Source organism: uncultured Gemmiger sp., assembly GCA_944388105.1.
Taxonomy (GTDB): domain Bacteria; phylum Bacillota; class Clostridia; order Oscillospirales; family Ruminococcaceae; genus Gemmiger.
In genome coordinates this window covers 1-43496 of the sequence record CALXHN010000010.1, presented here as the reverse complement: position 1 = coordinate 43496, position 43496 = coordinate 1, and the positions used below count along the sequence as shown (strand labels likewise).

General features: G+C 63.6%; 41 protein-coding genes, 1 other RNA gene and 1 pseudogene. 38 read left to right on the top strand and 5 right to left on the bottom strand.

Annotated features, from left to right (window positions below):
- Positions 1 to 529: 529 nt before the first annotated feature.
- The 3 genes from Q0K17_RS02420 to Q0K17_RS02410 all read left to right on the top strand — a co-directional run bounded on the left by Q0K17_RS02420 (position 530) and on the right by Q0K17_RS02410 (position 3612).
- Complete coding sequence (locus Q0K17_RS02420; RefSeq protein WP_294539518.1) at positions 530 to 901, top strand: hypothetical protein; 372 nt, start codon at positions 530 to 532, stop codon at positions 899 to 901.
- Positions 902 to 955: 54 nt separating this feature from the next.
- Positions 956 to 1936, top strand: a complete 981-nt coding sequence (locus tag Q0K17_RS02415) for a hypothetical protein (RefSeq protein WP_294539516.1) — start codon at positions 956 to 958, stop codon at positions 1934 to 1936.
- Positions 1937 to 2139: 203 nt separating this feature from the next.
- Complete coding sequence (locus Q0K17_RS02410; RefSeq protein ID WP_294539514.1) at positions 2140 to 3612, top strand: hypothetical protein; 1473 nt, start codon at positions 2140 to 2142, stop codon at positions 3610 to 3612.
- Between the two features lie 92 nt (positions 3613 to 3704).
- Here Q0K17_RS02410 and Q0K17_RS02405 read toward each other — a convergent pair whose 3' ends face one another.
- Positions 3705 to 4487: a peptidylprolyl isomerase gene (locus tag Q0K17_RS02405; protein ID WP_294539513.1), complete on the bottom strand. Its 783-nt coding sequence runs from the start codon at positions 4485 to 4487 to the stop codon at positions 3705 to 3707.
- Positions 4488 to 4652: 165 nt separating this feature from the next.
- Here Q0K17_RS02405 and Q0K17_RS02400 point away from each other — a divergent pair, with 165 nt between their 5' ends.
- The 14 genes from Q0K17_RS02400 to Q0K17_RS02335 all read left to right on the top strand — a co-directional run bounded on the left by Q0K17_RS02400 (position 4653) and on the right by Q0K17_RS02335 (position 17483).
- Positions 4653 to 4982, top strand: coding sequence for a DUF1292 domain-containing protein (locus Q0K17_RS02400; RefSeq protein WP_294539511.1), 330 nt, complete (start codon positions 4653 to 4655; stop codon positions 4980 to 4982).
- Between the two features lie 8 nt (positions 4983 to 4990).
- Positions 4991 to 5197, top strand: a non-coding RNA gene (gene ssrS, locus Q0K17_RS02395) — 6S RNA.
- 78 nt (positions 5198 to 5275) lie between these two features.
- Positions 5276 to 5986: a hypothetical protein gene (locus Q0K17_RS02390; protein ID WP_294539509.1), complete on the top strand. Its 711-nt coding sequence runs from the start codon at positions 5276 to 5278 to the stop codon at positions 5984 to 5986.
- A 139-nt stretch (positions 5987 to 6125) separates the two neighbouring features.
- On the top strand, positions 6126 to 7298 hold the full coding sequence (locus Q0K17_RS02385) for a LegC family aminotransferase (protein WP_294539507.1): 1173 nt from the start codon (positions 6126 to 6128) through the stop codon (positions 7296 to 7298).
- A 29-nt stretch (positions 7299 to 7327) separates the two neighbouring features.
- A complete protein-coding gene (locus Q0K17_RS02380; protein WP_294539505.1) occupies positions 7328 to 8377 on the top strand; it encodes a nucleotidyltransferase family protein in 1050 nt (349 codons plus the stop codon).
- 12 nt (positions 8378 to 8389) lie between these two features.
- Positions 8390 to 9385, top strand: a complete 996-nt coding sequence (neuB, locus tag Q0K17_RS02375) for an N-acetylneuraminate synthase (RefSeq protein ID WP_294539504.1) — start codon at positions 8390 to 8392, stop codon at positions 9383 to 9385.
- Entirely contained in the window at positions 9366 to 10571 is a 1206-nt protein-coding gene (gene neuC / locus Q0K17_RS02370) for a UDP-N-acetylglucosamine 2-epimerase (protein ID WP_294539501.1), read from the top strand. The genes neuB and neuC overlap by 20 nt, the downstream gene beginning before the upstream one ends.
- Before the next feature lie 17 nt (positions 10572 to 10588).
- Positions 10589 to 11572 carry a Gfo/Idh/MocA family oxidoreductase gene (locus Q0K17_RS02365; RefSeq protein ID WP_294539499.1) on the top strand — a complete coding sequence of 328 codons (984 nt, stop codon included), beginning with the start codon at positions 10589 to 10591 and terminating at the stop codon, positions 11570 to 11572.
- 34 nt (positions 11573 to 11606) lie between these two features.
- On the top strand, positions 11607 to 11945 hold the full coding sequence (locus tag Q0K17_RS02360; RefSeq protein WP_294539497.1) for a DUF2500 domain-containing protein: 339 nt from the start codon (positions 11607 to 11609) through the stop codon (positions 11943 to 11945).
- 34 nt (positions 11946 to 11979) lie between these two features.
- Positions 11980 to 12933 carry a Gfo/Idh/MocA family oxidoreductase gene (locus Q0K17_RS02355; RefSeq protein ID WP_294539495.1) on the top strand — a complete coding sequence of 318 codons (954 nt, stop codon included), beginning with the start codon at positions 11980 to 11982 and terminating at the stop codon, positions 12931 to 12933.
- Position 12934: 1 nt separating this feature from the next.
- Entirely contained in the window at positions 12935 to 13696 is a 762-nt protein-coding gene (locus Q0K17_RS02350; RefSeq protein ID WP_294539493.1) for an acylneuraminate cytidylyltransferase family protein, read from the top strand.
- 27 nt (positions 13697 to 13723) lie between these two features.
- Positions 13724 to 16246, top strand: coding sequence for a YfhO family protein (locus Q0K17_RS02345; RefSeq protein ID WP_294539491.1), 2523 nt, complete (start codon positions 13724 to 13726; stop codon positions 16244 to 16246).
- Positions 16243 to 17010: a threonine/serine exporter family protein gene (locus tag Q0K17_RS02340; protein ID WP_294539488.1), complete on the top strand. Its 768-nt coding sequence runs from the start codon at positions 16243 to 16245 to the stop codon at positions 17008 to 17010. Before Q0K17_RS02345 ends, Q0K17_RS02340 begins: the two co-directional genes overlap by 4 nt.
- On the top strand, positions 17010 to 17483 hold the full coding sequence (locus Q0K17_RS02335; protein ID WP_294539485.1) for a threonine/serine exporter family protein: 474 nt from the start codon (positions 17010 to 17012) through the stop codon (positions 17481 to 17483). Before Q0K17_RS02340 ends, Q0K17_RS02335 begins: the two co-directional genes overlap by 1 nt.
- Before the next feature lie 52 nt (positions 17484 to 17535).
- Here the strand turns inward: Q0K17_RS02335 and Q0K17_RS02330 are convergent, their stop codons facing one another.
- A complete protein-coding gene (locus Q0K17_RS02330; protein WP_294539482.1) occupies positions 17536 to 18414 on the bottom strand; it encodes an NAD(P)H-hydrate dehydratase in 879 nt (292 codons plus the stop codon).
- 78 nt (positions 18415 to 18492) lie between these two features.
- Here Q0K17_RS02330 and Q0K17_RS02325 point away from each other — a divergent pair, with 78 nt between their 5' ends.
- The 8 genes from Q0K17_RS02325 (at position 18493) to ftsH (ending at position 26962) form a co-directional block, all read left to right on the top strand.
- Positions 18493 to 19245 (top strand): NAD-dependent protein deacylase, encoded by a 753-nt coding sequence (locus Q0K17_RS02325; protein WP_294539478.1) that lies wholly within the window; start codon positions 18493 to 18495, stop codon positions 19243 to 19245.
- Positions 19246 to 19408: 163 nt separating this feature from the next.
- Positions 19409 to 20251 carry an HAD hydrolase-like protein gene (locus Q0K17_RS02320; protein ID WP_294539475.1) on the top strand — a complete coding sequence of 281 codons (843 nt, stop codon included), beginning with the start codon at positions 19409 to 19411 and terminating at the stop codon, positions 20249 to 20251.
- A 125-nt stretch (positions 20252 to 20376) separates the two neighbouring features.
- On the top strand, positions 20377 to 21030 hold the full coding sequence (locus Q0K17_RS02315; RefSeq protein WP_294539471.1) for a response regulator transcription factor: 654 nt from the start codon (positions 20377 to 20379) through the stop codon (positions 21028 to 21030).
- Positions 21031 to 21066: 36 nt separating this feature from the next.
- A complete protein-coding gene (locus Q0K17_RS02310; protein WP_294539467.1) occupies positions 21067 to 22494 on the top strand; it encodes a HAMP domain-containing sensor histidine kinase in 1428 nt (475 codons plus the stop codon).
- The gene (locus Q0K17_RS02305; RefSeq protein WP_294539464.1) at positions 22491 to 23291 is read left to right on the top strand and encodes a hypothetical protein; all 801 of its coding nucleotides are present in this window, start codon (positions 22491 to 22493) and stop codon (positions 23289 to 23291) included. The genes Q0K17_RS02310 and Q0K17_RS02305 overlap by 4 nt, the downstream gene beginning before the upstream one ends.
- Positions 23288 to 24712, top strand: a complete 1425-nt coding sequence (locus tag Q0K17_RS02300; protein ID WP_294539461.1) for a hypothetical protein — start codon at positions 23288 to 23290, stop codon at positions 24710 to 24712. Before Q0K17_RS02305 ends, Q0K17_RS02300 begins: the two co-directional genes overlap by 4 nt.
- Positions 24713 to 24739: 27 nt before the next feature.
- Complete coding sequence (locus Q0K17_RS02295) at positions 24740 to 24901, top strand: hypothetical protein (RefSeq protein ID WP_294539458.1); 162 nt, start codon at positions 24740 to 24742, stop codon at positions 24899 to 24901.
- A gap of 180 nt (positions 24902 to 25081) precedes the next feature.
- Positions 25082 to 26962 carry an ATP-dependent zinc metalloprotease FtsH gene (gene ftsH / locus Q0K17_RS02290; RefSeq protein WP_294539454.1) on the top strand — a complete coding sequence of 627 codons (1881 nt, stop codon included), beginning with the start codon at positions 25082 to 25084 and terminating at the stop codon, positions 26960 to 26962.
- 87 nt (positions 26963 to 27049) lie between these two features.
- On the opposite strand, the gene Q0K17_RS02285 is transcribed toward ftsH, so the two are convergent.
- Positions 27050 to 27370 carry a rhodanese-like domain-containing protein gene (locus Q0K17_RS02285; protein ID WP_294539450.1) on the bottom strand — a complete coding sequence of 107 codons (321 nt, stop codon included), beginning with the start codon at positions 27368 to 27370 and terminating at the stop codon, positions 27050 to 27052.
- Positions 27371 to 27641: 271 nt separating this feature from the next.
- Between Q0K17_RS02285 and Q0K17_RS02280 the strand changes: the two genes are divergently transcribed.
- The 12 genes from Q0K17_RS02280 to Q0K17_RS02225 all read left to right on the top strand — a co-directional run bounded on the left by Q0K17_RS02280 (position 27642) and on the right by Q0K17_RS02225 (position 40975).
- Entirely contained in the window at positions 27642 to 28037 is a 396-nt protein-coding gene (locus tag Q0K17_RS02280) for an OadG family transporter subunit (RefSeq protein WP_294539447.1), read from the top strand.
- A 16-nt stretch (positions 28038 to 28053) separates the two neighbouring features.
- Positions 28054 to 29241, top strand: a complete 1188-nt coding sequence (locus Q0K17_RS02275; protein WP_294539444.1) for a sodium ion-translocating decarboxylase subunit beta — start codon at positions 28054 to 28056, stop codon at positions 29239 to 29241.
- Between the two features lie 124 nt (positions 29242 to 29365).
- Positions 29366 to 31024, top strand: a complete 1659-nt coding sequence (locus tag Q0K17_RS02270) for a hypothetical protein (RefSeq protein WP_294539441.1) — start codon at positions 29366 to 29368, stop codon at positions 31022 to 31024.
- 225 nt (positions 31025 to 31249) lie between these two features.
- Positions 31250 to 32452 (top strand): glycosyltransferase, encoded by a 1203-nt coding sequence (locus Q0K17_RS02265; RefSeq protein ID WP_294539438.1) that lies wholly within the window; start codon positions 31250 to 31252, stop codon positions 32450 to 32452.
- Positions 32453 to 32467: 15 nt separating this feature from the next.
- Entirely contained in the window at positions 32468 to 33439 is a 972-nt protein-coding gene (locus Q0K17_RS02260) for a hypothetical protein (protein WP_294539435.1), read from the top strand.
- Complete coding sequence (locus tag Q0K17_RS02255) at positions 33433 to 34563, top strand: glycosyltransferase family 4 protein (RefSeq protein ID WP_294539432.1); 1131 nt, start codon at positions 33433 to 33435, stop codon at positions 34561 to 34563. Before Q0K17_RS02260 ends, Q0K17_RS02255 begins: the two co-directional genes overlap by 7 nt.
- Positions 34553 to 35461, top strand: a complete 909-nt coding sequence (locus tag Q0K17_RS02250; protein ID WP_294539429.1) for a hypothetical protein — start codon at positions 34553 to 34555, stop codon at positions 35459 to 35461. The genes Q0K17_RS02255 and Q0K17_RS02250 overlap by 11 nt, the downstream gene beginning before the upstream one ends.
- A 22-nt stretch (positions 35462 to 35483) precedes the next feature.
- Entirely contained in the window at positions 35484 to 36596 is a 1113-nt protein-coding gene (locus Q0K17_RS02245) for a glycosyltransferase (protein WP_294539426.1), read from the top strand.
- A complete protein-coding gene (locus Q0K17_RS02240; protein ID WP_294539423.1) occupies positions 36593 to 37531 on the top strand; it encodes an alpha-1,2-fucosyltransferase in 939 nt (312 codons plus the stop codon). Before Q0K17_RS02245 ends, Q0K17_RS02240 begins: the two co-directional genes overlap by 4 nt.
- Before the next feature lie 13 nt (positions 37532 to 37544).
- Positions 37545 to 38573, top strand: coding sequence for a glycosyltransferase family 2 protein (locus Q0K17_RS02235; protein WP_294539421.1), 1029 nt, complete (start codon positions 37545 to 37547; stop codon positions 38571 to 38573).
- Positions 38574 to 38585: 12 nt separating this feature from the next.
- Positions 38586 to 40136, top strand: a complete 1551-nt coding sequence (locus Q0K17_RS02230; RefSeq protein WP_294539418.1) for an oligosaccharide flippase family protein — start codon at positions 38586 to 38588, stop codon at positions 40134 to 40136.
- Positions 40133 to 40975, top strand: coding sequence for a family 6 glucosyltransferase (locus tag Q0K17_RS02225; protein WP_294539415.1), 843 nt, complete (start codon positions 40133 to 40135; stop codon positions 40973 to 40975). The genes Q0K17_RS02230 and Q0K17_RS02225 overlap by 4 nt, the downstream gene beginning before the upstream one ends.
- Positions 40976 to 41048: 73 nt before the next feature.
- Here the strand turns inward: Q0K17_RS02225 and Q0K17_RS02220 are convergent, their stop codons facing one another.
- Together Q0K17_RS02220 and Q0K17_RS02215 are read right to left on the bottom strand one after the other, a co-directional pair.
- On the bottom strand, positions 41049 to 42002 hold the full coding sequence (locus Q0K17_RS02220; RefSeq protein WP_294539413.1) for a transketolase family protein: 954 nt from the start codon (positions 42000 to 42002) through the stop codon (positions 41049 to 41051).
- Entirely contained in the window at positions 41990 to 42859 is an 870-nt protein-coding gene (locus Q0K17_RS02215) for a transketolase (RefSeq protein ID WP_294539410.1), read from the bottom strand. The genes Q0K17_RS02220 and Q0K17_RS02215 overlap by 13 nt, the downstream gene beginning before the upstream one ends.
- A gap of 494 nt (positions 42860 to 43353) precedes the next feature.
- Between Q0K17_RS02215 and Q0K17_RS02210 the strand changes: the two are divergent.
- Positions 43354 to 43496 (top strand): annotated as a pseudogene (locus Q0K17_RS02210) (sulfide/dihydroorotate dehydrogenase-like FAD/NAD-binding protein); the annotation flags it as partial.

Genomic DNA, 43496 nt, shown 5'->3' with positions numbered 1-43496 from the left:
CTAACCAACTGAGCTATGGGGCAATATTTGAATCAGCGTTGATAAGTATACTGCGGGAAGTGGAATTTGTCAAGGGATATTTTCAAAAAAAAGCAAACTTTTTTTCCGGCGGGAAAACTTTCCGGAAGTTCAAAAAGTTTTTTACGCCCCGACACACTTTTGCAACTTTTGCATCCCGGGGCAGCTATACTCATCATGCGGGGCGAAACCCGCGGGGCTGCCGGCAAAGCGGCAGCCCGGGGTCCGGCGGCGCAAAGGCAAGACCGGCGCCGGCCCGGAACAGACGGATACATATGCCCGCGGGGCGCGCAGCCGCGCGGGGAAGAGCGCACACCACACCCGGGCCCAGGAGGCCGGGAACGGAACCTGACGAACAGGACAGCGCTTTCCCCGCAGACGGCCGCAGGGGCCCCGGGCCCGACGCCATGCGTCTTTACGCCGTCATGAGACCGGGACGGACCCGACCGACAACAGATTCGCCGCATCCCCGCCGTGGGGGCGGCTGTACAAAACGGGAGGGGTGTACAAGATGAAACGACATCTGCATCTTGCCATGGGACTGAGCTCTGTTCTGCTGGCGGCCTGCTGTCTGGCAGGGGCCGGTCTGGCCTGGCTTCGTGCCGCGGTAGGCGCGGTGGCACGCACCGCCCTGCTGTGCACGGTGTCCGAACCGGCACAGGCGCCCGCCGACTCCATCACCATGGCTACCAGCCGTACCTCCGAAACTGCGCTGCCCCGCACCAGCTACTGGTTCGGTCCCACCCTGGGGGTGGACCGGAGCCCTGTGCTGTGGGAACCAGCCCGGGCACCGGCCTTTGATGCCGCAGCCTGGAACCCCGGGCCACCGGGCACCGCCCGGGCCGGACCCGTCCCGGCGCCTTTGACCGGAACCCGAATATGACCGCTGTGCCCTGAATCCGGCAGCGCCGGACGGCACCGCGGGGAAGGATGGACCATGAAGCGATTCCTGCACACCGCGGCGCTGTGGGCGCTGCTTTTGCTGGGAGCGGCACTGCCTGCCCGGGCGGCCGAGTCCGCCGTCTCCCAGACCGAACCGACCCTGTGCCTGACCCAGCAGATCACCTGCGGGGAGGACGGCACCTATACCCTGACCCTGCAGGCCTGGGCCGAAGCGGGCACAAAGACAGCCCCCGGCCCCGACACCCGGCTGCGCTATACCCTGGCGCCCGAATATACCATGACCGATGACACCGATGTCCAGGTGTATGCCGTGGACAAGACCCACAGCGGATGGGGGCAGGTGAAACTGGACCTGTCCGGCCTGCAGCTGACCACCGATGCAGCGACCGGCACCCTGACCGTGACCGGTTTTGACTATACAACCAATGCCGTAAGTGAGAAACCCCGTCTGGACGGGCAGGGGCGCACCACCTTCGGCCGCAGGCTGGTGGTGCGGCTGTCCGGGCTGAAACCGGACTATGCCGCCACCTTCGGCGGCTGCGGGGTGCGGGCAGGCACGGGCGGCCTGTACACGGCGGAGGACGGGGACACACAGCCGGTGTGTCTGGCGTCCTTTCCCGCCGCGGCGGCCGATATCCCCCTGCGCTGTACGTATGCCCCCGCCGACCAGACCCAGACCGCAGAACAGGAGGTGAATTTCGGATACATGATCAACCCGCCCGGCGGCAATGCGGGCAACATCCCCGACGGCAAAAACAACGCATGGTGCACCGTGCGGTATACCGTCTCGGACGATACGGGCCCGGTGGCCGAGTACACCGTGCCCGCCGCCGCGGCCATGTCCGGCGGCAGCTGGACCCTCTGGCCTTCCCGGACATACCACGCTCCCGGCCGTTACACCGTCACCGTGACCCTGTGTGCGGTGTATGAGCCGGCGGGCACCTCTGCGCCCCAGGGCAGCGCCCGACGCCTGGTCCTGCAAACCGACGCTCTGGCGGAAAAAAAGGCGTCCTGACCGGACAGCCGGCCCCGGGTTCATATCCCGATCAGCCCTTCCCCACCCATGTCGGGCGCCCGACATGGCGGGGAAGTTTTTTGTTGCGTTCGGTCAGGGGCCTTGGTATAATAATACCATATGTAAACGAAAAAACGCCGGGGAGTGCGCTGGGGGGCGCATCCGGCGGGAAGTACATTGAGGAAGGAACGGGGTGCGTTACCGTGCCAAAGATCGACGTCAGCAAATTCATTGAACAGAGCGGCATCCGCAAAGCCCGCTTCGGCGGATATGAGACGGTGGATGTGCGGCAGGCCATGCAGGCCCTGTGCACCGAATACGAACAGCGGCTCAACCGGGCCGAAAGCCATGCCAAGGCCCTTGTCCAGCAGAATACCGCCCTGGAACAGCATTGCCAGAACCTGACCGCCCAGAACCGCCGTCTGGCGGAACAGAGTGCCGCCCTGGCCGGCAATACCCAGACCTATTCCCGCCAGCGCACCGAGCTGGACAACCGTCTGGCCAGCCTGAAGGAGAAGTACCATTCCCTCAGCGATCATTGCGCGGTCCTGCAGCTGAAAAACAGCGATCTGACCAAGGAAAACGAGGAACTGAAGGAGGCGGCCGCCCAGGCCCGGGCGGAGCTGCGCATCAAGGGCCGGGAGCTGGACGACGAGAAGGCCGCCCAGGTGGCGGCCCGCCGCCAGCGGCTGGAAAAGGCGGAGGATGAGGCCGACCAGATGGTGGAGGAAGCCCGCAAGAAGGCGCAGAAGATCACCGATCAGGCCAAGCTGGAAGCCCAGGCCACCGCCCGGGCTGCCCAGGCCCAGGCCCAGGCCCAGGCCCGCCGGCTGGTGGACGCCGCGGCGGCGGAAGCCAACGAAGTGCAGAATGCCCATCAGCTGCGGCTCAACAGCCTGCGGGACGAAGTCCGGGTGCTGGAACAGCGCCGGGACAAGCTTATCGAATTCCTGAACCGGATGGCCCGGGAGCTGATGCAGGTGGAAGGCACCGCCAAGAGCGAAGGTGCCGCCGCCGAAGCGGTGCCCGCGCCGGCGGTGGATGAGCTGCCCGACCTGCATGAGGTGCCCACGCCGCCGGTGGAACTGGACCTGGGACCGGAGGCCATCGCCCGGGCGGTGGATGAACTGCGCGCCCAGGCTGCCGCCGGCCAGGAGGACGACGAAGAGGAGGAATCCGCGGAGCCCGCTCCGGACGAAAACAGTGTGGCCGCCCGTGCCGCCCGCAGCTTCCAGCTGGTGGCGGAGGACGAGGAGGCGGAGCCCGATGCTTCCGAACCCCCCGCCCAGCCGGAACCGGAGACGGCGGAACCCGCAGAGCCGGAGCACCCCGCACCGGAAGAGCCGGAAGCCCCCGCCGCCCCGGCGGAGGAACCGGAACCCGCCCGTCAGACAGGTCCGGCCCTGACCGCTGTGCCGGGAGCCATCTTCTCCTCGCCCATTGTGCGGCAGGAGACCCCCGCCGAGCCCGACGAGGACCCGCCCGCCGCCGGCCCCCAGATGCCGGTCATGCCCAGTTTCGGGGATGATGAGGAGTATGACGAGCCGGAAGAGGAGCCGGAGGAACCGGAAACTCCCGAACCGGAGGCGGACAAACCCGTGCCCCAGCCCGGTGTGACCCGGGAAAAGGCGGTGCGCGCCCTGCGCGCCCTGCGCCGCCGCACCAAAAAAGAGTAAGGCCTCGCGCCGTTTCCGAAAAGAAGACCTGAGAAGAAAGAGAAAGCCAGCGCCCCGCGGTGATGCCGCGGGGCGCTGGCGCATAGATTGGGTTATTCGGCGGATTCGGCGGTGGCGGGCTCCGGCCCGGGATAGGTGGTGATGGTCACCTTGTTGACGATGATCTCTCCGTCCGGGCGGAAGGTATCGGTGCCGTCCTCGTTCACCACGGTGGGGCAGCTGGCCATGATGTCCACCACATCCATCCCCATATACACCTGTCCGAAGACCGTGTCGGTGTTGTCCAGGTAGGGCAGGCCGCCGCCGTCGGCGTAGGCGGCGATCTGGCTCTCGGTGTAGCCGTTGGCGGCCAGCTCCTCCTGCATGGATTTGTCCACACTGTCCGGCAGGGCTGTCACGAAATAAAACTGGCTGGTGCCGCCCTGGACATCTCCGCCGGAGGCAAAGGCCGCGCACAGAGCGCCGGTGTAATGGCGCAGGTCGGCGCTGGCTTCCAGGGGATAGGGGTTGTTGCTCCAGATGGTGGACCCGCCGGTGCCGGTGCCGGTGGCATCGCCCCCCTGCACCGCAAAACCGTATTCGCAGCGCCAGATGGCCGTGCCGTCATAGTAGCCGGTGCGGGCCAGCCCCACAAAATTTTCCACCGCCATGGGGGCGGCGTCGGGGTACAGCACCGCCCGCACTTCACCCAGGCTGGTGTCGAAAATGGCGATCAGGTCCCCGTCCGACGGGGCGGTGAACTGGCGCTCGCCGCTTTCCACCACCGGGCGGTCGGGCCGGGGATGCCCGTCCTCCGCAGAGGAACAGGCGGTCAGACAAAGGGCCAGCAGCGCCGCAAAACACGCCGCTGCGCGCAGTTTTTTCGTTTTGGGCATAAGCAGCCTCCTTCAGGGGAATGATCTTGGCGCATGATGAATTCAGTATACCACAATTTCCTCGCAAAGCATAGCTTGACGCGGAACAAAAAAACAAGTACACTATAAGCGTACAAGGAAACCAACAGGGCCCTGCGGCCCGATGTTTTTTAGGAGAAACGAACTATGGCTGACGAACTGAACCCCGAAATGCTGGAAGAGGCTTCCCCCGACCTGCTGACGCTGGAGGATGAGGACGGCAAGGAGTGCACCTTTGAAGTCATCGACGTGACCGAGATCGACGGGACCCGCTATATGGCGGTGGTTCCCTATCAGGAAGACCCCGAATCCCTGGAAGAGGATGCCGAACTGATCCTCATGCGCATCGGCACCGACGAGGACGGGGAATATATGGACATCGTGGACGATGATGAGGAGCTCATCCGCGTCGGCAAGGTGTTCGAGGAACGCCTGAAGGCGATGTTTGACATCGACGATTCCGAACTGGAAAACTGAACCCAAAAAACACCCTGCGCGGTTCGATTTGTTGCGGCTTTATATGATCCTACTAATCAAATCTAGGGAGCCCGGAAAAGTCCTCTGCAGGATCGCAGACCTCCCGCCCCGCTTCGGCGGCCAGCGGAAGAAGGGAGCGTGAACGCAGCGGCAGGGCACCCACCTGCTCATAACAGTAGGTTTTGATTGGTCGCAGACGGCTGTGCGGGGTATATCAGGCAATTCATCGCCGGGCGGGTCCGCCGCCCGGCGTTTTTTGGAATAAAAAAGTGTGTGAAAGGGGAGTGTTTGGCTTGGCCGGTCGTGTTGCGGCAGGGGACAAGCTGCCTTTCTTTTTGTATGATACGCCCTACAGCGCCCAGAACCGTTTCCGGGACCTGCTGGCCCAGAGCGCACCGCTGGTCATGGTGTTCATGAACAACTTCGGCCATCCGGTCACCCGCACTTTTGCGGAACGCTACGCATCCACCTTCGACGGTCTGCGCAGCGGCGGGTTTGCCATGGTGGTGCGCTCCCGTGCGGACAAACTTTCCCACAGCATCGGGCCGGATACCCTGCCTTTCCCCCTCCTGTGCGACGCGGACGGGGTGCTGTATGACCTGCTGGACATTCCCCAGCGCAGCGGTACCCTGACCGCCTACAGCCTGGAAGCCTGGAAGATCCTGCGGGAAGCCAAGCGCAACGGCTACAAGCCGCCCAAGAACAATGTGCTGGACATGCCCCTGACCCTGATCCTGGACGTGGACGGCACCGTGCTGTTCGCCCACTACGGTTCCAGCCTCACCGACCTGCCCGAGGACTGCGACGCCATCCAGGCCCTGCTGGAAGAGCTGGAACTGGTGCCCGGAGACGATGAGGAACCCGACGAGGACGTGCCCATCTACACCCCGGCGGACGAATCCCCCCGGATCCCGGGGCTTACCGACGCTGACAACACCGAAGATTTCGACCGTACCGGCGTGCTGCGCCTGTTTGAGGATGCCTACACCGACGAGGACCAGTGACCCCCAAAAGCGATTTATCAAAAACCGTTCCCGCCCACCCGGCGGGGACGGCTTTTTTGTTGTCCGCCTTGCCGTTTGACACCAAACGGTTTATAATAAAGACTGAATTTTTGTAATTATAAGATCGGGGGACGTATCTATGTCTGCTTTTATCCCGTTGTCTGTACCGAATTTCGGCGAAAAGGAGGCCGCCCGGGCGGCCGAAGCCATCACCTCCGGCTGGGTGTCCACCAGCGGCGCCCGGGTGGGTGAATTTGAGCAGGCCCTGGCCGACTATGTGGGCATGCCCCGGGCCGTAGCCTCCAACGCCGGGTCCTCGGCGCTGCATCTGGCCGCCATGGCCTGCGGCATCCGGCCCGGGCAGGAGGTCATCGTACCCACCCTGACCTTCATTGCCGCCGTCAGCCCCCTGACCCGCTATGTGGGGGCGGAACCGGTTTTCATCGGCTGCGACGATTCCTGGTGCATCGACCCCGACGCTGTGGAGGACTTCTGCGCCAACCACTGCACCCTGAAGGAAGACGGCCTGTACAACAACAAGACCGGCGCCAAAGTGGCCGCCCTGGAAGTGGTGCATGTCTTCGGCAACATGGCTGATATGCCCCGCCTGCTGGACATTGCCAGAAAGTACCGCCTGACCCTCATTGAGGACGCCACCGAGGCCCTGGGCACCAAGTACGTTTCCGGCCCGTTGTCCGGCAAGTTTGCCGGCACCATGGGCGACGTGGGCTGCTACAGCTTCAACGGCAACAAGATCATCACCACCGGTGCCGGCGGCATGCTGGTGTCCAACCATCCCGACTGGGCGGAGCACGCCAAGCACCTGTCCACCCAGGCCAAGAGCGACATGCTCCAGTTCTTCCACGACGAGGTGGGCTACAACTACCGCATGACCAACGTCCAGGCCTGCCTGGGTCTGGCCCAGTTGGAACGTCTGGAGGACTTCATCGCCACCAAGATCGCCCGCTACAACCAGTACAAGGACGCCCTGGACGGCTACCACGGCCTGCGCATCCTGCCCTTCAAGACCGAGGCCGAAGGGGTGCGCGCCAACCACTGGTTCTACAGCCTGTATCTGGGCGAAACGGATCTGGACCGGGATACGGTCATTGCCGCTTTGCAGGAGCAGGACATCCAGACCCGCCCGGTGTGGGCCCTCATCCACGAGCAGGCGGACTACCCCCGCAACGAGGCCTACCACCTGGAAAAGGCCCAGGACCTGCGGGCGCACATCGTCAACCTGCCCTGCTCCACCAACCTGAGCGAAGCCGACTGCGCCCGCGTCATCGACGCGGTGAAGGCGCTGGTCTGAAACTGACTGCATAAAAGGGGAGAACCGCCTTGCTCAAAATCGAAGAACTCTTCGTGGACCGCCACGCCACCGTGCTGGAAACCATGAAAAAGCTGGACGAGACCGGCCAGCGCATCCTGTTCATCGCACCGGACGGGGTGCTGCAGGCCGTGGTCACCGACGGCGACATCCGCAAGTTCCTGCTCCGGGGCGGCACTCTGGCCGAACCCGTGGAACAGGCGGCCAACTTTTCGCCCAAGAGCCTGCCCGTGTCCGAGCGGGGCCGCGCCCGGGAAGAACTGCAGAAATACGGCATCGACGCCCTGCCCATCCTGAACAAGAAAGGCGTTATCACCGATATCGTCTTTGCGGGCGGTGTGGATGTGGACAACCGCAAGAAGGTGGACATCCCGGTGGTCATGATGGCCGGCGGGCTGGGCACCCGGCTCTACCCTTATACCAAGATCCTGCCCAAACCCCTGATCCCGGTGGGGGAACAGCCCATTGCGGAGATGATCATCGACCGCTTCCGGGAATTCGGCTGCCACCGGTTCAAGATGGTGGTCAACTATAAAAAGAACATGATCAAGTCCTATTTCGGGGAAGTGGAGAAGGACTACGACCTGGAATTCGTGGACGAGGAACAGTTCATGGGCACCGGCGGCGGGCTCTGCCTGCTCAAAGGCAAGGTGGATTCCCCCTTCTTCTTCACCAACTGCGATACCCTGCTGGACCTGGATTTCGGGGACCTGTACGCCAAGCACAAGGAGCGGGGCAACCTGGTCACCATGGTCTGCGCCCTCAAGCACTACACCGTGCCTTATGGCGTGGTGGAACTGGGGGAGGACGGCGGCATTGCCGCCATGCGGGAAAAACCGGAACTGAACTTCCTGACCAACACCGGCGTGTATGTGGTGGAACCCCGGGTGGTGGAGGAGATGAAGGAAGGGGAGAACATCGGTTTCCCCGATGTCATCGAACGCTACCGCGCCGCCGGGGAAAAAGTGGGCGTCTACCCCATCAACGAAAGCGCCTGGATGGACATGGGCCAGATGGAAGAGCTGGAAAAGATGCGCCGCAAACTGGAAACACAACGCTGAAAGGAAACAATTATGCCTGTTACGATCATTGCCGAAGCCGGTGTCAACCACAACGGTGACCTGGAAATGGCCAAAAAGATGGCCCTGGTGGCCAAGGAATGCGGCGCCGATATCGTCAAATACCAGACCGCCGTGCCTGAGCTGGTGGTGAGCAAGTTCGCCGAGAAGGCCGAATACCAGAAGCAGACCACCGACGCCGCCGAAAGCCAGCTGGAGATGATCCGCAAGCTGCACTTCTCCTTTGAAGGCCACAAGGAGCTGAAGGAATACTGCGATTCCATCGGCATCCAGTACCTGTCCGCCCCCTTCGATATCCCCAGCGTGCGGTTCCTGGGCACCCTGGGCCTGCCGCTGATCAAGATTCCTTCGGGGGAGATCACCAACCTGCCCTACCTGGAAGAGGTGGCCAAGCTGAACACCCCGGTGCTGCTGTCCACCGGCATGAGCACCCTGGGGGAGATCACCGACGCCCTGGGCATCCTGGACGACAACGGCTGCCCGGAGGCCACCATCCTGCACTGCAACACCCAGTATCCCACCCCCTATGAGGACGCCAACCTCACCGCCATGATCGAGCTGTTCGAGCAGTTCGGCCTGCCGGTGGGCCTGTCCGACCACACCCCGGGGTGGGAGTGCGACGTGGCCGCCACCGTGCTGGGCGCCCAGGTCATTGAAAAGCATTTCACCCTGGACAAGACCCTCCCCGGCCCCGACCAGAAAGCCAGCCTGGACCCCACCGAGTTCAAGGCCATGGTGGACGCGGTGCGCCATGTGGAAGCCGCACTGGGCGACGGCCACAAGCACCTGACCGCCAGCGAGGCCCCCAACAAGGCGGTGGCCCGCAAGAGCATCGTGGCCGCCTGCCCCATCAAGGCGGGGGAGACCTTCACCGCCGACAACCTGACCACCAAACGTCCCGGGGACGGCATCAGCCCCATGCGCTGGTACGAGGTGCTGGGCCAGACCGCCAAGCGGGACTTTGCGGAGGATGAAAAGATTGAACTGTGACACTGTGGCACTCCTCACCTCCACCCGGGCGGACTACGGCCTTTTGCGCCCGGTGGCCCGCAAACTGGCCGCCGCGGGGCGGCTGCAGCTGGTGGTGACCGGGGCCCATCTGTGTGAGCGGCTGGGCAACACGGTCACGGAAGTGGAAGCCGACGCCCCGGCGGTGGAAATCGCCGCCCGACTGCCCATTTTCCGGGAAAAGGACCCGGACGAACCGGTGGGACGCACCATCGCCCGCACGATTGAAGTCTTTGACGACTATTTTGCCGCCCACCGCCCCGGCTGCGTGCTGGTGCTGGGGGACCGGTTTGAAATTTTTGCCGCCGCCACCGCCGCCGCGGCCCGCCATATCCCCATCGCCCACATTTCCGGCGGGGATGTGACCCTGGGCGCCGCCGACGAGTACTACCGCCACTGCATCAGCAAGATGGCGGCGGTGCATTTCCCCTCCTGCGCCGACAGCGCCGCCCGCCTGGTGCGGATGGGGGAGGACCCCGCCCGGGTCTTCTGCGTGGGCGGACTGGGAGATGAAAACATTCACGCTGTGCCCAAAATGAGCCGGGAAGAGTTGTGCAATTCCACCGGCTTTGACCTGATGCAGCCCTTTGCCTTGGTCACCTTCCACCCCGAGACCGCCGCCGGCGCCCCGGACCCCGCTATCCAGGCGGAGGCCCTGTGCGAGGCCATGGAGGCGGTGGAGGGGGTGTTCTGGCTCATCACCGGCTCCAACGCTGACGCCGGGGGCGCCGTCTGCACCGCCCGGATGCAGCGCTTTGCCGCCGACCACCCCGACCGGGCGGGCTTCATCAACAGCCTGGGCCTGCGCCGGTATCTCTCGGCCATGCAGTACGCCGCCCTGGTGGCGGGCAACTCCTCCTCCGGCGTGGTGGAGACCCCCAGCTTCGGGGTGCCGGCGGTGAACATCGGCAGCCGTCAGGCCGGACGCATCCTCTGCCAGAATGTCATCCGCTGCGGCGGGGAGCGCACCCAGATCGAGGACGCCCTGCGCACCGCCCTGACCCCGGCCTTCCGGGTGGTGGCGGCGGGGGCCGTCAGCCCTTATCACGGGGGCGACACCAGCGGCAAGATCGTGAAAGTGCTGGAACACTTCGACTTCACCAAACCCAAAACATTCTACGACGGCCCGGTGCCGCCGTTTGACCCGCAGGCGGAACCCCGCCTGTAACATCGGGAGGTATTGGTATGAAACTTCTCATCGTCGGCCTGGGCAGCATGGGCAAGCGCCGCGCCCGCCTGACCCGGGGCCTGCTGGGGGCGGAAAACGTCCGCATCTGCGGCGTGGACAGCGCCGAAGCCCGCCGCACCGAGGCCCTGTCCCTGGAGCTGTGTCAGGCAGCCTACCCCTCCATCGGGGAGGCCGTGGCAGCCGAACACCCGGACGCCGCCCTGGTCTGCACCTCGCCTTTGAGCCATGCGGCCATCATTTCGGAGCTGCTGGACGCGGGCCTGCCGGTGTTCACCGAGCTGAACCTGGTGGACGACGGCTACACCGAGAACCTGGCCAAGGCCAGGGAAAAGGGTGTGCCCCTCTTCCTCTCCTCCACCATGCTCTACCGCAAGGAGACCCAGTACATCAAACGCCGTGTGGCTGAATTCGGCCGCCCGGTGCATTACATTTACCATATCGGCCAGTACCTGCCCGACTGGCATCCCTGGGAGAACTACAAGAACTTCTTTGTGGGCAATGCCCGGACCGGCGGCGTGAGGGAGATCTTCGGCATCGACCTGCCCTGGCTGCTGGATGCCTTCGGGGATGTGGAACACATGACCGTCCAGACCGACACCATCAGCGACCTGGGCCTGCCCTATCCCGACTGCGCCACCCTGCTGCTGCGCCACAAAGGCGGGGTACAGGGGGTGCTGGCGGCGGACGTGGTCAGCCCCAAGGCGGTGCGCAGCTTTGAATGCTTCGGCGACGGGCTGCACCTCTTCTGGGAGGGCAACCCCAAGGCCCTGTATGAGTTCAGGGACGGGGACAAGCAGCCGGTGGACACCTACGGCAGCTTTGAGCACGACAGCCGGTACAGCGACAACATTGTGGAGAACGCCTACGTGGACGAGCTGGCCAACTTCTTCGCCGTGCTGAAAGGGGAGGAAGAACCCCGCTGGACCTTTGAGAAAGACCGGGCAGCCATCCGGCTGATGGACGCCGTGGCCCAGGCCTGAATACGGCACTGCCCCCACAAGAAAGGGCTTTGTTATGATGCTGTTCAATCTGATGGAAATCTTTGTCCCCGCCATGTTTGTACTGGTGGTGGGATTGATGGTGGTCATGGTGATCCGCAACGTGGCCGAATGGTCCCGCAACAACGCTTCTCCCCGGCTGAGCAGCCCCGCCACCGTGGTGGCCAAACGGCAGCACCATTACAGCTACAACAACGGCGGAGGCGGCACCACCTACTACGCCACCTTTGAATTTGAGAGCGGCGACCGTCTGGAACTGCGCCTGCCTGCCCGGGAAGCCGGCCTGCTGGCCGAAGGGGACCGGGGGATGCTCCACTTCCAGGGCACCCGCTTCCTGGGCTTTGACCGCCAGTGACTGCCCCATTACATCTGACAAAGGAGTGAGGAACATGGGCACTGTCACCGCCCTGTTCATCGGCCTGGGGTCCATCGGGACCCGCCATCTGAAAAACCTGCATGCCATCTGCGAAAAACAGGGCCTGACCCTGTGCGCCCACGCCCTGCGCAGCGATTTGAACCGTCCCCTGCGTCCCGGCGTGGCGGAGCTGCTGGCGGCCCAGTTCACCACCCTGGAGGACCAAGCCGCCCTGCCCCGGTATGACATGACTTTCATCACCAACCCCACCAGCCTGCACGCCGCCGCCCTGGAACTGGTCCGCGGGCGGGCGGGGGCTTTGTTCATTGAAAAGCCCATCTTCTCCGCCGAGGAGACCGGCCGGACTCTTTCCGACCTGCTTCCGGCGGGGCAGAAAGCCTATGTGGCCGCCCCCATGCGGTGGTGCGGGGCCATGCTGGCGCTGAAAAAGCACCTGCCCGAGCTGCATCCCTACTGCGCCCGGGTGATCTGCTCCTCCTACCTGCCCGACTGGCGCCCCGGGGTGGATTACCGCACCGTGTACAGCGCCCACAAGGCCATGGGGGGCGGGGTGACCATCGACCTCATCCACGAATGGGACTACCTGGTGGAGCTCTTCGGCAAGCCGGAGCGCCTTTACAACCTGCGGGGCCAGTATTCGGAACTGGAGATCGACTCCGACGATGTATCGCTGTATATCGCCCGATATCCCCACCTGCTGGCGGAGGTGCATCTGGACTACTTCGGCCGGGGCTACCGCCGCAGCATCGAGCTCTTCTGCCCCACCGGGTCCGCCGTGGCGGATTTCGGCGCCGGCACCCTGACGTTGCCCGACGGCACGGTGGAGGACTGCCGGGAGGATGTGAATGAACGGTATATCCGGGAGATGGAATACTTCCTGCACTACGCGATGGAAGGGGAGGGCGACAGCCTGAACACCCCCGCCACCGCCCTGGATGTGCTCAAACTGACTTTGGGGGAACTGTAATATGGAACGTCTGCTCATTACCGTCTGCGGCCGCGCCGGCAGCAAAGGCTTCAAGAACAAGAACCTGAAAACCTTCTGCGGTCATCCGCTGGTGTATTATTCCCTGAGTGCCGCGGAACTTTTTGCCAAGAATCATCCCGAACTGCACATCGACTTTGCCCTGAACACCGACAGCCCCGAGCTGGCGGAGCTGGTGAAAGCCCGGTACCCGGAAGTGGTCTTTCTGCCCCGGGGCGAGGAGCTGGGCGGGGACAAGGTGCCCAAGATGGCCGTCTACCAGGACAGCCTGCGCCGCATGGAAGAGAAGACCGGCGCGGCCTATGACTATCTCATGGACCTGGACATCACCAGCCCCCTGCGCACCGCCGCCGACATCGAGAACGCCTTTGCCAAAAAGCAAAGCCGCCCCGACCTGGACCTGGTGTTCAGCGTCTGCGAAGCACGGCGCAATCCCTGGTTCAACATGGTCAAGACGGTGGGCGACCATGTGGAGCAGGTGAACAAGAGCGAATTCACCGGCCGCCAGCAGGCCCCGGAAGTCTTTGATGTGAACGCCTCCATCTATGTGTTCAAGCGGGACTTCCTGGCCAGTAACACCGACGGCATGCTCTGGCGGGGCAAGATCGGGGTCAGCGTGATGATGGACACCGGCATCATCGACATCGACTCCGAACACGACTACCGCCTGATGGAGGCCATCGCCGCCCATCTGTACGAGAACTATCCCGACTTCGACGCCGTGCGCCGCAACATCCGCGGCTGAGGGCGTCCTGGCTGCAAAGGAGACTCCATGGAAACGAATATCCGCCGCCGCCAGCGTCAGAACGTGGGGGCAGCCTTCGGGCTGTCCCTCTTGCTGGTGCTGGGGGCGTATTTCCTGCTGGGCTTTGCGCCTTTCGGGGATGATACCATCCTCACCGGCGACCTCAACGGCCTGTATGTGAACTACATCACCGATATGTGGCGCCGTGTGCGCGAAGGCGGCTTCTTTTACAGCTTCGCCAAGCTGTGCGGGGGCAGCACCCTGGGGCTGTTCGCCTACTACATGAGCAGCCCCTTCAATCTGGCCTATCTCCTCTTCCCCGTGCGGGCCATCCCCTATGTGGCCCAGGCCGTCTTTGCGGTGCGGGTGGCCTGCACCGGCGCGGCCTGCTGCTTCTTTCTGCAGCGGCACTACAAAAGCGCTTCCCGCCTGCTGCCGGTGCTCAGCCTGGGCTACAGCCTGTGCGCCTTCTGCGTGGTGTACAACCAGAACATCATCTGGATGGACGTGGTCCTGCTGGCACCGCTGGTGCTGTGGGCGGTGGACGAACTGGTGGACAAGGCCCGCCACTGGCCTCTGACCTTTCTGGTGCTGGCCTGCGTGCTGCTCAACTTCTACACCGCCTGGGAAGTGTGCCTGTTCACCCTGCCCTACTTTGCCTACCGCTGGTGGGGCACCGACCACCCCTCCGCTTCTCTGCCCCGGCGGGTGGGGCTCTTTGCCGCCTCCGGTGCTTTGGGGGCGGGCCTGGGTCTGGTATTGCTGCTGCCCGCCCTGCTGGAAGTGGAGCAGAGCAAGGGCGGCCTGTTTGAGATGGAATTCTCCCTCAAACCCAACTTCCCCCTGTGGCAGCTGCCCTACCGGCTCTTCTTCGGGGATTTCTTCTGGGATGATGTCACCGGCACCCTGCCCAATATCTATTGCGGCGTCTTCTGCGTGGTGCTGGTGGTCCTCTTCTTTGCGGGAAAAAGCGCTTTGCGGCAGAAGCTGGCCGCCGGGGCGGTGCTGGCCGTCATGGCCCTCAGCTTCTGGCTCTACGGCATCGACCTGATCTGGCACGGCTTCAAGCAGCCGGTGTGGTTCCCCTGCCGGTACAGCTTCCTGGTCAGCCTGTTCCTGGTGCTGCTGGCCGCCAAAGCCCTGCTGGAAGGGGCGCCCCGCCCCAAGGCCCTGGTTCTGGCCGGGGGGCTGGGAGCCCTCTGGTGCGTGGGCTACTGCTTTGCCTCCGGGGAGACCTTCTCGGTCTTCAAGGTGGCGGCCACGGTGCTGGTCTTTGCCGCCACCCTGGCCTGTGCGGTCTGGCTCCACTCTTCCCGCCGTATGCTGGCTCTGGCCGGGGCGGTGGGCTTTGGGGTGGTGGCTGTGGGGGATATGGGCGCCAACACGGTGCTGGCCCTGCGCAAGTTTGAAAGCTACACCGTCAGCGGATTTGAGGAATTCTACGACCAGAACACCGCCGCCGTGAACGCCATCCGGCAACGGGACGGCGGGTACTACCGCATCGAGAAAAACTTCATGCGCACCCTCAACGACCCCATGCTGCTGGGGTACTGGGGCATCAGCCACTATTCCTCCACCAAGGCCAGCTCGGCCAAGGAGCTGCTGGAAGCCCTGGGCTACATCAACTACTCCACCTACGGCTGGGGTTCCACCGGGGTGGCGGACAGCCTGCTGGGCATCCGCTACCTGTACAGCGACGGCTCCCGCCTGGTACCCGGCCAGTATGAGGCCCTGGACACCGGCACCGAACTTTCCGTGTGGGAAAACCCCTGCGCCTTGCCCATGGCCTATGTGGGCTCCTCCGACGCTTTGAACGTGTCCATTGCAGACAGCGAAAATACGTTTGAACTGCAGAATGCCATGCTCACCGCCCTGGTCCCCGGCACCCCGGACGCCCTGCTGCCCGCGGACCTCAGCTTTGAGCAGCCGGAACAGGGCATCCTGCTCACCTTCACCGCCCCCTGCGACGGCCCCTGTTATCTGGCCATCCCCACCCTCACCGACATGACCCCGGCGGACGTGGCGGTGAACGGCACCCTGCTGGGCGAGTACTTCAACGGGGATTCCCTGGGCGGGGTGTTCCCCCTGGGAACCTTCCAGAAGGGAGAGACGGTGGAGCTGCGCCTGGGCTTTGCGGACAGTGAGGAAGCCCGGGCCGCCATCCAGGTGTACAGTCTGGATGAGAGTGTGCTGGCGGCTGCCTCCGCCACTTTGCAGGCCACCGAACCGGAAAAAATGACCATCCGGGAGGGCGGTCACATCGACCTCGTCGCCACCGGCACCGCCGACGCCGACCTTTTGGTTCTGCCCTTTGCCTGGGAGGATTCCGCCCACTGGAAGCTCACCGTCAACGGGGAGAAGGCCGAGACCGAATGTGTCTTTGGCGGCTTCATCGGGGTGCGGCTGCATGAGGGCGAAAACCATGTGGAGCTGCACTACGCCCATCCCGGCGCGGCGGCAGGGCTGGCGGGCACCGTGGTCTGTGCGGGCATCGCCGCGCTCTGGTTTGCCCGGGAAAAACGCCGCAAGGCGAAAGGAGAGAACCCATGACCGATCGTGCCATTGAGATGGTGGTGGAAGCGGGCAAAGCCATGCTGGAAAACGGGGGCGAGGTCTTCCGCGCCCAGGACACCATGGAGATCATGGCCCGCAGCCTGGGCATCCGGGAATTCCGGGTGTATGTGCTCACCAACGGCATCTTTGCTTCGGCGGAAGGGGAGGACGGTCCCATCAGCGCCGTGCGCCACGTGCCCCGGGTGAGCATTCATCTGGGCCGGGTGGAGGCGGTGAACGCCATTTCCCGGGAACTGGCCGCCGGCAAGCTGGACCTGGACAGCGCCGAAAAAGCCCTGCAGGACGCCTGTGCCATCCCGGCCTACGGGTTCCGGGTGTCGCTGCTGGCTGGCGCGGTGGGCAGCGGCTGTTTTGCCTTTCTGTTCGGCGGCGCCGGACCGGAGATCGTCACCGCCTTCTGCGCCGGCATTGTGGAGATGCTCATCATGCAGCTCTTCCACAAAGGCGGGGTGAGCAAGGTCTTTACTGATATCGCCGCGGCCGCCGCCTGCACCGCCCTGGCTCTGGCCATGCAGATGGTGTGGGGAGCCGGGTACAATCCCAGCGGCGCCATCATCGGCGCCCTGATGGTGCTTACCCCCGGTGTGGCCCTGACCATGGGCATCCGGGACATCATCAATGCCGACTACCTGTCCGGCACCATCCGCCTGTTCGATGCCCTGCTCTGCGCCGGGTGTCTGGCCTGCGGCGTGGCCCTGACCTACATGGTGGCCGTCAGTCTGTGGAGGATCCCCCTGTGATGAACCTGCAATTTTTCGGCAGCTGTGTGCTGCAGTTCTGCGTTGCCATGGTGGCAACGGTCTGTTTCAGTCTGGCGTTCCAGGTGCCCCGCCGCCACTTCCTGGCCTGCGGCACCGCAGGGGCGGTGGGCTGGGTGGTGTACATCATCTGCACCGCCGCCGGCCTTTCCATGCCCGCCGCCACCCTGGTGGCCACCTTCCCCCTGGCGGGCATCTCCCGCTTTTTTGCCATCACCCACCGGGCGCCCGTCACCCTGTTCCTGCTGTGCGCCATCTTCCCCCTGGTGCCCGGGGCCGGTATCTACTACACGGCTTATTATCTGCTCAACAATGAACAGGTGCTCTTTGCCAGCAAGGGTGTGGAGACGTTGAAGACCGCCGTGGCCCTGGCCATGGGCATCGCCATCGTCTGCAGTATCCCTCTGCCCCGCAAACTGTCCCGCCATCAGTATCGCGGTCCCAAAATGAACTGAAAAACAGCGGTGTGCCCAGGCACACCGCTGTTCTGCTTCCCGTTTTTGATCCTTACCGTCCGGCGTTGCCCAAAATCCGCCCCAGGTCCGCCAGGATGTCATGGGGCAGCATGGTCATCTGGCTGGTGCGGGCGGCGCAGGCATCCGCCGCCGCTCCATGCAGCCACACCGCACAGTACGCCGCCTCAAAGGCGGGCAGTCCCTGGGCCAGCAGGGCCGCCAGCATCCCGGCCAGCACATCCCCGCTGCCGCCCCGGGCCAGACCCGGGTTGCCGGTGGTGTTGCGCACCAGCCGCCCGTCCGGAGCGGCCACCAGGGTACCCGTGCCCTTCAGCACCGCCACACACTGGAACCGTCTGGCGCAGCGCTGCACCGCCCCGGGCCGGTCCGCCTGCACCGCCTCCACCGTGGTGCCCAGCAGGCGGGCCATCTCTCCCGGGTGGGGGGTCAGCACCGTGTCCCGGGGCAGGAACGGGGTGGTGCCCAGGTCCCCGGCGGCTATGGCGTTCAGGGCGTCGGCGTCCAGCACCGCTCCGCGCCAGGGCGCGCCGATGCCGCACAAAGCGTTCAGCACCCGGCCGGCGCTCTCCCCCAGGCCGGGGCCGGCCAGCAGAACGGCGGAAGTCCCGCTGAACCGCTGGCGCACCGCCGCTGCATCCGCCGCCAGCACCCCGCCGTCGGCGTCGGTGCGGCAGGGCAGGGCACAGCATTCGGGGGTGCGGGTCAGCACCAGCTGGATCACCGGCTCCACGCTGGCCAGATACACCAGTCCGGCGCCGGTGCGCAGGGCACTCTCACAGCACAGGGCCGCCGCACCCCGGTAGGCCATACTGCCCGCCACCGCCGTCACCCGGCCGTAACTGCCCTTGTTGGTGTCTGCCTCCCGGCGGGGCAGGCAGGCCAGGACCTCCTCCCGGCTGATCTCGTGCATACAAAAGCCCCCTTTATGGCACGCGGGAACGTGCCGTTTTTCCCATTATACCCCCAAAAAACCGAAAGGAGCAAGACAATGGTACCTGAACTGGAACGTTTGATCCAAAAAAGCAGCCGCCTGGTGTTTTTCGGCGGCGCCGGTGTTTCCACCGAGAGCGGCATCCCGGATTTTCGCAGCGTGGACGGTCTGTACCACCAGACCTTCCGCTATCCGCCGGAGACCATGCTTTCCCACACCTTCTTTGTGCAGCACACCGCCGAATTTTTTGACTTCTACCGCAAAAAGCTCATCGTTCACGGGGCCAAGCCCAACGCCGCCCATCTGCGGCTGGCGGCCCTGGAAAAGGAGGGCAAATGCAAGGCGGTGGTCACCCAGAACATCGACGGCCTGCACCAGGCCGCGGGCAGCAGGACGGTGTATGAGCTCCACGGCTCCACCCTGCGCAACTTCTGTACCCGGTGCGGCAAATTCTACGGGGTGGACTTCATCGAGGAAGCGGGCGGCCACGGGGACGGCGTGCCCCATTGCACCGAGTGCGGCGGCCTGGTCAAGCCGGATGTGGTGCTCTATGAGGAAGGCCTGGACGAAGCCACGGTGGAAGGGGCCATCAAGGCCATCCGTCAGGCGGACCTGCTCATCGTGGGCGGCACCAGTCTGGCGGTGTACCCGGCGGCGGGTCTGCTGCGGTATTTCCGGGGCGATGAGCTGGTGGTCATCAACAAGCAGCCCACCCCGGCGGACGAGTCCGCCAGCCTGGTGCTGCACCTGCCCATCGGGCAGGCACTGGGCCCGGATGCTGTAAAACCGGAGAATCCCGAAACCCCGTGATTTGCACAAAGAAACGCGAAAAACTTGGGCAATGTGCGGATTTTTTTGGCGTTTTTTTACAAAAAGACTCTTGGCTTTTTTGTCTGGTTCTGTTATGATAGAAATATAATCTGCATGAACTATCGGAAAGCAGACATGTGGAACAGCAGGGGGGCTGGAAGGTATGGCAAGTGCGTTGACAGACTTTGTGAAAAAGCGGGAATTTCTGGTTTGCATGGACTCAGACGGCTGCGTGATGGACACTGTGCGCATCAAGCACTGCACCGTCTTCTGCCCGGAGCTGATCCGTGTGTTTTCGCTGGATGAATATGCCGATATGATCACCTCCGCCTGGAAGGAGATCAACATCACCGGCATCACCCGGGGCATCCCCCGGTTTGAGAGCGTGGTGCAGATCTTTGACCGGCTGAAGAACCGCGGGGTGGAAGTGCCCGGGTCGGAGGATATCGCCGCCTGGGTGCGCACCGCCTCGGAGCTGAGCACTGCCAGCCTGCAGCAGGAGATGCTGCGCACCGGCAGTCTGGCACTGCGCAAGCTGCAGGAGTGGAACAACGCCTGCAACCGCCGCATCCAGGCCCTGGAACCCACCTTTGAGCCTTTCCCCGGGGTGGAGACCAGCCTGCGCCAGCTGCACGCCGTGGCCGACGTGGCGGTGGTGTCGGCGGCCAATGAGTCCGCCATTGAGAGCGAGTGGACCCGGTATGGTCTTTCCCGCCACGCGGACGTGATCTTCGGCCAGGAGGTGGGCAGCAAAGCCAACTCCATCGCCGTCATGCTGGCCTGCGGGTATGAGAGCCGCAAGGTCATGATGGTGGGCGACGCCATGGGGGACGCCCAGGCCGCCGCTGCCAACGGGGTGGCCTTTGTGCCCATCCTGCCCGGTAAGGAGGCCGAAAGCTGGCGCCGCCTGCAGGAGGAGGCCCTGCCCAAACTGCTCCACGGCACCTTCAATCCCACCTACCAGAACGAATTGCTGGCGGCGCTGCGCAGTGCTCTGCACGGCTGATGACCCCGGCTTTGCGCAAGGCCCCCGCCCGGGGCCTTGCGTTTTTTTATGGGGTTTTCCGGGATTTTCAGATACAATTCGGGTACAATCGCTCCATATGATAAAGGATAAGGGGGCCTGTGTGGATGAATCGGATCCTGATTGTGGAAGATGAACAGACCATTTCCCGGCTGATCGAAGTCAGCCTGACCCGGGCCGGGTATGCATGTACCGTGGCCAACGACGGGGTGAAGGCCGCCGACCTGATCCAGGACAATGACTTTGACCTGGCGCTGCTGGACATTATGCTGCCTGGACTGGACGGCTACGACCTGCTGGAATACCTGCGGCCCATGGGCACGCCGGTGATCTTTATCACCGCCAAATCCAGCGTGAAGGACCGGGTCAGGGGGCTGAGCCTGGGAGCGGACGACTACCTGGTCAAACCCTTTGAGGTGGAGGAACTCATCGCCCGGGTGGAGGCGGTCCTGCGCCGCACCGGCCAGGGCGGGCAGACCCTGACCGCCTTTGATGTGACCCTGGATCTGACCGAGCGCCGGGTGATGCGCGGCGGTGAGCCGGTGGACCTGACGCCCCGGGAATTCGCTTTGCTGGAACAGCTCATGCGCAACCGGGGGGCGGCGCTCTACCGGGACGTGCTGTATGAGCGGGTGTGGGGCGGCGAGATGGCCGACACCCGCACCCTGGACCTGCACATCCAGCGGCTGCGCAAAAAACTGGACTGGCACGACAAGATCGAGACGGTCTATCGTGTGGGATACCGGCTGAAAAAAGAGTGAGGTGCATCCCCGGGACGCACCGGAAGGGAACCGCCTATGCGATTTTCGGAAAAACTGGTCTGCACCATCCTGCTGGTGGTGGTGACCTTTTTCGCCCTGGGGGGCAGCGCCCTTCTGTACGGCGATTTCCAGGACCGCCTTTCCTCGCTGGCGGACCAGGAGCAGAACCGCCACGATATGCTCTGCTATACCCTGGAAAATGAGATCCTCTCCCTGCACCGCCAGGGGGAGGCCGTGACCGAATCCGGCCTGGGCAGCTTCTGCGCCGACCTGCTGGAACCGGCGGAAGGGGGCACGGCCCAGCTGGCCGCCCTCTACCACACCGACAGGCAGATGGGGCAGGGGGCGGTGTATTCCTGTCTGCCCGCGGTCTGGGGCGCCAGTATGCTTCCCGGCAGCGGCCAGCAGGCCATCCTGCGCAGCGGCGATTCCCTGTGGCGGGTCTACTGCACCGACCTGCTGGACGGGTGGACCCTCTACTCCGCCTATGATCTGTCGGAGGCCTTTGCCGCCCGGTCCCGCAGCCTGCAGCGGTTCCTGCTGCTGGAGGCGGCGGTGGTCATCGGGGCAGCGGCAGCGGCCGCCATCTTCAGCCGCAAACTCATCCGGCCCCTGGCTCTGCTCAACCAGGCCAGCCGGCGCATCGCGGCGGGGGACTATGCCCTGCGCACCAACGTGCGCACCGACGACGAGATCGGCCAGCTCAGCGAAAGCTTTGACAGCATGGCCGCCGCCGTGCAGGACAAGGTGGCGGCGCTGGAACTTTCGGTGCAGCAGCGGGAGGACTTCATGGGGGCGTTTACCCATGAACTCAAGACCCCCATGACCGGCATTTTGGGCTATGCGGACCTGTTGCGCAGCATGCAGCCCGACCCGGCGGAACAGCGGGAGGCGGCGGGAGCCATCTACCATGAGGCCCACCGTCTGGAAAGCCTCAGCGGAAAACTGCTGCAGCTGCTTCACCTGGACGAGGAGGAGCTGGCCCTGGGTCCGGTGGCCCTGGACCGGGCGGTGACCATGGCGGTCAAGGCCGCCCGCCCCGCCCTGGAACAGAACGGCCATGCCCGGGTGGAGACCCTGTCCACCGGACTCTGGGTGCAGGGAGATACCGACCTGCTCTGTGACCTGGTGCTCAACCTCATCACCAACGCGGCCAAGGCCGGACCCGGGGGGACCATCACCGTTTCCGCCGAACAGGCGGGCCGGACGGTGTTGCTCCGTGTGCGGGACCAGGGCTGCGGCATCCCCGCCGACCAGCTGGCCCGGGTCACCGAGCCTTTTTACATGGTGGACAAGTCCCGCGCCCGCAAGCAGGGCGGCAGCGGGCTGGGGCTGGCGTTGTGCAGCCGCATCGCCCAGGCCCACGGGGGGACCCTGACTATTGACAGTGCCCCCGGCAAGGGGACGGCGGTCACCGTCACCCTGCAGGCAGTATCAAAACCGGAAGAAGGGGGTGCCTCATGAAGCGGAACCGGAAGCGGGGCTGGATGCTGGCTTTGTGCGCCGCCGCCATCGTGCCCCTGGCAGCCATCCCCCTGGGATGGTTTGCCCTGACCGACGCGGCCATGGTGGGCCAGACCCACACCCAACAGACCCCCTACACCTCCCTGGTGCCCACCGGGGACGACTACTATCTGCTGCGCCAGCTGAACACCCGGGTGGAGCTGGCCTGGCGGAACTACAACGGCCAGATGTATTCCACCGAAGACGGGGTAGAAGGCATGTATTTTTCCGGCGCCACCTACTCCGGCGGCATGACCTACGCCGATGCGGATATGCAGCAGTACCGGGATGAGGTTCTCCAGACCCTGGTGGATGGAGGCGTGCTGCCCCAGGCCTGGTGGGACCAGGTCAAGGAAGAGATCGACTACTGGGCGGCCCCTACCTATTACAGCACCGATTCCCTGGGCTTTCTGCGGCTGAAAACCTATGTGGGGGAAAATTCCCAGACCTGCCTGCTGAACATGGAGGTGGACAGCCGCACCGGCAAGGTGGTGGCGCTGTGGATCAGTGCCCTGCAGAGGCATGAGATCGACCCCGCCGTTGCCCTGCCCGCCTGGGTGGAACTGAACGAGCTGGACGGGCTGGGGGACTGGACCGTGCCGACGGGCACCGACTATGAACAAAGCGGCCTGTACAGCGAGAACGGACAGGCCCTGATGACCTGCGCCACCGGGGAGGATACTTTCAGCAGCAGCGGCGAGACCCGGCAGTTCCTCAGCCTGCAGCTGGGACCTTACACAAAGGAAGTGAGCGGATGAAACACCTGCTGATCCTCGGGCCGGCGCTGTTGCTGGTCTTTCTTACCGCCTGCGGGAGCGCGCCGTCGGACACCGCCACCACCGAGACCGCTGCCACCGCCGAAACCGCCGCCACCTGGACGGTGGGGAAGATGGAGCCGCTGTACAGCGCCAACAGCCAGGGCTATTACCGGACAACCTACCGGGAGCGGGAGGGCGGTAACACGGTATATGCTTACGACCTGATCACCAGGGTATCCTTTGATACCCTGGAAGAGGAAGTCCTCTGCCATCTGCCGGGGTGTGAGCACGACACCCCGGATTGTGTGTCCTACATCAACATCCAGACCTCCGATGTCATCCTGGCCCAGGAGGACGGGTCGGTGCTGGTTTACCACGCCGCTTTCTCCGACCAAAGCGGGCAGAACATGCTGGAAAGCTACCAGGAAATTCTCAACGATCCCGCCCGACTGGAGGAAGCATATCCCGGAGAGGCGGGGAAAGCCTATGTGCAGGACTGCATCGACATGCTGCAGCAGCCCAGCTATGTGGACCGCATCAGCGCCGACGGCCTGACCCGGGAGAGGCTGGTCACCCTGCCGGAAGGGGTGAACCCCGGGCTGGTCTGCCGGGACGAAAACGCCCTGTACGGGATCGTGAAAGAGGGCGTCTTTGAAGCGGCCACCAACATCTACGGGGTGCGCATCGGTCTGGACGGGCAGGTGGATACCTTTTCCATCCCCGACCCGGACTACACCACCCTGCTGGGCGGCTGGAACGGACAGCTGGTGCTCTGCCATACCCGCAGCCCGGTGGACATGAACACCATGTACCTGTACGGCAACTACGACGGCTATTATGCCCTGATAGCGCAGGATACCCATGACTGCTGGCTGTATGACCCCGCCACCGGAGCGGTGGACAAGATCCGCCTGCCCGACCAGAATGTGGAGCTGTGGCAGGTGGTGGGGGATCAGCTGCTGTACAACCGCAAGGAGGCGGGCCGGTACACCCTGTGCGCCTACGACCTGATGACGGGGGAAGCCCGTGCCCTGTGCGAGGAAAGCAACATGGGGACGGACGCCTCACCGGTGCAGAATCTGGGCGGGATGCCTCATTTTGTGGTCAGCTATCTGAACGGAAGCATCACGACGGTGGAACTGTCCACCGGGTTGACCTGGTCCCAGGCCGAACTGGGGGAAATGGCCGAGGAGATCCCTGCCGGATTCTATGTGAACCGCCCCGTGTGCGAAACCGCCGACGGAAACCTGTTGCTGGAACTGTACAGCAACAGCTACCGTAACCCGATCTACCTTATGGTGCCCAGCCCCGTCACACCGGAGGAGGACACGGCGGATGTGTCCGCCTCCCTGCAGGCAATACAGGACTACTTGCAGGTAACACAGGACTACGAGGAGGCCGCGGAGGAACCCTCGTCTTGACGGCGGCGCAAAATACATTTACGGCGGGTGCCGGCACCAGCCGGGACAGGAAAATTCAGCCGTCTGCCCATCCTGGCCCAGTTCGACTGCTGCCACACCCATCCCATGCTCACCCTGCCCCTGGGCTGTGAGATGGAGCTGGATGCGGGCGCCAAGACCCTGCGCCTGCTGGAATCCCCCGTCCGCTGAACCCTTTCCCCAAAAATCTGCCGCCGGAGCCCGGGCCCCGGCGGTTTTTGCGTTTAGAAAGGGAAAAAATCTCCAATGTTTTCCTTGTGTTCAAAATGACTTCACGGGCTGTTCATTTTTGAGGTCCATGCTATACCCATGGGCCGGAAGGCCCATTTCAAAAGAGAGGATTGTTTTTGTATGCAGGAGACCAAGAAACCCCGTGATCCCAAAAAATCTCTTGGGATCAGTTATCTGGTGATCTTCCTCATCGTGCTGCTGTTCAACACCCTGGTGTTCCCCATGATGCTGCGCGCCGGGGTCCAGCAGGTGGACTACGGCACCTTTTTGCAGATGCTGGAGGAGGACAAACTCAGCACCGTGCAGATCGACGATGAGAAGATCTATTTTATCGACAAGGAAAACAACAGTTACGAGACCAACGCCATTGCCCAGGACCTGAAACTGGTGGACCGGCTGGAGGATGCGGGCGTCAAGTTTGACAAGGTCATCAACGACCCCGGCCCGCTGGACACCATCCTGAATATCATCCTCATGTTCCTGCCCATGATCCTGCTGGTCACCTGGATCAGCTACATGATGCGCAAGCGGATGAACAACATGGGCGGCCCCAACGCCATGATGTTCGGTACCGGCAAATCCGGCGCCAAGCAGTATGTGGTGGAGGAAGGCACCGCCATCAAGTTTGCCGATGTGGCCGGCGAGGACGAAGCCAAGGAAAGCCTGCAGGAGATCGTGGATTTCCTGCACAACCCCCAGAAATACGAGACCATCGGCGCCAAGATGCCCAAGGGCGTGCTGCTGGTGGGCCCTCCGGGTACCGGCAAGACCCTGCTGGCCCGGGCTGTGGCCGGCGAGGCCGGCGTGCCCTTCTTCAGCATCGCGGGCAGTGAGTTCGTGGAGATGTTCGTGGGCATGGGAGCCTCCAAGGTGCGGGATCTGTTCAAACAGGCCGGCGAAAAAGCGCCCTGCATCGTCTTTATTGATGAGATCGATACCATCGGCAAAAAGCGTGACGGGGCCTCCGGTATGGGCGGCAACGATGAGCGGGAACAGACGCTGAACCAGCTGCTCACCGAGATGGACGGCTTCGACGCCACCAAGGGCGTCATCATCCTGGCCGCCACCAACCGTCCCGAATCCCTGGACCCCGCCCTGACCCGCCCCGGCCGTTTTGACCGCCGGGTGCCGGTGGAACTGCCCGACCAGAAAGGCCGGGAAGAGATCCTGCGCCTGCACGCCAAAAAGGTCAAGCTGGGCCCCGACTGCGACTTTGCCATTGTGGCCCGCATGACCTCCGGCGCTTCCGGTGCCGAACTGGCCAACATCATCAACGAGGCCGCCCTGAGCGCCGTGCGCCATCAGCGCATGGCCGTGACCCAGTACGACCTGCAGGAGGCCGTGGACACCATCCTGGCCGGTGCCCAGAAGAAGAACCAGATCCTCAACGACAGAGACCGCAGCATCGTGGCCTACCACGAAGTGGGCCACGCCCTGGTGGCGGCCATCCAGACCAACAGCGCCCCGGTGCAGAAGATCACCATCGTGCCCCGCACCTCCGGCGCCCTGGGCTTCACCATGCAGGTGGAGCAGGGGGACCAGGTGCTCATGAGCAAGGAACAGCTGCTGGCCAAGATCGCCACCTTCACCGGCGGCCGTGCCGCTGAAGAACTGGTCTTCGGCTCGGTGACCACCGGCGCCTCCAATGATATCGAGCAGGCCACCCGGCTGGCCCGGGCCATGGTCACCCGCTACGGCATGACCGACGACTTCGACATGGTGGCCCTGGAAACGGTGAACAACGCCTACCTGGGCGGAGATGCCTCCCTGGCCTGCAGCGAGACCACCGCCGCCGACATCGACCGCCAGGTGGTGCAGATCGTGCGCACCCAGCACCAGAAAGCCCTGCAGATCCTGCGGGAAAACCGGGGCAAACTGGACGAGATCGCCCAGTATCTGTATGAAAAGGAGACCATCAGCGGCGAAGAGTTCATGCGCATCCTCACCGCGGTGCCCCAGCTGCCTGCCGGGGAAAAGGGCGAAACCCCGGCCCAATCCTGACACTCCCTGTCTGCTATAGAAAAAGACCCCCGCCCCGGAAGCTGTCTTCCGGGGCGGGGGTCGCTTTATGCGGAAATCAGGGAACGGTTACTTTTCCACCGGGCCGGTGTAGTCCAGGATGCCGCCGATGTTCTCCGCCTTGGTGTAGCCGTGGGCCTTCATCCAGCTGGTGGCCTGACCGCTGCGGGCGCCGCTGCGGCAGTACAGGAACACCGGGGTGTCGGCGGAGGGCAGGGGAATGCCCGGGGTGTCCAGCAGATGCAGGGGCAGATTGCGGCTTCCGGGCAGATGGCCGGCGGCATACTCCTCACTGGTGCGCACATCCAGCAGCACGGCGCCGGGGGTGGCCTGGAACCGGGCAAAGCCCTCGTTGATATCGGTACGGCGGAACATATCCAAAAAGCTCATGACAGACCTTCCTTTGCTTGTAAGAGGTGGTGGGACCCGGCCCGCAGAGGCCGGGTCTTTCTGTATTAGTATACTACAAACCGGAACAAAGTTCTGTGACACTGTTACTGATATTCGGGCATTTGTCGGCGAACGTACCAAATTTTTTGAAAAAAGTGCTACACAAACCGTGCGGAACGTGCTATAATGTTGCTAAATTGGCCGCGTCTGCGGCCACTGCCTGTACTACGCGGGTCGACGCCGCGGTATGCTGCAAGGAGGAATCGAAACTATGTCCCACGTCGCAATGCTCGCCCTGGAATTCGGCGATGCAAACGTAGTCGTGACCAGCCTGGTGCTCGTGTTCGGCATGCTGGTCGCCCTGTGCCTGATCATCACGCTGGAAGGCAAGATGATGGACCGGGCCGAAAAGCCCGCGGCCCCCAAACCCGCCGCACCCAAGCCTGCCGCACCGGCCCGCCAGCCCGCTCCGGCGCCCGCGCCTGCCGCCCCTGCGGTGGAAGCCGGGATCCCCGCTGAGGTGGTGGCCGCCATTGCCGCCGCCGTTGCCTGCACCGAAGGCGGCGGTGTCATCCGGGCCGTGCGCCGTGCGCCTGCTGCCGGTTCCCGCCGCGGCAACTGGGGCGATGCCGGTGTTGTGGCCAACACCACGCCGTTCCTGGCATGAAGGGTGAGGTGAGCGTATGAGCATCATTCAGAATATTTCGGAAATCTTCGCCAATTCCGGCTGGGCCCAGATCTTCTTTGCGGAGGGCGGCTGGAAGTACGCCATCATGCTGGTGGTGGCCTGCGTGCTGCTGTACCTGGCCATCGTCAAACAGTTCGAACCCCTGCTGCTGCTGCCTATCGGCTTCGGCATGCTCATGACCAACCTGCCCCTGGACGGTCTGTTCCATATGGAGATCTTCCTGAACGAGACCAACCACATCAACTGGGAACTGCTGGGCAGTTCCGGCGGCATGGCCGACTATATCTACCTGGGCGTCAAGCTGGGCATTTACCCGCCCCTGATCTTCCTGGGCATCGGTACCATGACCGACTTTGAACCCCTGATCGCCCGACCCTCCAGCCTGCTGCTGGGCGCTGCCGCCCAGCTGGGCATCTTCTTTACTTACCTGGGCGCCAAGCTGCTGGGCTTCACCGGCCCTGAAGCTGCCTCCATCGGCATCATCGGCGGCGCCGACGGCCCCACGGCCATCTTCACCACCACCAAGCTGGCCCCCCATCTGCTGGGCTCCATCGCGGTGGCCGCCTACTGTTACATGGCGCTGGTGCCGGTCATCCAGCCGCCCATCATGCGCGCCCTGACCACCGAAAAGGAACGTCAGATCATCATGGAGCCCCCGCGCCGGGTCTCCAAGACCGAAAAGATCATCTTCCCCATCATGGTCACCATCATTGTCAGCCTGACCCTGCCGGATGCAGCCATCCTGGTGGGCTGCCTGATGATGGGCAACCTGATGAAGGAATCCGGCGTGGTGGAGCGTATCACCAAGACCGCCGGCAATGAACTGATGAACATCATCACCATCTTCCTGGGCTTCAGCGTGGGCTGCACCACCAACGCGTCCACCTTCCTGAACGTCCAGACGGTGGAGATCATCGTCCTGGGCGTCATCGCCTTCGGTGTGGGCACCGCCGGCGGTGTGCTGCTGGGCAAGGTCATGTGTGCCGCCACCCACGGCAAGATCAACCCCCTCATCGGCTCCGCCGGTGTTTCTGCCGTGCCCATGGCCGCCCGTGTCTCCCAGAAGGTGGGTCAGGAATACAACCCCCGCAACTATCTGCTGATGCACGCCATGGGCCCCAACGTGGCCGGCGTTATCGGTTCCGCTGTGGCGGCCGGTATCCTGATCAACATGTTCAGCTGATACCTCCTGCCTGCATGAACAAAAAAAAACCCGCACCGCTTTTCCGCGGCGCGGGGGTTTTTTTGTGACCGGGCTCATGGTATAATGATATGGTTCAGGAACGAAAAGGGAGGATGGAAAACATATGCCGGAACGTTCACGACTCTCAGAGCGTATATATCGAACCTTTCTGTTTTTGATTCTGGCCATGGGGGTGTTCTGTTTCGGGGCCATTGTGATCCTGTTGCTGTTTTACAGCCATGTCTGGTATCCCTTCAAGGCAGGCTGCCCTGTTTCCAACAAAATTCTGCTGATCCCGGTGATGCTCCTGTCGGCAGGGGCGGTTGTGTGGCTCCGCAGGCAGGGGTGGCAGGACAAGACTTTTGATCGTTTGGTCGCAATTTCCGTTCCGGGGCTGTTTCTGCTTCAGATTTTTTTGTTCTATCAGATTTTCTTTGAGAGTGGATGGGACGCAAACGTGGTGACCGAAGCCGCCCGGGCGATTGTGGCCCGGGATACAGAATCTCTGCAGGATGTCTCAGGGTGGTATTTCTCCCACTATCCCAATAACCTGTTGCTGACCCTGATCATCAGCTTGCTGCTGCGAATCAACGGCGCTCTGGGCCTGTTTGCCGGAGACTATGAACTGATGTCGGTGGTGCTGGTGAACAGCGCTTTGTCCCTGGGAACCGCCGTGCTGGTGTACAGGACACTAGTCCTGCTGGGAACCGGCAGGCGGGCAGCGTTTCTGGGCTACGGGTGGACGGTGCTGCTGCTGGCCTTCTCCCCCTGGAATGTGATCGTGTATTCTGACGCTCTGGGACTGTTGTTTCCTCTGGCGGTCCTTTATCTGGGGTTGCGCCGGGATATTCCGCCTCTCCTGCAATGGCCGCTGATCGCCGCCGTTGCGTATCTGGGGTATCAGATCAAACCTACGGTGTTCATTGTGCTGATCGCTCTGGTGGGGGTCCGTTTGCTGGAAGCGCTGTACCGGCTGGCCCGGGGACAGCAGATCGTATGGGCGCAGGTGCGGCGCCGGGGCGTGGCGCTGCTTCTGGCTGCGGTCACTCTTGTGGTGATTCACGGAGCGCTGAACCAGGCGTACCGAGCCGCCGGACTGGTGATTGATGAAAACCAGCGGTACAGCCTCTATCACTTTCTGATGATGGGACAGAATGATGTGAGCAACGGCGGATATTATGAGGGGGATGTGGGATTCTCCACTTCTTTTCCGGGATACGAGGAGCGCAAGGAAGCCGACAAGGCAGTGGCGCTCCAGCGTATACAGAGCCGCGGACTGACCGGACAGCTTGTCTTTACCGCCAGAAAGGTACTCAGCGACTATAATGACGGCACCTTTGCCTGGTCTATGGAAGGCAATTTTTACCGGGATATCAAGCCGGAGCCGTCCGCGGCGGCGGGACCGCTGCGGGATTTCTTTTACAGCACGGGCCAGTACTATCCGATATTTCAGACAGCGGTCCAGGGGCTGTGGTGGGGGACCCTTCTGCTGGTACTGGTCTCAGCGGCGGCAGCCCTGTATGATCTGGCCGGAAAGAACCAGTGCAGTCAGGCGTATCTGGTTGTGCTGGTCTCCCTCATCGGCGTGACCTTGTACGACGCTATTTTTGAGACCCGCGCCCGGTATCTGTATATTTATGTGCCATTTTATATCCTGTGTGCTGTGCTGGCCCTGCAAAGAATGTCCCGACGGGGGACGGAACCGTGCCGGACCAAGGTGATCGGGCCGCAGCTCCTGTCATCCTTGGGGTGCTCCGGCAGCAGGAAACAGCCCGGGGTGTGACCTGGACGGCGGAACATATCCGAAAGAAAAAACGACAGGGAACTGTATCCCTGTCGTTTTTTGCATATCTGCGATGCGCGCTTCTTTTCCAGGAGGAAGGTATTGTAAGGCAATCCGTCCGGGCCGTCAAGTTCAAGGGGTAAAATCCGCCCTTTCTCTTTCCTTTTATCGCCGTACGGGGTATAATAGATAAAATGCCGAATTATACGGGTTGGAGGGTTGAAGGTGGAAAAAACAAGCTACAACATCCTGCTGGTCCACTGCCATTACCGCCTGCCCGGGGGCGAGGACGCGGCCTTTGTGGACGAGCGGGCCCTGCTGGAAAAACACGGTCATAAGGTGTTCACCTACGAGCGCGCCAACGAGGGCGGCGCTCTGACTATGGGGCTGGAAGCGGTGTTCAGCTGGAAAACCTGGCGGGAGGTACGTGCCCTCATCCGCCAGCACCAGATCGATATTGTGCATGTGCACAACACCCTGCTCACCGTCAGCCCGTCGGTGTTCTGGGCCGCCCGCTCCCTGGGGGTGCCGGTGGTGCAGACGCTGCACAATTTCCGGCTCTTCTGCCCCAACGGGGTGCTGCTGCGGGACGGGCGGGTCTGTGAGGACTGCCCCCGCCGCCGCGGCGGGCTGTGGCAGGCGGTGCGCCACCGGTGCTACCGGGGCAGTCTGGCCCAGAGTGCTGTCTGTGCCTTTGTGTACGCCTTCCACCGGCTGCTGGGCACCTACCGCTGGGTGAACCTGATCACCCTCACCGACTTTGACAAACAGAAACTGCTGGAATTCAACACCCGCCGCCGGGTGTTCGACCCAAAACGCCTCTTCGTGCGGCCCAATACCGCCGCTTCGGGGGAGGCCCTGCCCCCGGTACTGCCCTGGTCACAGCGGAAAAACCAGATCGTCTTTGCCGGACGTCTGGAAGAACTCAAGGGCCTGCGCACCGCCGTGGAAGGCTGGAAGCTTCTGGCCCATGACCCCGATGCCCCCGAACTGCTGCTGGTGGGGGCCGGTCCTCTGGACGACTGGGTCCGGCAGCAGGCGGTGCCCAAGGTGCGGCTGCTGGGACTTCTGCCCCGGGGGGAGCTCCACGCCCTCTTTGCCCAAAGCCGGGGGGTGCTGGCCCCCAGCCTGTGCTATGAAAGTTTCGCCCTGGTCCCGGCGGAGGCCCACGTCATGGGCACGCTGGTGCTGGCCAGTGACCTGGGCAACGTGGGAGCCATGGTCCGCCCCGGGGTGGACGGCCTGCGCTTTGCCCCCGGAGACCCGGCCGCCCTGGCCGCCGCTGTCCGGGCATTGCCCGACCTGGGGCAGACCGCCGATCTGGACGCCATCCGCACGGCCGCCCTGGCCGCCTTCGGGCCGGAGGACAATTACCGCCGTCTGATGGAAATTTACCGCGCCGTCCTGGACGGGACGCCCGCGCCGTGATAAGGAGAACCCTGCATGAATCAACTGTACCGCGCCCTGCATATGCCCCCGGCGCGCCTGTTCAAAAAGCTGACCGGGTGGAAAGAGATCTACACCATCGCCCTGCGCCCGGTCCCCACCGCACCGGGATGCGACCCGCTGCCCGCGCTGGGGGAAGAACCGTATACGCCGCTGCCTGCCCGGGCGGGGGTGTGGTACGCTGACCCCCTGCTCTTTTCCCATGAGGGCAAGCGCTGGCTGTTCTGCGAAGCCTTCGACATGGCCAAAGGCAAGGGGGATATTGCGGTCATCGACCTCACCGACCCCCGCCATCCCGGGGAGCCCCGGACGGTGCTGAGCGAAGCCTTCCACCTCTCCTTTCCCACGGTATTCAGCTGGAACCGGGAGATCTGGATGATCCCCGAGACCGGCACCAATCACACCCTGAACCTCTACCGGCGCAGGCACTTCCCCGATACGTGGGAACTGGCCGCTTCCTTCCTGACCGGGGACAAGGAGCTGGCCGATACCATCCTGCTGGACATCCGTCCCGGGGGACTGGCCCTGCTCTGCAGCCAGGTCAAGGCGGACAACGGCCTGTACACCCGCTACCGCCGGTATGAACTGCGTCGGGAGGAACAGGCCGAAGGGGGCTTTGTGCTGGAAGAGGACGAGACCTTCGGGCTGGAAAACCGCAACTACGACCTGGGCGCCCGCAATGCCGGCCCCCTGTTCCGGTGGGCCGGCCAGACGGTGCGCCCCGCCCAGGTGAGCACCAAGGTGGACTACGGCGTCTATCTGCAATTCTGGAGCCGCCGGGATGAAAAAGAGTTCCCCCTGTGCGCCGCCATGCCTGCCAACGTCTCTGTGGAGGGGCTGGACCCGGCCACGGTCATCGGCATCCACACCTATTGCCGGGATGAGGAGATCGAGGTCATCGACGCCCGGTATCTGGCCAAAGTGGGGCCCGTTCCCGCACCCAAACAGGAGGATTCCAAGTCATGCTGACCATCGCCATTCCCCAGCTGTACTGCGGGGCTTCGGGCAAAAAAGGCGCCTACAACCGCCAGGAGGTGGGGCTGGCCCGGGCCCTGGCCGCCCAGGGCTGCCGGACCGTGGTGCTTTACCCGGCAGTGGGGGCCCAAGACATCGAGACCGAAGAACCGGCGCCCGGGGTAAAGATCCTGTATGTGCCCGCCAGTGCCTGGCGGGTCCATGCCTTTTATTCCACCTGGCAGCCCTTGCTGGATGAAAAAGTGGACGCCGTCCACGTCATGGGGGACAACTCCCTGGGGGTGCCGGGGCTGTACCGGTTCTGTCAGGAGCACGGCATCTTCTTTTACAGCCAGCTGGGGGCGGTGCGCTCCGACGCCCGCAACCCCCTGGTGCGGGCGGTGATGGACCTGCTCTGCCGCCGCAACCTGGCCATCTACCGCAAAACGCCCACCTATGCCAAGACCCTGGCGGTGCAGAACACACTGGAAGAAATGGGCGTGCCCTGCGCCGGGGTGCTGCCGGTGGGCCTGGACACTGCCATCATCCCCCAAGTACAGGGGACCAAACCGGAACTGCGGGCCCAGCTGGGCCTGGATCCGGACGCCCAGATCCTGCTCTTTGTGGGGCGGCTGGATACCTACAAGCGCCCCCTGGATCTGGTGCCCCTGCTGGCCGCCCTGCCGGAAAACTGGCAGGCGGTGGTCATCGGCAGCGGTGCCTTGGCGGAGACCCTGAAAGGGGAGATGCAGGCCGCCGGACTGGATCACCGCTGGGTGCACATCCCCAGCGTGCCCAACACCCAGGTACATGCCTATTACCACGCCTGCGACGTGTTTGTGAACTTCAACGACCATGAAATCTTCGGCATGAGCCTGCTGGAAGCCATGTACGCTGGCTGTGTGCCGGTGGCCCGCCACGCCCCCGGTCCCGACCAGATCATCGAGGACGGCATCAGCGGCCTGCTGCTGGACGGCGGCGCCGAAGTCTTTGCCGCCGGGGTACAGGCGGCGGCCTGCAGCGCTGCCATGGGGCAGGCGGCCCGCCAGCGCATCCGGGAACACTTTTTGTGGGACAACAGCGCCCGCACCGTGCTGGCCATGCTGCAACAGGAAGGGGTGCACCGGGATGGACAATGACGGCAAGCTGCTGGAACTGGCCCGCAACCTGGTCAAATCCGCCCGTTTCGGCTGGAAATACCGGGGGGTGACCGTGCTGTCCGCCGCCGAGGGCAACCGGCTGGCCAAGGAAGCCCTGGAACAGGGTAAGCCCTTCTGCTTCGGCCGCTGCGGCGCCACCGAGATGCGCACCGTGGCCGAATACCTGCAAACCGGCAGCCAGGACTTTTCCGACCGCATCCGGTGGGAGATCCGGGACCTGTCCGGGGTCTTTCCCACCGACGACGATACCCTGCGCCGCTTCTGCGAATTGTACATCCGCTGCGCCCAGCAGGCCGACCTGCTGGCCTTGTGGGACGTGGGGGCGGAGCGGCAGGTCATCCGGGGCTGCACCCACACCGCCTTCACCCAGCTGCGGGCCCTGGAACCCTATTACCATGAAGACCCCTGGAGCGCCGCCCTGGCCGGCAAAAAGGTGCTGGTGGTGCATCCTTTCAAAGAGAGTATCCTGTCCCAGTACCAGAAGCGGGAAGCCCTTTTCCCCGGCACGGATATCCTGCCGGAATTCGCCTCCCTGACGGTGGTGCAGGCGGTGCAGGGGCTGGCCGGACAGGACACCGGATATGCGTCCTGGTTCGATGCTCTGGCCGCCATGGAAAGCCAGATGGACGCCGCCGACTACGAGGTGGCCATCATCGGGGCGGGGGCCTACGGCCTGCCTCTGGCCGCCCACGCCCGGGACACCGGCCACATGGCCGTCCAGATGAGCGGGGCCACCCAGCTGCTCTTCGGCATCAAGGGCCGCCGCTGGGATGACCACCCGGTCATCGGCAAGCTGTACAACGATGCCTGGGTGCGGCCCCTGCCCGCCGAACAGCCCGCCGCCAAGGAAAAGGTGGAGGGCGGCAGCTACTGGTAAACACATCCCAAAGGAGAGTTTCATGCGCATCCTGATGATCGGCAACAATCTGGGCATCCAGAGCGGGGTGCAGCGGTATATCCAGAATCTGCTGCTCCACATGGATACCCAGACCTATCAGGTGGACCTGCTGGCCGGCCCCTGCCCGCCCAACCAGCAGAGCACCGGCCCCGCCCTGGAAGCCCACGGCGTGCACTGGTACGCCATCCCGGACGACGACAAAAAGCGTCTGCCCGCCCTGGTCAAGTTCCTGCGCACCCACAAGGGGTATGATATCGTGCACCTGCACACGGCCAGCAAGGTCAACGCCCTGGCCTGCGTGCTCATCCGGCTGTACTGCCCGGGGGCCAAGCTCATCGTGCACAGCCACATCGTCTACCCGCCCATGACCCTGGTCTGGCGGATGGCCCACGGGCTGTACCAGTGTACGGCCCACTGGTTCCTGGGCTGCGGGGTGGCGGCGGGACGGTTCGTCTTCGGGGACCACATCGACCAGAAAACCAACTTCACGGTGGCCTGCAACGCGGTGGACAAGGGCCGGTTCCATCCCGATGAAGCCGCCCGGGCCCGGGTGCGGGAACGGTATCACATCCCCGACTCCGCCCGTCTGTGCGGTTTTGTGGGACGGTACAACCACCAGAAAAACCTGCTGTTCCTGCTGGACGTCTTTGCCGCCATGGTCCAATCCGACGACCGCTGGCATCTGATGATGGTGGGCGGGGGCGAGGACCAGAAGGCCATCGACGAAAAGATCGCCCGCCTGGGCCTTTCGGACAAGGTCACCCAGACCGGCGTGCAGGAGGATATTCCCGCCTTCATGAACGCCTTCGACCTGTTCCTGCTGCCCAGCAACTTTGAGGGCAGCCCCATCACCCTGGTGGAAGCCCAGGGCTGCGGCACCCCCTGTCTGGCCTCCACCAACGTGCCGGATGACGGCGCCGTCACCGACCTGGTGCACTTCCTGCCCCTGGATGCGCCCCTGGATCAGTGGGCCGCCGCAGCCAACAAGGCTGCCCAGGGCGGCCCCCACGCCGACCACTGGGCCGAGCTGGAAGGGGCGGGCTACGAACAGCAGGAAGCCGCCCTGCGGATGCAGGCTTTGTACGAACTGCTGGCGGGGGTGGGGAGCAAATGATCTACGCCGAACTGGCCGGCGGGCTGGGCAACCAGATGTTCATCTATGCCTTTGCCCGGGCCCTGGGACTGCGCTGTGCCGAGCCCGTGACCCTGCTGGACCGGCAGGACTGGCGGGACGGCGCCCCCGCCCACACCAGATGTGCCCTGCAGGCGCTGAACATTGCCCCGGAGGTGCGGATCCTGGCGGAACCGGGTTTCGCCAAAGCCCACCTGCCCCGGCAGAATGCCGCCAAGGCCCTGATGATCAAATACGAGCAGCGGGGCGGCATGATGGACCGGGACTACACCGCCTTTGAGCGGCGGATGGCCCCGGTCCTCAACGCCCTGGGGCTGCATTTTGCCTCCGACGGCTATCTGCCCGCCCGCCGGGGCCACAGCAAGGACTTCCTGGCCTGGGGGTACTTCCAGGCGGAAGGCTATTTTGCCGATGCCGCCCCCCACATCCGCACCGAGCTGCGGGCCAAAGGGGACCTGCCCGGGGCAGCGGCCTCCGCTGCCGCCGCCATCGCCGCCTCTCCCTGTCCGGTGGCGCTGCACTGGCGGTGCGGGGACTACCGCAAGCCGGAAAATGCGGCTTTGCAGGTCTGCGGACCGGCCTACTACGCCGCGGCCTGCCGTGCGGTGCAGGAAGCCCTGCCCGGGGCGGAACTCTTTGTCTTTTCCGACGAACCGGACTATGCCCAGGCCCACCTGGACACCGCCGGCCTGCCCGCCGTCTTTGTGCGGGGCAGCTGGCCGGCGGTGTGGGACCTGGACCTGATGGCCCGGTGCCGTCATTTCATCCTGAGCAATTCCACCTTCAGCTGGTGGGGACAGTATCTGGCCGAACCGGAAGGGCGCCGCGTGTTTGCCCCCGACCGGTGGTACGCCAACGGCAAGCGCACCGCGCTGGTTGCCCCGGACTGGACCCTGCTGCCCACCCGCCAAGGATAAGGGAGGTACGCCCATGCGGCGCAACGAAGCAACACCCATCCGGTTTTCGGTGATCGTGCCGGTGTATAACGTGCAGAATTATCTGTGTGCCTGCGTGAAAAGCGTGGTGGAGCAGCCCGGTCCCAAGGACTGGGAGTGCATCCTGGTGGACGACGGCTCCACCGACCAGAGCGGGCAGATGTGCGATGCTTTCGCCGAGACCTGCCCCGGGGTCATCACCCTCCACCGGGAAAACGGCGGTCTGGCCGCCGCCCGCAACACCGGGCTGGCCGCGGCCACGGGAGAATGGATCCTCTTCCTGGACAGCGACGACCTCTGGCCTGCGGATATGCTGTCCAGACTGCGGGCCGCCCTGGACGACGCCCCGGGCTACGACTGGTATGTGGGGCGGTATCTGGAACTGGACGCCGCTGCGCCGAAATCTGAACCCGCCCCGCCGTCCCTGCCCGTCTTTACCCCCGGCCCCTATGAAAGCCCCGACTACGCCCGACGCGTCCAGAAACTCTACGAAAACGGCAACTGGTCGGTGTGGCGGTTCTGCATCCGTCGGGCCTTTCTGGAACAGTCCGGCGTGCAGTTCTGGCCCAAGGTGGTCTGGGCGGAGGATTATCCCTTCGACCTGCTCCTGCTCCACCACTGTACCCGGCTGTATTTCCTGGATTTTCCCATTACCATCTACCGGGTCAACCGGGCGGGGAGTCTTTTGAACAGCAACCTGCCCAAGCACTTTGTGGGCATCCTGGCCGCCCGCAAGGGATTCCGCAAGCTCTTTGCGGGACCCGGGGCCGGGGGCTTCACCCCGGAAGAACAGGCAGAGGTCTGGCGCCGGGTGGCCAACGTATTCTGGCCCCAGGCCCGGGCCGCCGCCGTGAAGGACAAGGGGGTCCGCCGTGCCTGTGCCGCGGGCATTGCCCGCTGCCGGGACCTGTACAACAAGGGCGAGCAGGCCTCCGGCCGTACGGACTGGGTTCTGTTCCGCTGGATGATCACCCTGCTGGGACCCCGGGCCGGACTGTGGCTGGCCGCACACCTGAAACACTAAGGAGAATCCGCCTTGCGAACCAAACGCACCCTCATCAATCTGGTGTATACCCTGGGGCAGAGCCTGGTGCTCCTTCTGCTGGGGCTTGTCACCCGCAAGCTCTTTGTCACCAACTTCGACGCCTTCGTTCCCGGGTACTCGGACACCATCAACAACCTCTTCAACTTCTTCTCCATCGCGGAGTTCGGGGTGGGCAGCGTCATCAGCTACCGCCTGTATGAGCAGATCGCCGCCAAGGACATCGACCGCATCAGCCGGTATATGTCCCTGTACAAGTGGGCCTACCGGGCGGTGGGGGCTTTCATCGCTCTCATGGCGGTGGTCTGCGCCTTTTTCCTGCCCCTGCTGGTGGTGCAGGAACAGGAACCGGACTGGCTCATGGTCTACGGCATCTACGCCATGACCGCCCTGTCCACCCTGTCCAGCTACTTCCTCATCACCCGGCGGCTCATGTACACCTGTACCCAGCAGGGGTATGTGTGTACCAAGATCGACCTGGGCTTCAACGTGGCCACCAGTCTGGCCAAGATCGCCATCGCCCTGTGGATCCCCAACTATTTCCTCTATTTCGGCATCCAGATCCTCTTCAACACCCTGGCCAACGTGGTGGTGGCCTGGAGGTACAAGAAGGACTTTCCCGAACTGTACGAGGCCAAGGTCACCCTGGCCGACTTCAAGGAACTGGGCATTTTCCACGATCTGCGGTACTATCTGGTGCACAAGCTGTCCAACACCATCTACGGCTCCTCGGACAACATCGTCATCACCAGCATGCGGGGCGCCGCCCTGGTCACCCGGACCGGCAACTATTCCACCATCTCCACCAGCGTCAACAACATCTGCAACAAGATCCTGGATTCCTTCGCCGCGGCCATCGGCAGCATCGTCTATGACCGGGACGCGGAGGCCGACGGCCATGCCAAGGCGGTGTTCTGGGGGCTGGACCTCTTCAGCTACTGCTTCGGCAGCTTTGTGGCGGTGGCTTATTTCTGCCTGTTCCAGCCCTTCATCCGGCTGTGGATGGGGGAGAGCTACCTGCTGCCCATGGCCTATGTGTTCTGGTTCTGCATGAACGAGTATATCGGCTGGAACCACCGGATGCTGGGCTCCTACCGGGCGGTGCTGGGCCATTTTGAGGAGGACCAGTGGTTCATGGTGGCTTCCGCCGTCAGCAATGTGGTGCTCAGCTTTGCCCTGGTCATCCCCTTCGGGCTGGCCGGGGTGGTGGCGGCCACCGTCATTGCCCACTGCTTCATGTGGATCGGCCGGGGCCGGGTGGTCTGCCGCCATTACATGAAGGGCTGCGGCTGGCGATACCTGGGCCTGCAGCTGGTCCACATCGGCACCCTGTTTGCCATCATGTTCTTCACATCCTGGCTGTGCAGCCTGTGCGGTACGGGCATCCTGGCCTTTGCGGGCAAGGTGTGCATCGTGGCGGTGGTGCCCAACCTGTGCAACCTGCTGCTTTACGGCTGGACCAGTGACGCCGCCTATCTCCGGGGCCGGGGCATGGAACTGGTCCGCAAACTGTCCGCGCGTCTGCGCAAGGAGGAAAACCCATGAGAGTCGGGATTCTGTACATCTGCACCGGGGCCTACACCGTCTTCTGGCCGGATTTTTTCCAAAGTTTTCAACAGAACTTCCTGCCTGGTGTGGAAAAAACCTACTATGTCTTCACCGATGCCGAGCACATCGACCATGACGACGATCCCGCCGTGCGCCGCATCTACCAGAAAGCCTATGACTGGCCCTACAGCACCCTCAAGCGGTTTGCGGTTTTTCTGAGCGCGGAGGAGGAACTGCGGGGCTGCGATTACCTCTATTTCGCCAACGCCAACCTGCTGTGCACCCAGACCATCACCCCGGCGGATGTGCTGCCCCGCCCGGAAAAGGGGGAGGACCTGGTGGTGGCCTGCCACCTGAGCTACTGGCACAAGAAGCCCATCTTCCTGCCCTATGACCGCAACCCCCGCTGCCGTGCCTATATGCCCTACAACGCCGGACAGATCTATGTGGCGGGGGGCTTCAACGGGGGCACGGCCCAGGCCTTCCTCTGGCTGTGCCACACCCTCAACGACCGCACCGAGGCCGACCTGGCCGACGGGGTGATTGCCCAGTGGCATGACGAAAGCCAGCTGAACCGTCTGGTGGCGGAACAGCCCCGGCGGTTCCGGGTCCTGGACCCGGGCTACTGCACCCCGGAGGATCTGGACTCGCCCTTTGAGACCCATCTTCTGATACGCCAGAAGAGCAAGTGGATCAACGTGGGGGCCATCAAGCACAACCAGGGGCCCCGTCGCAGTTTTGTGCGCCGCAAGTGGGAGGCCGCCTGCGAAAACTACCTGCCCTATCTTCTCTGTGCCCGGGATACCCTGCTGGGCAAGAAGGTGGAGAGCCGGTAAGCCCGCTTTCCTGTAAACAAAAAACAGCCCGGATGCTTCTGCCGAAACATCCGGGCTGTATTATTTTACTGGATTATTCCTCTTTGGCGAAATCCTGGATCTCGTTCGCGATGGCTTCCGCGGTCAGGCCGTACTCACGCAGCACGTCCCAGGCCGGACCGGAATGGCCGTAGGTGTCCTTCACGCCGATGCGGCGCACGGGGGTGGGGCACTTTTCGGACAGCAGGGAGCAGACCGCTTCGCCCAGACCGCCGATGATGCTGTGCTCTTCCACCGTGACGATCTTCTTGCATTCCTTGGCGGCGCGCAGCACCAGTTCCTCGTCCAGAGGCTTGATGCAGGGCATGTTGATGACCCGCACGCTCAGGGTGCCCTGCTTCTTCAGCTGCAGGGCGGCCTTCAGCACTTCGCTGGTCATCAGGCCGGTGGAGATCACCGCAATGTCGAACCCGTCGGTCAGGGTCTCGCCCTTGCCGATGGTGAAGGTGTACTTTTCCGGGTCGTGGAACACCGGGGTGGCCAGGCGGGAAAAGCGCAGGTAGACCGGGCCTTCATGGTTGTAGGCGGCCTTCACGCAGGCGCGGGCCTCCACATCGTCGGCCGGGCTCAGCACCACCATGCCGGGGATCGCCCGCATCAGGGCAAAGTCCTCACAGCACTGGTGGGAAGCGCCGTCCTCGCCCACGGACAGGCCGCCGTGGGTGGCGCCGATCTTCACATTCAGGTGGGGGTAGCCGATGGAGTTGCGCACCTGCTCCCAGGCGCGGCCGGAAGCAAACATCGCAAAGCTGGACACGAACGGCACATAGCCGAAGGTGCTCATGCCGGCGGCCACGCCCATCATGTTGGACTCGGCGATGCCGCATTCAAAAAAGCGCTTGGGGTAGGCTTTCTGGAATTTGCAGGTCTTGGTGGAAGCCGACAGGTCGGCGTCAAACACCACCACTTCGTCATGGCCGGCGTCGGCCAGGGCGACCAGGGCGTCCCCGTAGCTGTCGCGGGTGGCGATCTTCATTACTTCAGCCATTGCTCATACTCCTTTTCCAGCTGGTCGTAGGCCGCCTGCAGTTCCTGCATCGCGTGCTGGTATTCCTCATCATTGGGGCCTTTGCCGTGCCAGTCCACCGCGTTTTCCATGTAGCTCACGCCCAGGCCCTTGGTGGTGTGCAGCAGCAGGCAGGTGGGCTTGCCGCTGCCGTGGGCGCGGTCAAACAGCAGGAACGCCTGTTCCAGGTCGTTGAACGAGTTGCCGTTGCAGATGATGGTATTGAAGCCGAAGGCGTCCATCTTCTGGTCCAGCGGCTCGGTGTTCATCACGTTGGCGGTGGGGCCGTCGATCTGCAGGCCGTTGACATCGATCATGATGCACAGGTTGTCCAGCTTGTAGTGGGCCGCGAACATGAACGCTTCCCAGCACTCGCCTTCCTCGATCTCGCCGTCGCCCAGCATGGTGTAGACATTGATGTCCTTGCCCTGCTGCCGGGCGGCCAGGGCCATGCCGCAGGCGGCCGAAACGCCCTGCCCCAGGCTGCCGGTGCTCATGTCCACGCCGGGCACGGTGTTCATGTTGGGGTGGCCTTCCAGGTAGCTGCCGTCATGGCGCAGCGTGCGCAGATCTTCCACCGGGAAGAAGCCGCGCTCGGCCAGCACCGAATACAGCCCGGGCGCCGCATGTCCCTTCGAAAGCACAAACCGGTCCCGATCCGGGTCGTGGGGGTTTTCGGGATCGATCTGCATTTCTTTGAAATACAGATAGGTCAGCGCGTCCGCAGCGGAGAGACTGCCGCCGGGATGTCCGCTTTTGGCGGCATGAGTCGCTTCGATCACGCCCATACGCACACGGGTTGCAGTCATCTTCAGCTGCAACATTTCTTGCTTTGTCATAAATCGCGCTCCTCCAACAGGTTACTACCCGGCCGTACCGGGCGGGATTCCGGTCTATCTTCACCTACTCCTATTATACCAAAACCGCCGGCGGACGCAATCCTTTTTTTGCAGGAAAAACAGACCGCGCCCGCCACAGCCGCGGCGAGGGACCGGCAACCTTTTGTATATCGTCTTAGTATATCATAAAACCCGCCGGCGGGAAAGCCCCCAAAGCCCGTTTGTGCGCAAATTTTTTCGCAAAAAAGGGCCGGGGGCGCCGCCGGGGCCCGAAGCCGGCCGGCGCGGAAAAATTTCTTTACAGAATCCGCCAAATGCCGTACAATAAATGACAAAGGGTATCCGGGGGCCGGGCGGGTCCTTCGCCGCAGGGCGGCGCGGGGCCGGGTTCGCCTAACCGGGTGCCCCTTGGATCGGGCCGGCAGGCTGTGGCTGGCCGGTACTACGGGCGTGCGGGCCCAGCCCGCCGCCCCAGGAAAAGCGAGGGTACGACTGTGTTCAAAATCGTGAAAAGACGCGAACTGAACCCCACGGTAACGGAGCTGGTCATCGAAGCGCCGCTCATTGCCAAAAAGGCGCAGGCGGGTCAGTTCATCATCATCCGCGCCAAGGCGGACAGCGAGCGGATTCCGCTGAC

What these genes read in the sequence shown, in the direction of transcription:
- Q0K17_RS02325 (WP_294539478.1), top strand. Translation starts at nt 18,493, where the DNA reads ATGGTACCTGAACTGGAACGTTTGATCCAAAAAAGCAGCCGCCTGGTG.
- Q0K17_RS02245 (WP_294539426.1), top strand. Translation starts at nt 35,484, where the DNA reads ATGCGCATCCTGATGATCGGCAACAATCTGGGCATCCAGAGCGGGGTG.
- Q0K17_RS02330 (WP_294539482.1), bottom strand. Translation starts at nt 18,414, where the DNA reads ATGCACGAGATCAGCCGGGAGGAGGTCCTGGCCTGCCTGCCCCGCCGG.
- Q0K17_RS02305 (WP_294539464.1), top strand. Translation starts at nt 22,491, where the DNA reads ATGAAGCGGAACCGGAAGCGGGGCTGGATGCTGGCTTTGTGCGCCGCC.
- Q0K17_RS02350 (WP_294539493.1), top strand. Translation starts at nt 12,935, where the DNA reads ATGGAACGTCTGCTCATTACCGTCTGCGGCCGCGCCGGCAGCAAAGGC.
- Q0K17_RS02285 (WP_294539450.1), bottom strand. Translation starts at nt 27,370, where the DNA reads ATGAGCTTTTTGGATATGTTCCGCCGTACCGATATCAACGAGGGCTTT.
- Q0K17_RS02355 (WP_294539495.1), top strand. Translation starts at nt 11,980, where the DNA reads ATGGGCACTGTCACCGCCCTGTTCATCGGCCTGGGGTCCATCGGGACC.
- Q0K17_RS02250 (WP_294539429.1), top strand. Translation starts at nt 34,553, where the DNA reads ATGGACAATGACGGCAAGCTGCTGGAACTGGCCCGCAACCTGGTCAAA.
- neuC (WP_294539501.1), top strand. Translation starts at nt 9,366, where the DNA reads ATGAAAAGATTGAACTGTGACACTGTGGCACTCCTCACCTCCACCCGG.
- Q0K17_RS02260 (WP_294539435.1), top strand. Translation starts at nt 32,468, where the DNA reads ATGAATCAACTGTACCGCGCCCTGCATATGCCCCCGGCGCGCCTGTTC.
- Q0K17_RS02385 (WP_294539507.1), top strand. Translation starts at nt 6,126, where the DNA reads ATGTCTGCTTTTATCCCGTTGTCTGTACCGAATTTCGGCGAAAAGGAG.
- Q0K17_RS02270 (WP_294539441.1), top strand. Translation starts at nt 29,366, where the DNA reads ATGCCGGAACGTTCACGACTCTCAGAGCGTATATATCGAACCTTTCTG.
- Q0K17_RS02220 (WP_294539413.1), bottom strand. Translation starts at nt 42,002, where the DNA reads ATGGCTGAAGTAATGAAGATCGCCACCCGCGACAGCTACGGGGACGCC.
- Q0K17_RS02225 (WP_294539415.1), top strand. Translation starts at nt 40,133, where the DNA reads ATGAGAGTCGGGATTCTGTACATCTGCACCGGGGCCTACACCGTCTTC.
- Q0K17_RS02415 (WP_294539516.1), top strand. Translation starts at nt 956, where the DNA reads ATGAAGCGATTCCTGCACACCGCGGCGCTGTGGGCGCTGCTTTTGCTG.
- Q0K17_RS02215 (WP_294539410.1), bottom strand. Translation starts at nt 42,859, where the DNA reads ATGACAAAGCAAGAAATGTTGCAGCTGAAGATGACTGCAACCCGTGTG.
- Q0K17_RS02255 (WP_294539432.1), top strand. Translation starts at nt 33,433, where the DNA reads ATGCTGACCATCGCCATTCCCCAGCTGTACTGCGGGGCTTCGGGCAAA.
- Q0K17_RS02275 (WP_294539444.1), top strand. Translation starts at nt 28,054, where the DNA reads ATGAGCATCATTCAGAATATTTCGGAAATCTTCGCCAATTCCGGCTGG.
- Q0K17_RS02240 (WP_294539423.1), top strand. Translation starts at nt 36,593, where the DNA reads ATGATCTACGCCGAACTGGCCGGCGGGCTGGGCAACCAGATGTTCATC.
- Q0K17_RS02405 (WP_294539513.1), bottom strand. Translation starts at nt 4,487, where the DNA reads ATGCCCAAAACGAAAAAACTGCGCGCAGCGGCGTGTTTTGCGGCGCTG.
- Q0K17_RS02400 (WP_294539511.1), top strand. Translation starts at nt 4,653, where the DNA reads ATGGCTGACGAACTGAACCCCGAAATGCTGGAAGAGGCTTCCCCCGAC.
- Q0K17_RS02320 (WP_294539475.1), top strand. Translation starts at nt 19,409, where the DNA reads ATGGCAAGTGCGTTGACAGACTTTGTGAAAAAGCGGGAATTTCTGGTT.
- Q0K17_RS02235 (WP_294539421.1), top strand. Translation starts at nt 37,545, where the DNA reads ATGCGGCGCAACGAAGCAACACCCATCCGGTTTTCGGTGATCGTGCCG.
- Q0K17_RS02315 (WP_294539471.1), top strand. Translation starts at nt 20,377, where the DNA reads ATGAATCGGATCCTGATTGTGGAAGATGAACAGACCATTTCCCGGCTG.
- Q0K17_RS02345 (WP_294539491.1), top strand. Translation starts at nt 13,724, where the DNA reads ATGGAAACGAATATCCGCCGCCGCCAGCGTCAGAACGTGGGGGCAGCC.
- Q0K17_RS02365 (WP_294539499.1), top strand. Translation starts at nt 10,589, where the DNA reads ATGAAACTTCTCATCGTCGGCCTGGGCAGCATGGGCAAGCGCCGCGCC.
- Q0K17_RS02280 (WP_294539447.1), top strand. Translation starts at nt 27,642, where the DNA reads ATGTCCCACGTCGCAATGCTCGCCCTGGAATTCGGCGATGCAAACGTA.
- Q0K17_RS02310 (WP_294539467.1), top strand. Translation starts at nt 21,067, where the DNA reads ATGCGATTTTCGGAAAAACTGGTCTGCACCATCCTGCTGGTGGTGGTG.
- Q0K17_RS02420 (WP_294539518.1), top strand. Translation starts at nt 530, where the DNA reads ATGAAACGACATCTGCATCTTGCCATGGGACTGAGCTCTGTTCTGCTG.
- Q0K17_RS02300 (WP_294539461.1), top strand. Translation starts at nt 23,288, where the DNA reads ATGAAACACCTGCTGATCCTCGGGCCGGCGCTGTTGCTGGTCTTTCTT.
- Q0K17_RS02340 (WP_294539488.1), top strand. Translation starts at nt 16,243, where the DNA reads ATGACCGATCGTGCCATTGAGATGGTGGTGGAAGCGGGCAAAGCCATG.
- Q0K17_RS02335 (WP_294539485.1), top strand. Translation starts at nt 17,010, where the DNA reads ATGAACCTGCAATTTTTCGGCAGCTGTGTGCTGCAGTTCTGCGTTGCC.
- neuB (WP_294539504.1), top strand. Translation starts at nt 8,390, where the DNA reads ATGCCTGTTACGATCATTGCCGAAGCCGGTGTCAACCACAACGGTGAC.
- Q0K17_RS02360 (WP_294539497.1), top strand. Translation starts at nt 11,607, where the DNA reads ATGATGCTGTTCAATCTGATGGAAATCTTTGTCCCCGCCATGTTTGTA.
- ftsH (WP_294539454.1), top strand. Translation starts at nt 25,082, where the DNA reads ATGCAGGAGACCAAGAAACCCCGTGATCCCAAAAAATCTCTTGGGATC.